This window comes from Anaerovibrio lipolyticus (genome assembly GCF_021531495.1).
In the GTDB taxonomy this organism is placed as follows: domain Bacteria; phylum Bacillota; class Negativicutes; order Selenomonadales; family Selenomonadaceae; genus Anaerovibrio.
This window is the reverse complement of sequence record NZ_JADYTY010000007.1, coordinates 1-57,671: the sequence shown is the minus strand read 5'-3', so window position 1 is coordinate 57,671 and position 57,671 is coordinate 1. Positions and strand designations below refer to the sequence as shown.

Sequence of the window (57,671 nt, the reverse complement as noted above, 5' to 3'; positions counted from 1 at the left end):
TGGCTTCCTTTAGGGCTGCCTGACGCTTTTCCCACAAAACCTCCGCCTCAGAACGACGGATGTAAATAGGCTCCAGATTCATCACAGAATCCACCTTAGCCTGAGCCAATCTGCTTAGCCCCGCCATAGCCACATTGGCAGCTCTAGGCATAACCATATGCTGAGGTGGTATCTGAAAATTAGCAGGTAAATCCTGTCTATTGGCCAGCTTTTTCTGCACCATATCCCCTACAGCCATTACAGTTGTGTCCTGCTGACCACACAGCTCCAGAGCTTCATCCAGGGTATATACCTGCACTGGAGACAGCTCAACTATTTTGCTCTCCTGCCAAGCATAAATTCCACTATATACATTTCCCTTCTGAGCATCTATGAAAGGAATTGTTACTATACCGGGCACAGGATAATGCCAAGCCAACGCTTCTGTAGTAGGCACTCCAATAATAGGAATATTTAGGCCATAGGCAATAGCCTTGGCAGCCCCCAAGCCAATACGCAAACCTGTAAAGGAGCCTGGCCCCAAACTTACGGCTACTGCTTTCAGCTGATTTTTTCCTACACCAGCCATTTTTAGAACCTGTTGAATATGAGGCAGCAATGTTTCCGAATGAGTTAATCTAGTCTGTACTGTCAGCTCCCCAAGGAGCTTTTTTTCATCTGCTACAGCTACACTGGAAACCATAGTGGCTGTATCTATTGCTAAAATTGGCAAAGCGCTTCCATCTCCTTATATACATTTTCTAATTCCTGGCCTACCAGCTCAAAGCGAAGAATTCGCTGCTGTTCCTGCTCCGTTCTCTGAATTTCCAAGGATATGTAATTTTCTGGCAAGCAGTCCATAAATTTCTCAGCCCATTCAATCAATACCAGTCCCTCTGGTTCCTCAACATAATCATAAAAGCCGATTTCCTCCAATTCATACTCCTGCTCTAGTCTGTACAAATCAAAGTGAAAAATGCTGATTCTTCCTTCATATATATTCATCAGGTTAAAGGTGGGACTGGTTACATCCCCCTGCACCCCCAATGCTTTAGCCAAGTTCTGCACAAACAGGGTTTTGCCAGCACCTAAATCACCATTGAGGCAGATTACGGTACCAGGCTGAATAATATCTGCTATTTTTTTTGCCAGCAAAGCTGTTTGCTCAGGACTGGCTGATTTATATTCAAACATAAATTATTCCTGCTGTCAAAATCAGGACAGCAGTTTTACCACCTTTCTCTTTATATCACACATATTAATGGGTGCTGGATCTCCCAGCAAAGCAAATCTATTTTTCACAATATTGTATTTTCTAAATATTTGAAAACCCTTTTTGCCAAAAGCAAACCGATAGTACCTGTTACAATCTGGGGCCAGCTCATCATCAGCAATATCATGCCACTAACAGGTGCTGGCAAATCTATAATATGAATAACCGACAAAGTACCTGCATATAATATTAAGGCTTTGACAAAAGGGCTTAGATACAACAACCTACTCTGTTGCCATCTTCCTGACAACAAAATGTAAACTGCATTGCCCAAAGCTACCACGGGAATCATCAACACCACAGGCAGCTGGCCCTGCATAAAGGCCCCCAATGGCAATATTATACCTATAATACCAGCCCACCGGCTATTGGTACACCAAATACTCAGCACCATGACTGTATTCAAAAGACTGCCTATCAAAAACATATTCACCGGCCCAGGAATCATGGGCATAATCAGGCGAATACTCTGAAAAACCAAGGCTACCGCCAAAAACATAGCCAGCTTTATCCATACCCTCTGCATAAAAATCATCTACCTATTCTATATCCAATATGTATTTTTGTCATCTTAAAATTTTATCACATTGCCTGTATTATAGCAAAATAGTTCCCAAAATTCCCTTGATTTTATCGATAATTATTATCCGTTGATATTTTTTATAATCTTTAAAATATAGAGAAATAAGTAGCATTAAGAAGATAATGAATAATAATCGTCAAATTTCGCTGGATTTCGTGGTTTTCTTTTGAGGGAATTTCCTATATAATAAAGCCATAAGGTTGAGAGACCGAAGGGCAGTACAACATGAGCAAAGGCTGTGACTGTCAGGGACAGTTTAGGAGCTGTTTCATATGGATGAGTAAATTTGTGTGTTATATATTTAGGAGGAAAAGATTATGAAGAAGTTTGTTTGCACCGTTTGTGGTTATGTACATGAGGGAGATACTCCTCCAGCTGAGTGCCCAATCTGCCATGTTGGCGCTGATAAGTTCAAAGAGGTAGAGGGTGAGATGCAGCTGGCTGATGAGCACAAGCTGGGTGTTGCTCAGGGCGTTGATGCAGAAATCGTTCAGGGCCTCCGTGATAACTTCAATGGCGAGTGCTCCGAGGTTGGTATGTACTTGGCTATGAGCCGTGTAGCTGACCGTGAGGGATATCCAGAGGTTGCTGAGGCTTTCAAGCGTTACGCTTTTGAGGAAGCTGAGCATGCAGCTAAGTTTGCTGAGCTGTTAGGCGAGGTACTTACCGATAGCACTGAGAAGAACTTGTCCATGCGTGTAGATGCTGAATTTGGTGCAACCGAAGGCAAGAAGAAGCTGGCTGTTCGTGCTAAGGAATTGAATCTGGATGCTATCCACGATACCGTTCATGAGATGTGCAAAGACGAGGCTCGTCATTGCAAGGGCTTCGCTGGTCTCCTGAAGCGTTATTTCAACAAGTAATTTTCTTTAAGAATATCCCATATTCCCACATATATCCCATTAACAACCTGCTCTGATTAATTTCGGAGCAGGTTGTTTTATTTTGCAGATAATACCTTAGTTTATTTTTAGGCAAAAAAAATTCCTTCGGAACAGCAGCTGCCATCCCGAAGGAATCAATATTTCCCTAGAGAAATAATATTATTTTTGCTTACGCATTTTCTGCATTAGCCAGGCTGTCCAGAATATCTTTATCAGAAGCATCCTCTTCACCCTGATATACTACCTTGATATTGCGGTAGCGGCTCATACCGGTACCAGCTGGAATCAGCTTACCGATAATAACATTTTCCTTCAAGCCGATAAGTGGATCAACCTTGCCCTTGATAGCTGCATCGGTGAGAACACGAGTGGTCTCCTGGAAGGACGCAGCAGACAGGAAGGAATCAGTAGCCAAGGAAGCCTTGGTAATACCCAGCAGAACTGGCTTAGCCACTGCTGGCTCCTTGCCCTCTTCGATAGCCTTGGTATTAGCTGCCTCGAAGATATTGATATCCACCTGATCACCAGGCAGGAACTCAGTACCGCCAGCTTCCTCAATCTTAACCTTGTGGAGCATCTGACGTACCATTACCTCAATATGCTTATCGTTAATGCCTACACCCTGAGACTGGTATACCTTCTGAACTTCATATACAATGTAGCTCTGAGTAGCCTTCATGCCGCAGATATGGAGAATATCATGTGGATTGATGGAACCTTCGGTAATCTTGCCACCAGTCTGAATGTGCTGGCCATCCTTAACTGCCAGATGAGAGCCGAATGGAATAATATATTCACGAGCCTCACCAGATTCAGGCATAACATATACAGTAAAGAGGTTGCCATTCTCCTTGACGGTAACAGTACCCTCAACCTCGGAGATAATAGCATTATGCTTAGGCTTTCTAGCCTCGAACAATTCCTCGACACGAGGCAGACCCTGGGTAATATCGTCGCCGCCTGCGATACCGCCGGAATGGAATGTACGCATGGTCAGCTGAGTACCAGGCTCACCGATGGACTGAGCAGCAATAATACCAACAGTCTCACCTACATTAACCTCGGTATTGTTGGCCAAATCACGACCATAGCACTTGATGCAGACACCGTACTGAGACTTACAGGTCAGTACGCTGCGGATAGATACGCTCTTGCGAACCTTGCAGATCTTCTCTGCCAGATCCTTTTCCACAGTATCGTTAACGGAAGCAATCTTCTCACCAGTAGCAGGATCAATAATATCCTCAGCCAGTACACGGCCCAGAATACGATCTGCCAAAGGCTCGATTACGCGGTTGCCATCAACAATCTCCTCAACGGAAATACCGCGAACATTGTTGTTGCGAACCCGAACTTCCTTGGCATCACTGTTGAGAACAGCCTCGATATATTCCTCAGTAAGCTTAACACCGGCAGGAATAATCTCATTGCCCATGCTGTCAACAACATCGGCAGTAACTTCCTTGCCCAGCATCTGATCCATCATAGCCTTGCGGATAGATGCACGAACATTTTCTTCTGGTGCACCCAGCTGTACAGTCTCGGTAACAGAGGAGCTACCAACGATGGTATCATTGTTGTCGGACTGGCCACGGAGAACCAGCTCAGATACACCAGCCTCTCCTACCAGCTCCATGTCCTCAGCGGTAAGCTCAGTACCAGTTTCCAGAATAATCTCACCAGTCTCAGGGCTGATAACATCCTGAGCCAGCAGACGACCTGCCAAGGAATCAGTCAAAACCTTAACTGCATCTGCAGCAGTCTCAGCCAGCTTAGCACGCTCACGAACCAGATTAATGCCTACAACATCACAGTCATCCTCACGAACGATTACATCCTGAGCAACATCTACCAAACGACGAGTCAAATAACCAGAGTCTGCGGTACGCAGTGCAGTATCCGCCAAACCCTTTCTAGCACCATGGGAAGAAATAAAGTAATCGGATACGGACAGACCTTCACGGAAGTTAGCAGTAATAGGAATCTCAATGGTTTTACCAGATGGATCCGCCATCAGACCACGCATACCTGCCAGCTGACGCATCTGAGACTTATTACCGCGGGCACCAGAGTCAGCCATCATGTAGATTGGATTGAATGGGTCATTAATCTCGTAGTTGTCATACATTTCATCAGCAACGTCCTCAGTAGCCTTGTTCCATACGGCGCAGACCTTCTTATAACGCTCATCATCAGTAATCAAACCACGGGAGAACTGACGCTCAGTCTTGGTAACCTGAGCCTGAGCTGCTTCCAGAATATCCTTCTTCTTAGGAGGAACAGTAATATCGGAAATAGCTACAGTCATACCTGCAATACATGCATAGTGATAGCCAAGATTCTTTACGCCATCAATAACCTCGGCAGTACGGCTGGCTCCCAGTTCATCAAAGCACTTAGCAACCAGCTTGCCCAGCTGCTTCTTGTTCATCAGAACACCCAGGGACCACTTGCCAGTTTCCTTATCCTGCTCGTAAGAACGAACCTGTGGAGGCAGAATCTCGTTGAAGATCATGCGGCCCAGAGAGGTAGTAACCAAGCCATAATCCTTGGTAGTACCATCTTCCTGCTTCTCCACAATCTTAACCTGAATCTCAGCCTGAATATCCAGCTCCTGATGCTGATACGCCAGCAGAGCTTCATCAATACCGGTGAAAATCTTGCCCTCACCAATAACTGGATGCTCTGGAGAGGATTTGCGCAGCTTGGTCAGGTAGTAAGCACCCAAAATCATATCCTGGGAAGGAACGATAATAGGGCTGCCATCCTTTGGTGCCAAAATGTGGTTAGCTGCCAGCATCAAGACACGAGCCTCAGCCTGAGCTTCAGCAGACAATGGCAGATGGATAGCCATCTGGTCACCATCGAAGTCCGCGTTGTATGCAGAGCAAGCCAATGGATGGAGCTTCAAGGCACGTCCCTCAGTGAGGACTGGCTCAAAGGCCTGAATACCCAGACGATGCAGGGTAGGTGCACGGTTCAGGAGCACTGGATGCTGCTTAATAACATCCTCAAGAACATCCCATACTTCTTCCTGGGCACGCTCAACCATACGCTTAGCGTTCTTGATATTGTGAGCAATCTTCTCACTAACCAGCTTCTTCATAACAAATGGCTTGAAGAGCTCCAAAGCCATTTCCTTTGGCAGACCGCACTGATGGAGCTTCAGCTCAGGGCCTACAACGATAACGGAACGTCCAGAGTAGTCAACACGCTTACCCAGCAGGTTCTGACGGAAACGTCCCTGCTTACCCTTAAGCATGTCAGACAAGGACTTCAGAGGACGATTGCCAGGACCGGTTACAGGACGGCCACGACGACCATTATCAATCAGAGCATCTACAGCCTCCTGCAGCATACGCTTCTCGTTGCGGACAATAATGTCTGGAGCACGAAGTTCAAGCAAACGCTTCAAGCGATTGTTTCTGTTAATGACACGACGATACAGATCGTTCAGATCAGAGGTAGCAAAACGGCCACCATCCAGCTGAACCATTGGGCGCAGCTCTGGAGGAATAACTGGAACTACATCCATAATCATCCAGGATGGCTTGTTGCCGGAGCGTCTGAAGGCCTCAACAACCTCCAGACGACGGATAGCACGAATACGGCGCTGCTGGCTGGCTACATGCTTCAACTCGTCAGTCAGCTCCTTGTGCAGGACATCCAGACCATTTTTCATGTCCTCAGTCTGCTGTTCCTCTGGCAAATCTGCCTCCAGCTCAACCAAAAGCTCCTTGATAGCCTCGGCACCCATGCCTACTACAAAATCACGACCGTAGTCCTCACGAGCCTTGCGATACTCCAGCTCAGACAAAAGCTGCTTCTTGGAAAGAGGAGTATCCTTTGGATCCAGAACAATGTAGGAAGCAAAGTAGAGAACCTTCTCCATAGCCCGTGGTGGAATATCCAGAATCAAGCCCATACGGCTTGGGATACCCTTGAAATACCAAATATGAGATACAGGAGCTGCCAACTCAATATGGCCCATACGCTCACGGCGTACCTTGGAGCGAGTGACCTCAACACCACAGCGATCGCAGATAGTACCCTTATGACGGATACGCTTGTACTTACCGCAATGACATTCCCAATCACGAGTTGGTCCAAAAATTTTCTCGCAGAAAAGACCGTCCTTCTCTGGCTTCAAAGTACGATAGTTAATAGTCTCTGGTTTCAGTACCTCGCCATGAGACCACTCACGAATCTTGTCAGGAGAGGCCAGGCCTATGCGCATTGAATCAAAGTTATTTACATCCAACAAGGAGGTGTCACTTCCCTTCCATTATTCTTCAGTATTATCATCATCGGACAGGAACATATCCATGTCCTCGTCATCATCTGCTGGTTCAACATCATCGCCGCCAATATCAGCAATAATATCACCATCAAAGCTGTCATCATCTTCATCGGACTGAGATGGCTCGTCATAATCGCTAGCATATTCATCGCTTTCATTAGCTCTGCCGCTATCATCTACAGAAGCCATATCTGCCTCACGAACTACGTCCTTGATGCTGATGTCATCATCATCATCATCCTGAACCATAATCTCGTTGGCATTCTCATCCTGTACCTTAATATCAAGGCCGATGGACTGCAATTCCTTGATCAGAACCTTGAAGGACTCTGGTACACCAGGCTCAGGGATATTCTCGCCCTTAACAATAGCCTCATAGGTCTTAACACGGCCTACAACATCATCGGACTTAACAGTCAGAATCTCCTGCAGAGTGTAAGCAGCACCATATGCCTCCAGTGCCCAAACCTCCATCTCACCGAAACGCTGGCCGCCGAACTGAGCTTTACCACCCAGTGGCTGCTGAGTAACCAGAGAGTATGGACCTACGGAACGGGCATGAATCTTATCATCAACCAAATGATGCAGCTTCAGCATGTATACGCAGCCTACAGTTACTTTATTCTTAAATGGCTCACCGGTACGTCCATCATAGAGGACAGTCTTGGCGGTTGGGTCCATGCCAGAAGCACGAATAGTATCAAATACATCGTTCTCACGAGCACCATCAAATACAGGAGTAGCAATATGAATACCTGCCACATCTGGCTTTGGCATACCATACTGATCAAAGTCATAGCCAATAGCCCGGAGACGTCTTTCAACGGTAGGATCTCCTTCCTTAATCTGAGTGCCCAGATTGCGGATAGCCATACCCAGATGAGTCTCCAGAATCTGACCAATGTTCATACGAGAAGGCACGCCCAATGGGTTCAATACAATATCCACTGGAGTACCGTCTGGCAGGAACGGCATATCCTCTTCACGCATAATGCGGGAAACTACACCCTTGTTACCATGACGACCGGACATCTTATCACCAACAGAAATCTTACGCTTCTGGGCAATGTAGACACGAATCATCTTATTTACACCAGGGTTCAGCTCATCATTATTCTCACGGCTGTAAATCTTAACATCTACAACCTTACCAGCCTCACCATGAGGAACCTTCAAAGAAGTATCACGAACCTCACGAGCCTTCTCACCAAAGATAGCCCGCAGGAGGCGCTCCTCAGCAGACAGCTCAGTCTCACCCTTTGGTGTAACCTTGCCTACCAGAATATCACCAGTACGCACATCGGCACCCTTGCGAATAATACCATATTCATCCAAATCCTTCAGGCTTTCGTCGGAAACATTTGGAATATCACGGGTAATTTCCTCTGGTCCAAGCTTGGTATCACGAGCCTCACAATCATATTCCTCAATATGAATGGAGGTATAAATATCACGCTTAATCAGGTTTTCACTAAGAAGAATAGCATCCTCGTAGTTGTAACCTTCCCAAGGCATGTAGGCTACGATAATGTTATAGCCCAAAGCCAGCTCGCCGTGGTCAGTAGAAGGACCGTCAGCGATTGGCTGATTTGCTTCTACCTCGTCACCCTTAAATACGATAGGCAGCTGGTTAATGCAGGTACCCTGGTTGGAACGAAGGAACTTCTGCAGCTTGTATTCATCACGCTTGCCATCAGCAGTACGAACTACAATATTATCAGCAGTTACAGTTTCAACCACACCGGCATGCTTAGCCAGAATCATAACACCGGAGTCACAGGCAGCCTTGTACTCCATACCAGTACCAACCAAAGGAGCCTGAGTACGGAGCAACGGTACAGCCTGACGCTGCATGTTTGCACCCATCAGCGCACGGTTAGCATCATCGTTTTCCAGGAATGGAATCATAGCTGTTGCAATGGATACAACCTGCTTTGGTGATACGTCCATGTAGTCAACCTTTTCACGGCGAACCTCAGTGGTCTCCTCGTGAATACGAGCAACTACACGCTCATTCTCGAACCAATCATGATCATCAAGAGGCTCGTTGGCCTGAGCAATAATCAGGCTGTCCTCTTCATCAGCAGTCAAATATCTTACATCATCAGTAACCCGCTTGTTTTCCTTATCCACCCGGCGATAAGGAGTCTCCATAAAGCCAAAGCGGTTGATTCTTGCATAGTTGGACAAGGAACCAATCAAACCGATGTTAGGACCTTCTGGTGTCTCGATAGGACACATACGGCCGTAATGAGAGTTGTGTACATCTCGAACCTCGAAGCCTGCACGCTCACGGGACAAACCGCCAGGGCCAAGGGCAGACAGACGCCGCTTATGAGTCAGCTCAGCCAGTGGGTTATGCTGATCCATGAACTGGGACAGCTGGGAGGAACCAAAGAATTCCTTGATAGCTGCCACAACAGGACGAATATTAATCAAGGTAGAAGGATTGGTTACATCCTCCTGCATGGACATGCGCTCCTTGACTACCCGCTCCATACGGGAAAGGCCAATGCGGAACTGGTTCTGCAGCAGCTCGCCTACAGAGCGAACACGACGGTTGCCCAAATGGTCAATATCATCAGTCTTGCCTACACCGTGCATCAAATTCAGCAGATAGCTGATGGAAGCAAGAATATCGTTAATAGCAATGGTACGCTGACGATATTCCAAGGTTGGGGAACAAATCATCTGGAGAGAACCACCCTCATCATTGCTCTTAACATGAAGAACGATGGCATTGCCCTCACCAAAGATTGCCTGCTCCTGCTCAGTGGTAATATTTTCCAGCATATCTGCATCAATCAGGGTATCAGCAGGAACCAGAATCTCACCAGTTTCCTTATCCAGCAGAGGCTCTGCCAGAATCTGGCCCTGAATACGACGCTTCCAGCCCAGCTTCTTGGTCAGCTTGTAACGACCTACAGTTGCCAAATCATAACGCTTAGCATCAAAGAACAGGCTGCGGAGCATCTGATGAGCATTATCTACGTTGAAAGGCTCACCAGGACGAATACGACGATAAATCTCCTCCAAAGCGTCAGCACCAGTAGCGGTATTATCGCGCTCCAAAGTGGATCTAATAGCATCATCGTTATCGAAGAGTGCCAAAATTTCCTCATTGCTGCCAAATACCAGATTGGTAGTGCCTACATTGAGGTGGTCATCATTACGGCCCTGCATAGTTGGTACAGTGCCGTCGGAAGCAGCCAGCTCAGCCAGACGCAGCTTCTCCTGCTGATTGATATAGTTCAAAGCACGGAGGAATACAGTTACAGGCAGCTTACGGGTACGGTCGATACGAACAGAAATTACATCATTAGCATCGGTTTCCAGCTCAATCCAGGCACCACGGTTTGGAATCACAGTGGAGTTGAAGAGGGACTTACCAGACTGGTCTACAGTAACGCCATAATAAGCGCCTGGAGAACGTACAAGCTGGCTGACAATAACACGCTCAGCACCATTAATAATAAAGGTACCAGAAGCAGTCATCAGAGGGAAATCCCCCATGAATACCTCAGAATCCTGGAAGATACCAGTGGTTCTGTCCAAAAGGCGAACCTTGACACGCAATGGAGCTGCATAAGTAGCATCTCTTTCCTTGCTTTCATCAAGGCTATACTTAGGCTCTCCCAGCTCATAGTCCAGCAGGGAAAGGCTTACCTTGCCCTGAAAATCTGAGATTGGAGAAATATCCTGGAAAATCTCCATAAGGCCCTCGCCCTTGGTGTTATTTTCCCAGTCACCGATAAACCACTCATAGGACTTTCTCTGAATGTCCAGCAAATGTGGCATCTCCATGACTTCTTTAATCTTTGCATAGCTATACCTGGTTCGTTTGCCCACGGGCACAGGATGAAACATTAAAAACTTCACTCCTTAGCAAAAAATACTGAAAACAACAAAAATCCGTACATGAAAATAGAATGGAATCACAACACCCCTTCATGGGCTAAAACCACACGGCGCGTTGCCAAAAGGACTACTCCCTTCTGATGACTCCATTTGAAAATGCACGAATTAATTTCTCTATTAGTAGCATTTAATTATACATCGTAAATATATTACTTGTCAAGAAAAAAGACCGTCCCTTGCGGAACGGTCTTGAAAATTTCAGTTGAAATTTTAGGCTTGAAGCAAAAATTACTTCAACTCTACAGTTGCACCAGCAGCCTCGAGCTTGCCCTTCAGATCCTCAGCGTCAGCCTTGGATACGCCTTCCTTTACAGGAGCAGGAGCGCCATCAACCAGAGCCTTAGCTTCCTTCAGGCCGAGACCAGTAGCCTCACGAACAGCCTTGATTACGTTGATCTTGCTTGCGCCAGCGTCCTTCAGAACTACATCGAACTCGGACTTCTCAGCAGCAGCGCCGCCAGCAGCAGGAGCAGCAGCAGCAACAGCTACAGGAGCAGCAGCGGATACGCCGAACTTCTCCTCAGCAGCCTTTACGAGCTCGGACAGCTCCAGAACAGTCAGGTTACCAATTGCCTCTAAAATCTCTTCGTTAGTCATTTTAAAATCCTCCGTATAATCATTAATTAATTTTCGAAAATATATTAAGCAGCCAAAGCAGCTATCTGCCAATTATGCAGATGCCTGCTCCTCCTTCTGCTTACGAACTGCATCAAGCACAGTAACGATACTGCGGAGCATAGAACCCATAACGCCAACGGTGTTGGACAGTGGAGCCTGAATGCTGCCCAGCAGCTTGCCCAGAAGAACCTCGCGGGATGGCAGAGAAGCGATAGCCTTAACCTCGTCAGCGGTTACAACCTGACCCTCTACAATACCAGCCTTGATGGTCAGGATACCCTGATCCTCCAGGTTGTTCTTCTTCATGAACTCGCTAATAACCTTTGCAGGTGCAACTGCATCCTCTGCAGATACAGCCAGAGCAGTGGTACCCTCCAAATGAGATACCAGATCCTCCATACCAGCCTCGGTAGCTGCAATACGAGTCATTGTGTTCTTAACTACATGGTAATTTACACCAGCCTTACGCAGCTCGGAACGCAGCTCAGTATCCTGAGCAACAGTCAAGCCCTTGTAGGAAACCAATACGGCACCCTTTGCGCTAGTGAGTTTGTCCTTTAATTCAGCAACAATTGCTTTTTTCTTTTCAGTAACAGCCATGAATACACCTCCTCTCAAATTTTAAGAGCAAAAACGGCCTCCGGCTGATTTACCGGAGGCCGCAGTGTTTCATGCTTAACCATCCGGCCTCGGCAGGCGTTTCCTTTATGGATTTCAGTAATCTAAAATCCTACCTGCTGTCTACAGCCATAGACTATTTTATTATACAGCCCGCAAAATGTCAAATATTATGCGTGAACTACTGGAACGCCAGGGCCCATAGTAGCGCTGACAGTTACAGAGCGGATATACTGACCTTTTGCAGCAGCCGGTTTTACTCTAATTAAAGTATCCATCAGTGCGTTAAAGTTAGCAACCAGCTTCTCTGCATCGAAAGAAGCCTTGCCGATAGGGCAATGTACATTACCAGCCTTATCGGTACGGTACTCAACCTTACCAGCCTTAATCTCACTGATAGCCTTAGTCAGGTCCATAGTAACAGTACCCAACTTAGGGTTCGGCATCAAGCCACGAGGACCGAGGATCTTACCAATACGACCTACGGTACCCATCATATCAGGGGTAGCAACAGCTACATCAAAATCGGTCCAACCGCCCTGAATCTTTGCTACGATTTCATCGGAGCCAACGAAGTCTGCGCCAGCGGCCTCAGCCTCGTCTACCTTTGCACCCTTGGCAAATACCAATACACGCTTGGACTTACCAGTGCCATGTGGCAGCACCATTGCGCCACGAACCTGCTGATCAGCGTACTTAGGATCTACACCCAGACGCACATGAAGCTCAATGGTCTCGTCGAACTTTGCAGTTGCAGTCTTCTTTACGAGCTCAATAGCCTCTTCAACAGTATAAACCTTGCCAGTCTCAAGAAGCTTTACAGCGTCCTGATACTTCTTACCTGCTTTTGCCATGAAAAAATTCTCCCTTCGTGGTAATAACGGATTTTCCTCCCACGGGTGCTTCGTTCATTGACTATTAGTCAGTGATAACGATACCCATGCTGCGGGCAGTACCCTCAATCATACGGGTAGCAGCCTCAACGCTTGCAGCGTTCAGATCCTGCATCTTGCTCTCAGCAATCTCCTGTGCCTTAGCACGAGGCAGGGTAGCAACCTTATTCTTGTTTGGTTCACCAGAAGCCTTCTCAATACCTGCAGCCTTCTTCAGAAGTACAGCAGCTGGAGGAGTCTTGGTAATAAAGGTAAAGGATCTATCCTCAAATACAGTAATCTCTACTGGAATAATCAGACCAGCCTGCTTAGCAGTTCTCTCATTGAACTCCTTAACGAAGGCCATGATGTTAACACCAGCCTGACCAAGTGCAGGACCTACTGGAGGAGCTGGAGTAGCTTTACCAGCCTGAACCTGTAACTTTACCATTTTAGCGACTTTCTTTGCCATCTTGAATCCACCTCCTTAAATGGAAATTAATTCTTTTCAACTTGATCGAAGTCAAGTTCAACATTAGTTTCTCTGCCGAACATATCAACAAGAGCTTTAATCTTACCCTTCTCGTCGTCAACAGATACAACTTTTGCTGCAAAATTTTCAAATGGGCCGGAGCAGATTTTTACTGTCTCCCCAACTTCTACATCAATATCATGTACAACCTTGGTCTTTTCTACGCCCATTTCCCTCAGAATGTTCTCATACTCATCTTCAGTCAAAGGAATCGGCTTGGTGCCAGAACCTACAAAACCAGTAACGCCATCCGTATTGCGGACATCATACCAGGTTTTTTCATTGACAATCATATTCACCAGGACATAACCTGGGAAAATCTTCCTCTTGATTACTTTTTCGACGCCATCCTTCTTCTCAACCTCTTCCTTTTCAGGAATGATTACATCGAAGATCTCGTTCTCCAGACCCATGGACTGAACCTTCTGTTTGAGACTTTCCAGCACCTTGTTTTCGTAACCGGAATAGGTATGGACTACATACCAGTGTCTAGCTGATTCTTTCTCGGATCCCATCCCAGACGCACCCTCCAGTCTTTAACGTACAATGAGATTAAACAATCTTGCGAAGAAGCTATCACAAATCCAGATAAGTGCGCAAACGATAAACACGGTAATGCTAACCACTACAGTGTATTTCGCCAGCTCACGTCTGGTAGACCAGGATACCTTCTTCATCTCAGCAGAGACTTCACGCAAAAACTGCACAGGGTTAAAGCCTGAAGACTTCGGCTGAGCACCTGACGTCTTTGTCTCCGCCATTGCTTCACATCCTGTCTTATACTGCAAAACCCAACAACTGCGGACTAATTACTTAGTCTCCTTATGCAGAGTGTGCTTCTTGCAGAACTTACAATACTTGTTGAATTCGATTCTATCAGGATCGTTCTTCTTGTTCTTGTTGGTCTGATAGTTGCGGCTCTTGCACTCAGTGCAGGCCAACGTAACTGCATTGCGCATTTTATGCACTCCTTCTGATTAGATTATTGAGACACCACAAAATGTCACTGATATAATTTATCACAAATACCTACGCATGTCAATAACTTCATAAGGAAATACTGACAATCCTGACATTTTATTTATCGGCATAATAAAACCCCTCACAAGCAAGGGGTTAAATCACATAGTTGGTGGCTGCGAAGAGATTTGAACTCCTGACACTCCGGGTATGAACCGAATGCTCTAGCCAACTGAGCTACGCAGCCATATAATGGAGCTGATAACCAGAGTTGAACTGGTGACCTCATCCTTACCAAGGATGCGCTCTACCTACTGAGCTATATCAGCATAATAACAATTTGGTTGCGGGAAGAGGACTCGAACCTCTGACCTTCGGGTTATGAGCCCGACGAGCTACCTACTGCTCCATCCCGCGATGATAAATGGTGGGCAGGGATGGATTCGAACCATCGTAGCCTACGGCGACGGATTTACAGTCCGTTCCCTTTAACCACTCGGGCACCTACCCACATCATCTGTCAGCTATACAGTGTGTAACCCGCTGACAGATATATACTATAGCAGTTTATCATCAAAGAGTCAAGCACTTTTTGAAAAAAACATTATTATTTTGTGTTAAGCAATCCTAATATGTCATTTCCTGAATTTGCTGCCATATATGATGCCACAGCTTCAGCAGTTTCTGTCTCTTCTGCTTTCCAGATGCCTTTTTCTACGACAGTGTCTAGCAGCTTAGGGCTCTCCTCCTGAACTGCTGCATGTGTCTTGGTCTGAGAAACAATCTTGCCATCCTTCATCGTAGTGATAAGCGTAGAACCATCTGACAAAATCCTCGTTACAGTAACTGTATCTTCATCACTAGCATCATCACTGCCTGCTCCTAGAGACGGGCTCTCGCCTTTCTTCATCTTCTCCAAAATCTGAGAAAACATTTCGCTGGTATCTGAGCTATTCTTTTTAACTGTACCTGATACGCCAAAGCCAATACCCGTAGAAGCACCATCAATTCTTGCACTCATATCCAAAAGCTCCTTTCACGCACGGCATACCATGCCGTCGAAACGCCTTTCATTCCTTTGATTACTGTTCGGCAAAATCCCTGCCACTATATCTATCGTCAAAATTTAAGATTTCTTAATATGGCAAAAATCCCTGCTGATTAGGGATATACCGTAAAGGGAGGAGGGTATATCCAAAATCAAAAGGGAGTTTTTAATATTATGTAATTAGCTTTCCAATGGCTGGCCGCCTACATCCTGACCGTCCTTTTTCAGAATAGCAAAGGCATAGATGCTGGCTACCATAACAATACCGGAAATTACCAGGAAGGTGCTCTGATAGCCGATATCGTCATGCAATGCCCCCAATGGGGTGGAGAAGATAATCTGGCCTACCTGAGCCGCAATCTGGAAGCCTACCATATAAATGGTGGCAGACATACGGGTATCAAAATGCAAAGTGAAATAGCGGAAGATACCCAGAATGAACAAAGCAGTTTCTGGTGCATGGAGCAGAATTAACTTGCGGACACCGATTTTCTTCATCACAACTGGTACTACACCCATCATCAGGAACTCCAGGAATACCTGTAGATACCCCAGCCAGCAAAGAACAGCAGAATTTCTGCGGAGCTTGCTCTATAAAAAGGATTGGCAAATGCCTTTAACTTATCCATAACCTTTAACCCCTCGTCTTAATACTTATTAGTTTCTTCTTCCAATTTGTAGACAACTGCCTGACAGCTGCTGCCCATTTCTATGGTCAGTGGTGCATCCCAATAGATTCTCTCAGTAAATGTTCTTTCCCCTTCATTTACAAAGATTTCAGCAGAGGTCTTGTCCACAAAAATCTGTAATTTCAGATTGGCAAAATCTGCTACCTGAGCTGCTCTCTCCCCATCCTTGGTATTGCGCTGAATAACCAAACGGCCGCCTTCTGTATCTGCTCCAATGGTAAGATTGTGCTCTCCATCGGTAATGGTAAACAGTTCTCCATCTGCTGCCTCAAAAGCCAGGTTCAACTCAGCTGTTCTTGGCAGCTCATATTCATGACCAGTCTCCATCACACCTGCTATAAGCTTGGCAGTTCTCAATGCTTCCATTTCATTAACAGGCTGCTGATAAATATGGTCATCCTTGATATGCAATTCTCTAGGAATAGTCAAAGCACCAGCCCAGCCATCCTGCTTTTCATGCATATCAGAATCCCAGGCATTCATCCAAGCCACCATAACTCTACGGCCATCTGGAGTCAGCATGGTCTGAGTAGCATAGAAATCGTGACCATTGTCGATTTCTACAAATTCACCTCTGGAGAGAACCTTGTCCTCTCCCAGCTGGCCCATAATATAGCCAGTCTGGTTCAGATTGCGGAATCTATCTCCATCTGCCTCCAACCCCTGTGGAGACATCAGCAGTACATCCTGTCCATCCAGATGGAAGAAATCAGGACACTCCCACATATAGCCTTCCTCCTTCAGATTCTTGGCCTTGGAAAGTATGGATACCCGCTCCCAATTAATCAAATCCTTGGAGACAAAGAGCAAAGCCCGTCCCAGCTCGTCCTCTCCCTGACTGCCCAAAACCATGTAGAAGGTATCTCCCTCTTTCCAAACCTTTGGATCACGGAAATGCTTGGTATTGTCTGCTGGCACTCTGAGAACTGGATTGCCTTCATATTTGGTAAAATGTACCCCATCCTCACTATAAGCCAAGTTCTGATTCTCATAGAAGGATTCATTGTCATTTGGCTCAAAATAATGATGACCAGTGTAAATCAGCCACAGCTTGCCATCATGCTCAATAGCACTGCCAGAAAAGCAGCCGCTTTCCATATCACCTGGAACCAAAGCTGTTGGCAAAGTCTCCCAATGAATCATATCCTTGCTGCGGGCGTGTCCCCAATGCATAGGCCCCCACTCTGCTGCATATGGATAATACTGATAAAACATATGATAATAGCCCTTGAAATAGGAAAAACCATTTGGATCATTAATCCAACCACTTTTTGGCATCAAATGATAGCCCAAACGATACCGCTGATTTGTTACCTGCATTTCTTCTTTCACCAAAATACCCCCATTTTTCTTCGCACTTATTATCTCGAACCGGTTTGATACTTCTATAATAGTTATAAAACAATAATTTGTCAATAGCTTTTTGAGATTTGTATAAACGATTTTTGATAATAAAAAGCGAAACCTGTCTAACAGGTCTCGCCCTTCAAAAGCCTTGGCTGTAACACCCAAGGTAGATTATCTTTTGTACCTTTTACCTTGCTGACCACCTTCTGAGCTGCAATAGCCGCCAATTTCTCAATAGGCTGCCTTACTGCTGTTATGGGTTGAATACCAGTCTGAGTCATCCCGGTGCCATCATAAGCCACCATTTTTATATCCCGGGGTATGCGATACCCCCTTTGAGCCGCCACCCGCATACAGCTGGCTATGGCCATATCGGAACCAAATATACCATCAATATCCCGATATTCCTTAAACAGTTTTTCGGCTGTTGCCAAAAAATCCTCATAGGTAAAAGCATTCCAAGGCATTTCCAAAATATCCGTTGTCACGCCATGCTGCCGCATGGTTTCGTGAAATACCCTGTGGTAATCATTAGCAGGAGTGTGCACCCCCTGATACCCCTCAATACCAATGACATGATGACAATCATGCTGTAAAAAAGCCTCTGCCGCCAGCCGGCCACCTATGCAATGGTCACAGTGAACAATGGGAATATTGTCATTGAGGTAACGGTCAAAGGCAATAACTGGCTCCTTTAGCCCCTCATAAATAGACACATCCAGAGAATGAGCCCCCATTATAATGCCATCCATAGTTTGTCTTTTTAGCATTTCAATAAATTTCCGCTCTGAATTTTCCTTGTATTTGGTACAGCAAAGCATCATCTTATAACCCAGACTGTACAGCTCTGTTTCCAAAGCCTCTGCCAGCTCAGAGAAAAATGGATGGGAAATAGATGGTACTATAACTCCGATAATATTCGTCCGCTGCAGGGACAAATTCCTGGCCATTTCGCTGGGAATATAATTCAGCTTTTCCACAGCTGCTTCTACCTTGAGACGGGTTTCCTCAGAAACATAGCCTTTTTTATTCAACACCAGAGATACCGTACTAGGTGCTACCCCGGCTTCCTTTGCAACATCCTTAATTCTTGCCATATCCTCTTCCTGCAAAATCTCCTTATATCAACAAAAACACTATGCCTTAGCAATGAATTTTTTTACTTCTGCCACACTGCGATTCAATACCAGCTCCTCTGGGAAGTCAATTTCCGTCAACAACTTCTGAGCTTCCTCAAAACAGCCTACCCAGGATGGATCATGGGCATCGGAATCCACAATAATAGGAGCGTCATACTGCCGGCACAAGGACAACATTGTTCGATAATTCTCTACACAGTTCCAACGATATTCCGGCTTCAAAAAGGAGCTATTGTTAACCTCCAAAGCCACATGATATTCCTTGGCTGCCTGCACCAATCTCTCATAATTCAGTGGCGTATGGTCATCATCTGGATGGGAAACGAATTTGATCCGAGGATGCTTCATACAGCTAATGAGATTGTCTGTATTCTGCTCCCGGCCTGCATCCTTGTAGCAACAGCTGTGAATGCCCACAATGCCATAATCAATCTGATTGTTCAGCACCTTACCAGGTATATCCAAGGTGCCGTCCTGCAACACATTTATTTCACTGCCAAATAACAGCTCTACCCCATACAGCCTTTTAGGCACCAAATGCAAATTGCAATAATATATATCTTCTACTGTGCCTGGCATAGAGGGAGAATGTTCTGTAATCCCTAGCAGCTTCAATCCCTTTTCCGCTGCTCCCTGGGCCATTTCTCTAATGGTGCCATAGGCATGTCCGCTGGCAATAGTATGAGTATGCATATCTAATTCAAAATTCATTTTGAGGCCTCCGTAATTTCATCTCCATTTCAATCTCGTTTCTATTGTAGGCCAAAAAACAAGGAAAAACAAGATTACATTTGTTTTTCAACCAATTTGGACAAAAAAATACTGCTGTATCCCCCCAAAGGCATACAGCAGACAGACTGTAGACAAATATGGCAGCGAGTGTGGATAACTCGCTGCCATATTTGTCTACGGTCTGACCGTCTACTGTTAATTAGTAGGCGGTTTATTTTTACTTTATCTTCTACCGTGGCTGGCGTTTTTGGCCTTGTCTCTCAATCGTCTGGAGCGATTGTTACGGCCCTTATGCTCTGAACCTTTGCGGTTGGCATAACGGCTCTTGGCCTGCTTGGACTGTTCCTTTTCGGCAGCAGCCTTTTTGGCAGCCATTTCCCGCTCCCGCTTTTCCCTTTTAAGACGGGAAGCCAGACTACGAGAGGACACATCCTTCTGGATATGGTTCTTAATGCCGGCCTCAATACGCCGCAACTGGGAATACTGGCGAGCATTAACAAAGGTAATAGCTGTACCCTGCTGACCTGCTCTACCTGTACGGCCAATGCGATGAATATATTCCTCTGTATTGCGAGGCAAATCATAGTTAAAGACATGAGTTACCCCTTCAATATCCAGCCCTCTGGCTGCAATATCTGTAGTAACCAAAATCTGCAGCTTGGCCTCCCTGAACTTCTTCAGGACATTAGTTCTCTGCAACTGGGACAAATCCCCATGAAGCTCATCAGCCAAATAGCCTCGACGGGCCAAGGCCATAGCCACCTGAGAAACCCGGCTCTTGGTACCGCAAAATACCATAGCCAGATATGGATTCTGCTCGTTAATCAGCTCGCACAGCTTGTCCAGCTTGGAATCCTCTACCGTATCCACAACCCGCTGCTGAATATTGTCCAAGGTAATGTTCTCAGTCTTGATAATTACATGCTGGAAGTTTGTCATATAGCGATGAGCCAGAGCCTTTACCTTGTCCGGCATGGTAGCAGAAAACAGCATAATCTGTCTATCTCTGGCCATAGTACCCAGAATCTGCTCCACATCCTCCAAAAAGCCTCGACGCAGCATTTCATCTGCTTCGTCCAGCACAATGCGATTAGTATTAGCAAAGGTAATGGTCTTGCGACGCATATGATCCAGAATACGCCCCGGAGTACCAATAATCACATGAGGCTCTCTCCCCAGTTTCTGCTTCTGCCGTTCAATATCCTGACCGCCATAAATAGCTAGAGAACGAACTCCATTGGCTTTCCCCAGCTGAGCTGCCACCTTGGCAATCTGCAAGGTCAGCTCTCTGGTAGGAGTAAGAATCAAGGTCTGAATATTGTCAGCCTGCACCTTGATTCTATCGTAGATAGGCAGGAGAAAAGCCAAGGTCTTGCCTGTACCGGTCTGAGCCTGCACAATGGTATCCTTGCCATTTCGCAGGGCAGGAATGGCCTCTGCCTGTACCGGGGTGGGCTCCTTGATGCCCAATTTCTCCAAGGACTGGCACAAAGACTCTGATACACTTAAATCATAAAATGTTTTATTTGCCATTTTTATGCCTCGTACATCTTAGCCAATCTTGCCTGTACATCCTCATCAGCCAGGAAATCATCATAGCTGGTAAGCTTATCAAATACTCCCTCTGGAGTCAGCTCAATAATTCTATCTGCAATAGTCTGAACAAACTGATGGTCATGGGATACAAACAACAGGGTACCCTTGAAGTTAATCAAACCATCATTGAGAGCAGTAATAGACTCCAAATCCAAATGATTGGTAGGCTCATCCATCAGTAATACATTAGCACCGCTCAGCATCATCTTGGACAGCATACAGCGAACCTTCTCACCACCGGAGATAACAGAGGCCTGCTTCAAGCTTTCCTCACCACTGAACAGCATACGGCCCAGGAAGCCACGAACAAATGACTCATCTGGATCCTTGGAATACTGCCGCAGCCAATCGGTCAGGCTCAGCTCACAGCCCTCAAAATATTCAGTATTATCATTTGGCAAATAAGCCTGGGTAGTGGTTACACCCCATTTGAAGGAACCCTCATCTGGCTCCATCTCACCCATGAGAATCTGGAACAGAGCGGTCTTGCCGGCGCTATTAGGGCCAGTAAAGGCAATCTTATCTCCCTTACGCACGGTAAAGGAAACATTGTTCAATACCTTCTCCCCGTCAATAGTCTTGGAAATCCCCTCTACCAGCAGCAGCTGATCTCCAGCCTCACGGTCAGGAGTAAAGGCAATATAAGGATAACGGCGGGAGGATGGCTTAATATCATCCAAGGTAATCTTATCCAGCAGCTTCTTACGGGAAGTAGCCTGCTTGGACTTGGACGCATTGGCTGCAAAGCGGGCAATAAAGGTCTGCAGCTCTTTGATTTTTTCTTCCTTCTTCTTGTTAGCATCCTTGGCTAGCTGGAGAGCCAGCTGACTGGAATGATACCAGAAATCATAGTTACCAACATAAAGCTGAATCTTGCCAAAGTCAACATCAGCAATATGGGTACATACCTGATTCAGGAAATGACGGTCATGGGATACAACAATAACAGTGTTCTCGAAGCCTGCCAAGAAGTCCTCCAGCCAGTTAATGGAAGCCAAATCCAAATGGTTGGTAGGCTCGTCCAACAGCAGAATATCTGGATTGCCAAAGAGAGCCTGAGCCAAAAGCACACGTACCTTCAAGGCAGGATCCAGCTCAGACATCTTCTGATAGTGATACTCCTCACCGATACCCAAGCCATTCAACAGCTTGGCTGCATCAGACTCAGCATCCCAACCGTTCAACTCAGCAAATTCAGCCTCCAGCTCGCCAGCACGGATACCATCTTCATCACTGAAATCAGGCTTGGCATAAATAGCATCCTTTTCGTCCATAATGTCTACCAGATGCTGATTACCCATAATAACAGTACGAAGAACCTCATACTCATCAAAGGCAAAGTGATCCTGCTTCAATACAGACATACGCTCGCCAGGAGTAATATCAATAGAGCCCTTGGTTGGCTCAATATCGCCACTCAAAAGCTTCAAAAAAGTAGATTTACCAGCACCATTGGCACCAATAACGCCATAGCAGTTGCCCGGAGTAAATTTGATGGATACATCCTTAAACAGGACACGTTTACCAAATTGCAGGGTTACGCCGCTAGTTGAAATCATTTTTATCTATACCTCACATCTCTATTATTTGTTAACACACTTAGGAATTTAAAATTCCCTGATAATAATCCTCCAGAATACTCTGGCCATAGCCTACACCAGGCACTGCCCAGCGGCCATTCAAATCCTTCCACTGAGTCAGGGTGTTGCTGCCATAAGACCGACGCACCAATTCATAGCGGGGATCTACAATATTGTCCTGAGGAGGCTCCACAGAAGCATAGGCCAGCAAATGCTGGATATGAGCCTTTACCCCCAGTCTAGGAGTAGCAAAATAAGCCCCCTGAACCGTAGCACTGGTGGTACCCAAACCACAATAATTATTCTGAGCAGGAATTACAGTACCGCCATAGCGGAAATAACCAGTTTCCTTCAAGGCCTGAGCAAAAGCAATATCTGGACGGATACCGGTTCTGCTTCCTTCCTCATAATAGTAGGAAACCAACTCCTGTGGACTAACATTCAGCTTAGGGTTGGGATTGTGCTTGAGAAGATAACGAACACACTGCTCCTGGGTAGCCACCGCACCACCCATAATCATATTATCATCTCTGCTGGCGATAGCAGCCTTCTTATCAGGTTCGGCCTCACGTGGATGCAAAATCTGATAAATACGCTCCTGAAAGCTCAGCTCCCTTTCACTGTCCATAGCCTCCACCTGCTGACCAGCTTCAGCCTTTTGGGCCTTTTTCACCTTCTTGGCTATGGTATTATGCTGGGCAGTCTGACTTTGCTGTCTATTAACCTTGACCACTGTTCTAGTTTTACTGCCATCCTTAATAGCAATAGATGCCTCTACATTCACTGCACCGGAAAACAACAGCAGGCTTAAACCGCAGGCTGCAATGGATAAAATCTTTTTAGTTTTCACAATCTATGCCCCCAACGCAAACACAATTAAAATAATGGTATATATAATATCATGAAAGCAGTATACTATGCAACTGCTCTCATGTCTCTGTCTCCTCAATGGACTTGTGGAGAATATCTTTGCCTAGAACCGTAATGGAATAATACAGTCCCACGAAAAATGGCAGATATTCCGCAATAAACCGCCAGGCAACAGCCAAAATTCCCACCGTGCCTGCTGGTACACTATTGCTGAACAGCAGAACAAAACCGCCCTCGGCAATACCGGAACCTCCCGGAGTAGGAGAAAAATACAGCAGAATATTCAAAAACATCATTCTGCCCATTACTGTCAGCCAATCCACCTCTGCCCCCAAGCCCAACATCAGGCAAGGAACCACCATGTAGATAAAAATCAAACTCAGACCTGATTCAAAAAATACCCGAATCAGAGAAGTAGGGGATTTGACCAACATCTGGATGCCAGTTTTGCTATCTCGATAAACATTAAGAAATTTTCGCCGCACATTATGTGAGGAAATCCGGCGAGAAATCCGCACAGCCATATAATCACAGGCATTGTAGCGAATACCATAAACCAGCAATACCATTAACAGCAATATACCTGAACCTACTGCCACCATAACATCATTGGATACTCCCGGCAAAATCCCTGCATCATGTAGAAAGACAAAGGGCAGACAGCAGGCCAGAAACAAAATGGAAACAATAGTGCGGACCATAGCCAGCACCGCAGCCTTGCCGGCAGGTATCCCGGCCTTTTGCAAGAACATAATCTGGGCAATGGCTCCTGCCGCCGCTCCCGGCCCCAGCATAGCCAGAAAATAATTACCAAAAACCACCTGTACAGACTGCTTCAAGGTAATACGTTCCCCTGATATTTTCACCAGATGCATCAGCCTTGTACCATCCAATATAAGGCCAATGGTAATAGCCAAAATAGCCAATGCCACTGACCAAGGCTGAAATACATGGAGATTGCGAATGGTATTAATATCCACAGTGGAATAAATAACCACGCCGGATATTACCAATATAAACAATGTTAAAAGTAAAATTCGTCCGTAGACCTTATTCATGAGTTAACTCCTTGAAGGATATAAGCTCTATCTTCTGCTGCCGTAAATAACTCATAGCTTCCTCAGAGGTTACAGAAGCCAGCTCATCCTCCCAGTGATACTGCCAATCATAGACACTGCCCAAAGCCTTGGCATCACAACCAGGATGAACCATAATCTCCGAAATCCCATCAGGCAGGGCCTTCAGAATATTCAGGAAATATTTTTTCTCCATATGGCCTCCTGCCAACATACCAAAGAAGTGCTCAGGCATCATCATATTATAACATTTTGCCCGGCGTCTTGCCAACATGGCACAGGCAGTAAGTCCACATTTTGCTAGTCGGCGAAACATACCGCTATGATAGCCTCCCGTAAAACCAAAGGCTTCTCCGGGATAACGCATCCTATGAATATTATATTTTTTCATTAGCTCCAAGCAGATTTCCGTTACCCCAGGCAGAGTATGAAGATGCTGGTGGCTGTCCAAATGGGTAATATTCAAGCCCAAAGACATAGCTTTGGCAATCTGAGCCTCACACTCTGCGTAAAGCTGTCCCTTATCAATCTGTCCCTGCAAATATTTTTTGATAAAAACCATATGGTCAGCATGAAAATGTCCCTGTTCATCCACCAAGGTGGATACCTTGTCCAAAGGCAGTACAGGCTTTTCTGCCACCAGAGTAATATGAATCCCGATTCCCAGTTCAGGGTTCTGCCGGGCCAGCTGGCTAGCCTCCTCCACAGCTGCCCCCGTGGGCATCAGGGAGGTACTTCTCAAGCACCCCTGCTGATACCCTTTAATAACAGCCTTATTTACCTCAGTATGAAGGCCAAAATCATCTGCATTTACAATTAGCTTTTTCAAAACCTACTCACCTATTGTTTCCTCATGTGCAGCATAGGCACTATGATTATGAATGGATTCAAAATTTTCACAAGCCAGGGAGAACCAACCCAATCCCTCTAGACCACGCATAGCCAGCACACCATCCCGAAGAATATCCTCTACAAATTTAGGATTTTCATAGGCGGTTTCTGTAACGTATTTTTCATCCTCCCGCTTCAGCAAAGGATAAATCTGACAGGAAGCCTGCTTTTCCAAAAGTTCCACCAAATCTTCAATAAGAATACATTCATAGCCTGGGCGGAACCTTAACTCCGCAGCCAAAATCCCCCGCTGATTATGAGCCCCATAACGGGAAATCTCCTTACTGCAAGGACACAAAGATGTATATGGGACTTTTACTCCCAGAGTAAATTCCAGAGCTTTGCCTCTAGACATCTTCCCTGCAAAGAAGCAATCCACATCCAACACGGAACAGCGGCCGCTAACAGGAGCCTGACGCTCCACAAAGTATTTGAAATCAATTCTAATAGCTGCCTCTTCGGCCTGCAGCTTGTCTAGGGCTTCACTTAATATTTCCGCCATCTCTGGCTCCGCCAGTGGCTTGGTGGACCAAGGATTCAGAATCTCCAAAAAACGGCTCATATGAGTGCCCTTGTATTCCATAGGCAGAGCTACGGTAAAGCATACCTTGGCTGTTACCTGCTGATAACCTTCTGCCTTGGTTTTTATCAGAAACGGCAAATAGGCATCCTTGATGCCTACACGCTGAATGGCAATCCCTCGCTGGTCAATACTATTCTGAACGTCCTTCACTGAATCACCTGCTTATCTATTAACATCATTTTCATATTCTACAGGATCTACCACACCAGCCTCACGGAAGCCCTTCAGGCGCAGCTTGCAGCTATCGCAAACGCCGCAGGCCTTGGCCCCTCCATTATAACAGCTATGGGTAAACTGCAAAGGTGCCCCTAAACGATTGGCCAGCTGCACAATCTCCTTCTTGGTCAAATCCTGCAAAGGAGTTTCAATGCGAATATGTCTGCCATCAGCCGCCCCTGCCTTGGTGGCATAATCAGCCAGATCTTGGAATTTGGCAATAAACTCTGGACGACAATCTGGATAACCAGAATAATCTACCGCATTAACACCGATAAAGATATGATCTGCCCCAATAACCTCAGCATAGCCCAAGGCATAGCTCAAAAAGGTTAAATTTCTGGCAGGCACATAGGTTACAGGAATGTCATTATCCTCGTGAACAATCTCCCCCTCTGGCACCTGAATATCCTTATCGGTAAGGGCAGAGCCTCCCACCTGATCCATATTGGTTTCAATAATCAAATGTTTTTTTACCTGATAAAAGTCTGCTATCTTTTTGGCTCCCTCCAGCTCAATGCTGTGACGCTGATGATAGTCAAAGCTAATAGGGTACAAATCATAGCCCTGCTCCTTGGCTACTGCCATACAGGTAGTAGAATCCAAACCGCCAGATAGCAAAATAACTGCTTTCTTCATTGTTTTTCTCCTTTTTTAGCAAAGTTCATTAACCACGGCCGTGAAGCTTTTTGATAGTAGCAGGAATATCCTTGCTCTTGTACACAGCAGATCCAGCTACCAGCACAGTTGCCCCAGCATCAATAATAGACTGAGCATTTTCCTCGTTAACGCCCCCGTCTACCTGCAGTTCAGCCTGAGAACCTATCTCATCCAAAGCCTTGCGAATGCGCTGCAGCTTGCTTATGGAACCAGGAATAAACTTCTGTCCGCCATAACCAGGATTCACAGACATAACCAGCACCATATCCACATCTGGCAGCAGTTCCTCAATCATAGCAACAGGAGTGCCAGGATTCAGGGATACGCCAGCCTTGCAGCCTAAAGCATGAATAGCCTGAATCATGCGATGAGGATGCTTGGCAGCCTCCACATGGAAGGTTATATAATCTGCCCCAGCCTTGGCAAAGGCTTCAATATGGGTATCAGGATGCTCTACCATGAGATGTACATCAAATACAGCATCAGTTATAGGACGAATAGCCTTCACAATGCCTGCTCCCAAAGTAATCTCTGGCACAAAGGTACCATCCATAACATCAATATGGACAAATTCTGCCCCTGCATCTACAACTTTTTTTACTTCTGCTCCCAAATTAGCAAAATCTGCGGAAAGGATGGAAGGAGCGATTTTTATCATATCAATAAGCCTTCTTTCTCTCATTAATTGTCTGTAAAATATTCAAATAAGCCTCATAACGGGCCTGACAAATAGCCCCTGCTGCCACAGCCTCCTTAACAGCACAATCCGGCTCATGGCTGTGAGTACAGGTATTATAATAACATTTTTCAATGTAAGGACGGAACTCTGGGAAATAATGAGCCAACTGAGCCTTGTCTATATTTTCCAGCTCTGCAGCACTAAAGCCAGGGGTATCCACCACCGTGCCTCCCTCTGGCAATGGCAGCAGACAAGCTGCTCTAGTGGTATGCTTGCCCCTTTTAATCTTGTCACTGATTTTGCCAGTGACCAGCTCCAAATTGCTATCTACTGCGTTAAGAAGAGATGACTTTCCTACCCCGGAGGGGCCGGCAAATACCGTTACCCGCCCAGTAAGCAGATTTTTCAATTTCTGAATTCCCTGACCTTCCTGAGCCGAAACCATTAACAATTTATAACCTGCCTGCACATAGTCCTGCAAAAAATCCGCCTTTTCCTCCAGCAAATCACATTTGTTAATGCAAATAACAATCTCTGGAATCCCAGACCACTCTGCCAAAACAAGGAAGCGATTCAATAACAGCTGATTCAAATCCGGCTGGCGTGCTGCAAAGGTTATCAAAACCTGATCAATATTGGCCACAGCAGGTCTTTTCAGCAAAGTTCGCCTAGGAAGACACCTTTCAATTACACCGGTGCCGTCCTCCAGCATTTGATACTCCACATAATCGCCAGTAACCACTGCCCCCTTATTTCGCTTAATTCTGCCCCTCAGCCGGCAGGACAAAAGCTCCTCCTGTCCTGCCACCTGCAGATAGTAGAATCCATTATACATTTTTATAACCTGAGCTGTTGGCATAGCAATTCTCCTATATGCACATCCTATTTCCCACGAATTTACTGAGCTGCACCGGTGCTGGATTTGCCAGCATCAGTTTTGCCCTTGGCAGTAGCTGCTGAAGGGGTAGGAGCCTGATTGTTATCACTCTTGGCTCCACCACTGCTGCCAGAGGATATAATCAGGCTGACACTACCGCCTTCAGTGGTGGTACTGCCTGCTGACGGACTCTGACCGATAACAGTTCCCTTTGGCCTTGTGCTAGCTTCCTCACTAATTCCCCCCAGGGACAGGCCATTGGCCTCCAAATTAGATTTAGCACTATCTACACTAAGTCCAGTATAGTTCTGAACTGTAATTTCCTTCTTTTTCTCACCTAGACTTACAGTAATATCCACTGTCTGTCCTTTGGTAATCTTGGAACCGCTTCTTGGGTCCTGATTAATAACTGTACCTGCAGGTTCCTTGGCATTTTCCTCAAAAACAGCACCAAGCTTCAAGCCCATCTTCTTCAGCTTTTCCTCAGCATTACTGCGGCTCATGCTTTTCAAATCCGGCATGGTCAGCTCCTGACCACCCTTGCTGACAGTAATGGTAACCAGACGCTGTTCCTTAACCTTGGCTCCCGCTTCTGGATATTGAGAAACCACCTGACCGGCTGGCACCGAATCATCATTGGCCTCCACTATCTTTACCCGCAAATTCTTATCCTCCAAAATCTGCTGCGCCACCACAGAGGACTTGCCTACCACATCTGGCACGTTGATTTCCGCAGAGCTCCAGAACTTGCCAAAGGATAGGAAGGAACCTACAAAAAAGCCCATGAGCAAAATACCCACCAAAACAGCAATAAAGCTCTTGGATTTAAAAATGGATTTTTCTTCCTGTGGCTGGTACTGAGGCTGATAATCTTCTCTACTGCCTATTGGCTTATTAGCAGGACGTTCTGACCTCTGCTCAGCCATCATCTCCGGCGTGATGCGAGGTATCATTCTGGTAGCAAAAGGATCATTGGAAACTGCTTCCTGGCTAGTCCCTCTGTCTGCCAGCATGGCTTTGGCCTGATTCAAATCAGCGTATAACTCCGTACTGTTAGGCCTATCGGCAGGATCCTTGGACATAGCCTTTTGCACAATAGCCTCCAGCACTGGAGGTATAGATGGATTCAGCTGTCTAATAGGCACTGGCTCCTCCTGCAAATGCTTCAGGGCAATGCTAACAGAGGTCTCACCATTAAAAGGCAGCTGCCCGGTCAACATTTCGTAAAGAACCACCCCCAGAGAATAAACATCTGATTTAGTGGTAATCACCGTCCCCTTAGCCTGCTCTGGAGAAAAATAATGCACAGAGCCCATGACGCTGCCGCTGTAGGTCATGGTAGAAGCAGAAACTGCTCTGGCAATACCAAAATCAGTTACCTTGATATGACCATCAGGCATAACCAGAATGTTATGAGGCTTAATATCACAATGAACCAAATTATTTCTATGGGCAGATTCCAAAGCGCTGGCTATTTCCTTGGCAATCCGAACAGCCTCTATAGGCTCCAAACAGCCCTTCTGCTGGATAACCTCCTTCAGGGTAGGGCCTGATACATATTCCATAACAATGTATTGGCTTCCCCCATCCTCCCCAACATCGTAGATATTGACAATATTGGGATGAGCCAGCTTGGCTGCTGCTGTAGCCTCTCGACGGAATTTTTCCACGAATTCTGCATCGTTGGCATATTGCTGATGCAGAATTTTTACGGCAACTGCCCTATCCAGCAGCTTATCCTGCGCCTTGTACACATCAGCCATGCCGCCACCGCCAATAAGCTCCTGCAGCTCATAACGTCTGGCTAAAATACGCTGTATCATGAAACTTTACCCCCTATTTTGCAAAATTTATCTATTCATTAAATCCTGTATAATTCTCCGGGCAATAGGTGCTGCTGTGGAGCCACCACCGCCACTATTTTCCACAATAATCCCAAAGGCTATGGTTCTGCCTGGCAGCTCTGCCGAGCCAATAAACCAACCGTGATCAGCACCAGCACTATTTTCTGCTGTGCCAGTTTTGCCTCTCACCTTGATACCAGATACGGCTGCAGCGCCGCCAGTACCATTTTCTACTACATTCTCCATATAACTATTAATCAAAGCTGCCCGCTGACTGGTAGTAACCTCCCGCCATTGAGCAGGCTCTCCCTTGCGAATACATAAGCCCTGAGGCGAAATTACTGCATCCACCATGTAAGGCACCATCATTTTGCCACCATTGGCAAAGGCCTGAGCCAGCATAGCCATCCGCAAAGGCGTTACCAGCAGGGAGGACTGGCCTAGACCTAGCTGGGCAATATCTCCCTGCTCCAGCTTGCCAAAATCCGGCAAATGAGAGGCAGTTTCCTGTATTTCTCCCTGAAAGGTATCCGCAAAACCAAAACGCTGGAAAGCATCCTGCAAGCCACTGCTTCCCATCCGCATAGCCAATGTACCAAAGGTAAAATTACAGGAATGAGTCAAAGCCTCCTTTAGATTTACCTTGCCGTGGACAGCTCCGTGACTTTCCTCGATATACTCATTACCAATTTGCAGCTTGCCTGTACAATTAAAGGTTTCATTCAAATCTGTAACCTTTTCATCCAAAGCTGCATCTGCCATCATTGCCTTAATAGTTGAGCCAGGTGGGTATAAGCCCTGAGCAGCTCTATTCAGCAAAGGACTATCCTGCCGGTTAGACAGCTCTGACCACTGAGCCTCCACCACAGAAGGGTCCACTGCTGGCTTGCTAACCAGGGCCAGTACAGCCCCAGTATTGGCGTCCAGCACCACTACAGCGCCTCGATACTCCCCAAGAGCATCATAGGCTAGCTGCTGCAATCTGGCATCCACTGTCAGCTTAATATCATTACCTCTATCAGCCTGCAACAGCTGTCCTATAGGCCCCATGCCCCGCAGTTGTCTTGACTGACCAGATAGCTCATCTCCCAAGGTACTTTCCAGACCGGCACTGCCCAAGGTCTCCCCTACATAACCAGTAACAGGAGCCATAGCTGCCCCATAGGGATAGCTGCGCTGTCCCGGTGCATCGCTGTAGGCCAGCTTTTCACCATGAACATCCAATATACTGCCCCTGACCATATCCAAAGCTGCTCCCCTGCGATTCAAGGGATTGGCATTCAGCTCTGGACCTTGAATAAAGTCTATATAAAGCAGATAACAAAACAATAGACCAAAACAGCCTAGCAAAAAGAGACTGCAATGAAGAATCTGCTTTTTGATTGTCTTATCACCCATAGCTACTCCTTTTTGGCCATAGCCATTAACAAGCCTAGCATAATAAAGCCGGATACCATAGAGCTGCCGCCATAACTGATAAAGGGCAGGGTAATACCTGTCAAAGGCAGAAATTTTGTTACCCCGGCAATAATGATAAAGGCCTGTAGATAAAAGCTAATGGACAGTCCTGCGGCAATCAGCATATATAGCTCCTGACGACAAGCCAGAGCAATGGATATGCCACGATAAAAGAACAGTGTATAGGCCAGCATAACAGCTGTACAGCCTATAAGCCCCAGCTCCTCCCCAATAGCCGAAAAAATAAAATCTGTGTGCACCTCCGGTATCAGCCCCGGATGTCCGTGAGTCAAGCCAGTGCCCCAGGTTCCCCCGGCGGCAAAGGCAAAAAGGGATTGCACCACCTGATAGGCCTGACCAGCAGGATCCACCCAGGGATTCAGCCAAATATCAAATCTTACCCGTACATGACCAAATAGCTGGTAGCTTAGGCAGGCTCCTGCCATAAAAAATCCCAAAGCTATAAAAACATAGGATTTGCTGCCGGTAGCCATATAGGTCATAAACACCGCCATGCAGAAAAACAGCAAAGCAGAGCCCAAATCCCTTTGCACCACAAACATCAATATAGCCATGCCCCATATGCAAAGCAAAGGAGCAATAAACCTCAAAGGTGGCAGCTTGAGAGGCCCAAAGCTACGCTGGGCATCTTGCAGTACCTGCTTATGGTCTGACAGATAGGCTGCCAGAAACAGCACCAGCAGAATTTTACCAAATTCCGAAGGCTGCACCTGAAAAGGTCCCAAAACCAACCAGTTTTTACTACCGCCAATCTCTGTACCAAAAATCAAGGATAAGCATAAAACTATCAAGGTCAAAATCCCTAGAATATATTGATACTGCATTAGCTCCCGCAGCTTGCTGGAAAGGCGCAGTACCACCAACAGCACTGCCAAGCCTATAATCAACCACCTAAGCTGTGGTATACACAGCACCGGCTTCAACCTACCCAGCATCACGACGCCAATGCTGGCAAAGAACATCACCATAGGCAGCAGCCACTGATCCTGAGTAAAATTACTTTTTAGCAGGAACAGCTGAACCGCAAAGGAAGCAGCAATGGCCCCTCCAGCCCAGCACAACACGGTATAATCCTGATTGGGGTACTGCTTCAACAGCAAAATACTCAGCCCCACCAGCATAATTCCTGCATCTATCCCCAATAATATGAGGCTTTTATTCTTCATGATATTTCACCACGATAACACTTATATTATCTAAGCCTCCGCCAGCCTTGGCACAATCCACCAAAGAAGCCGCCGGATTGGTACAGTTTTTGGCCTCCAGCACCGTTCTAATAGCCTCCTCTGTTACCATATTGGTAAGGCCATCAGAACACAGAAGCATAATATCTCCAGTTTCCAGAGTAAATTCCCCTGTATCTACCTGAACAAATTCTTCAACTCCTACAGCTCGCAGCAGCATATTCCGCTTGGGATGATTTTCTGCCTCCAAAGGAGTAATACTGCCACTGGCAATCAAATCATTTACATAGGTATGATCCTGGGTAAGCTGCCGCATATTACCTTGGCGCAGAAGATACAAACGGCTATCTCCTACATGAGCCCAAATCCCCTTGCCTTGGCCCAAATGGAGGCAAGTGGCCGTTGTACCCATTCCCTTCCGTTCTGGATGAGAGCGGATACTGGACAAAATAGCCCGATTGCCGGCAATAACTATTTCCCGCAGGCCATCCTGATCCATATTCTGTCCCCGCTGAGCTAACAGCTCCTCCATAGTGGCTGTAAAGATATGGCTGGCTACTTCGCCGGCCACATGGCCACCCATGCCATCAGCCACAGCAAAATCTGAAGGCGGTCTGCACAGCAGGCTGTCCTCATTAAGATTGCGGTGCAATCCTATATCTGACATCTGAAATACTTCTATCAACTTTTTCACCGCCCAAACTGGAAGCTTACAGTACCTATGTTAATAATATCTCCAGATTGCAGATATTGACGGCCATTAATCTCCTGGCCATTTACATAGGTTCTATTTACACTTCCCAAATCCTGTATTACATACAAATTATTCATCAGCTCTACCACTGCATGATGATGGGACACATAGCCATCCTGAATGACAATATCATTATCTGCCCCTCTGCCAATAGAAATGCTTTGGCCAAAGGCAAAGCGCCTGCCTACCATAGCTTCATCCGCAGCCTCCAAAACCGTCAGCACTGCCTCATCTGGAGTTATCTGGGATTCTGCATAGATATCCTCCACCACCGGCTTGGCATCTTTTGCCATAAACCTTACTGCCTTATACACAAAATACAACAAAAAGAAAAGCATGCCATATTGCAGTCCCACACTAAGGACCTTTATAATCATGGCTGTAGCTTGCATTTATATCACCTCATACAGCAATACTGTCTCACCAATAGTAATCTCATCTCCTGCATGAAGCAGTTGAGGAGATAACACTCTTTGTCCATTGACAAAGGTACCATTCAGACTATCTGCATCATAGAGAATATGTCTATGTCTTTCATAGGCAATATAGGCATGTACTCTGGAAGCATTCCCATCTGTCAAAATAAAATCATTATTTACCCGTCTGCCAATATAAATCTGTTTTTCACCAAATTCCAAATATGAATCTATATCCGGTCCCTCCAAAGCCAGCAGACTAACAGTTTTGTATTCCACTGGCAAATTCATAGGAGGATTGAATTCTGATTTATCCAAAATAATGGTGTTACATTCCACCTGCTGTGGTATGGAGTCAATATCTTCATCATCTGTAAAATTGGCTGTTACCACACAGGTTCCCTTGTCAATATTTTCATCGCTATTAATGGTAATAGATAAATCCCCATCCATAAAACAATCATTGCTAATAACCAGTTTTTCCGCCTGGATATACAGATCATCCAAAAATTTCCGGACACAAAGCCGCTGATAATCCCCCGGCGTCAATTCTATATAAAAGCAGTTAGGCACTATAGTTTCCTTGTGGCCTTTTTTGCGGCGGTGCAAAAGCTCCCGCTCCATCTGCTTCATAATCTCTGATTGCTCAACAGCACCGCCTAGCTTGCGGTTAAAAAATCCCTCTATATGAGTCTCTAAAAATGATTCGAGCTTGCCTATTGACATAAAAATCGAACCTCCTATGGAAAGCTTTACTTATCTATTATAACCCTTATATTGTACAAAGAAAATGCCTCTCCATTTTCTTATAATATGATAATAGCTATCATTGATCCAAATGCTTGTTGCGAAGCTGTCCACAGGCAGCCTGTATATCATTGCCCATTTCCCGTCTAACTGTAGCCGTAATATGATGCTCCGTCAGATAATTGGCAAAAAACTCTATACGAGCCAGAGACGGACGCCGCCAATCCCTTTCCGCCACAGGATTGATAGGAATAAGGTTCACACTGGCCAGCTGTCCCCTTAGCAGGGAAGCCAGCTCTCTGGCCTGCTTAAGATTGTCATTAACCCCATCTATCAATATATATTCATAGGTTACCCGTCTGCCAGTGGACTGGCCATAATCCCGTCCTGCCTTCAATACATCTGCCAAAGGATATTTGCGATTAATAGGCATCAACTCAGAACGCAGTTCATCCTCTGGAGCATGAAGGGAAATAGAAAGGGTAATAGGCAGCTCCTCAGCAGCCAATTTATAAATATTAGGCACAATGCCAGAAGTAGACAGGGTAATACTGCGATAGCTCATGCCAAGGCAATAATCCTCATGGAGCAGGCGAATATAAGCCAACACATTATCATAATTATTTAAAGGTTCCCCTGAACCCATAATAACAATAGTGTCAACCTTCTGTCCCTCTTTGGCCAGTAAATCGTTTATATAGTAGGTCTGGGCCAGCATTTCCCCAGGGGTAAGATTCCGCACCATACCATGTAAGGTGGAGGCACAAAAACGACAGCCCATATTACAGCCTACCTGAGAAGATACACAAATGCTATTGCCATAGGGCTGACGCATCAAAACAGTTTCCACCCCGGAACCATCAGAAAAATTCAGCAGGAATTTGGAGGTTTTGCCATCCCCGGAATCCATCTGATCCACTCTGGCGGCCCTATCAATTACATAGCCCTCTGCCAATTTATTACGCATATCCTTGGGAAGATTCTGCATCTGCTGAAAATCAGTAACACTTCGCTTGTAAAGCCATTCTGCCAGCTGCTTGCCTCTGAATTTAGGCAGGCCAAGACCTAGAACCAGCTCTGTTAATTCAGCCAGATTTTTGCCAAAAATATTTTCCATAGCCTATTTTCTCCTCATGCAGGCAATAAAAAACCCATCTGTGCCATCCCGCTGGGGATAAAGCTGTACCATTGCATCCTCTCTTGGAACAGGCAAACGGCTGCCTGTATGCTCCAACTGAAATTCTGCATTATCCTTAAGGAATTTTTCCACCACAGACTGATTTTCCTCCCTAGCTATAGTACAGGTACTATAAACCAAAATTCCTCCCGGCTTAACACAGACTGCACCGCTTTTTAGTATCTCCAACTGCAGCTCTGGCAGCTCCTTCAATAACTGCTGAGTTTTGCGCCAGCGGGAATCTGGCTTCCGACGCAGAACCCCTAGACCTGAGCAAGGGGCATCCACCAGAACCCTATCCGCCTGCTGAGAAAAATCCTGATGAATCTCTCTAGCATCCTTCAGCATAGGATCTATAATATTAATGCCCAACCTGGCCGCATTTTCCATAACTCTCTGCAGCTTGTGGTCATAAATATCACAGGCCACAATCCGTCCCCGATTTTCCATAAGAGCTGCCATATGGGTAGTTTTGCCACCAGGAGCACTGCATACGTCCAGTACCAGCTCTCCCGGCTGAGGGTCCACCACATGAGCTACCAGCATGGAGCTTTCATCCTGCACCTGACAATAGCCCTCCTGCAAAGGAGCCAGATTATCCAGTGAACCGTAATTTTCCAATACATAGCCTTCGTCCACCAGTTGACTACGGGTTGCCTCTACCCCCAGAGAAGTAAGCTGCAAAAACAGCTCTGATGGACTGGTTTTCAGGGTATTGGTGCGAATGGTCAAAGGAGCCTGCTGATTGTCAAACTGACACAGCTTTTCGGCTTCCTCATAGCCAAACTCCTTTATCCAACGGCGTACCAGCCACTCAGGATGCTGCTGAGACAAAGCTAGCTGCAGGGTAGCATTCCCCTTGCCCTGAGGAAAATTACCCTTTTCCGGCTCCCGCACCATAGTTCTTAATACACCATTAACAAATTTTGTCGCGCCCAGATTGGTAAATTTCTTGGCCAGTTCCACAGATTCATTACAAGCAGCAGAAGCAGGCACCTTGTCCATGTAGCGCAGCTGGTAAGTACCTAGCCGCAGAATTTCCTGCACCAAAGGATTAACCTTGTTCCAAGGCCGTGTCAAATATTTTTTGATAATCCAATCCAGAGTTCCCCCTGCCTTGACAGCACCATATACCAGCTCTGTCACAAATCGCCTATCCATATCAGACAGCTGGCCATGTCTTAGCTCCTTGGCCAGTGCCACATTGGCATAGGCTCCCTGCTGGTGGACAGCAGTCATAATTTTCAGAGCCGCTTCCCTTGCCTTATCCATTAAATAAACTTCTCCTTTATAGTCAATCAAATATGCCGAAGAATATCCCGATTTTTCTAATGCTTTTCATCCTTTGATGGCAAAATCAGAATCTCCTCTATGGCCCGACGAAATTCCTCCAAATCCACATGGGTATTGTAGCAGGGGCCATTAGGCCGTAGATTCAGCACCCCCACAGAGGGAATAGGGTAAACATCCTGAATACCGCTGGCCAAATCCCGCTCACAGGCAATGGCCACCACTGCCTTGGGCCGAATCTTCATAACAGTTTGCCGAGCTAGGGTTCCCCCTGTAACTACGAAGAAATGAAAGCCCATTTCCTCTGCCATAGTTACCAAGGCACCAATATCACAGCCCCCACAGCGCCTGCAATTATTAGGATCTCTAGTTATTTTGTGGGGACAGGTAGCCAGCTGCAAACAATGAGGTGTTACCACCAAAAGCTTATCCGGTGTTACCTTTAGATGACGATTTTTGATAATTTGGTTGCTAACTGCCACAAAGGAGCCTTCAATCCTTCGTCTGGGGATATGTAATAACCGCCCAGCTCCCAGAGCCACATAGAACAATATATTCATTAGCCCGTAGGTCTGTCGATGCAGGAAGCGGGGCACCGGCCAGCCCATAATGCCAGCCACCATACTGAATATTCCCAAGGCCATTAAGCCTGCCAGAACTAGCAGACACAGGCCAAAAACCTCTGGCAGCCAGCTATTCAGCTCCAACAATCCTGGGCGGGCAATCCACCACATAGTAGCAAATACTGCCACCAAAGCCACAAAACTGCCTGTCATCAAGCTGACAAACAATCTCTTAGGATTCCTACCCTGATTATCCGTATAACATTTCATAGCTTTTCCTCAGAATATCAGTTAAAGATATCTCCAACTGCTACACCATGACCACGAAGCAAATCCCCTGCGCTCATGCGTTTTTTACTAGGTGGCTGTATCTCCAGCACCTCCAGCAGACCTTCTCCTGTAGCAATACAAAAGCTGTTTTTTCGCAGCTCTACCACTGTACCAGGTGCCTTATCACTGTTGCTGTTCTCTACCTTTGTACGCCAGAACTTATAGTTTTTGCCATCCTTCATGCTCCAAGCCACAGGCCAGGAATTTAAACCTCTAATGAGATTATGTATCTCTACTGCAGATTTGCTCCAATCAATATGACCGGTTTCCTTATTCAGCATACCGGCATAATTAGAAATGCTATCATCCTGCTTTTCTGGGGTTATAGTGCCATTGGCCAAACCATCTATAGTTTCTGCCAGCAGCTTTCCCCCCATAGCCATTAGCTGGTCATGAAGCTCCTCTGTGGTCATTTCCTCAGTAATAGTAACCTTGTCCATTAACAGCATATCACCTGTATCCAAACCAGCATCCATCAGCATGGTAGTAACACCGGTTTCCTTTTCTCCGTTAATAATGGACCAGTGAATAGGTGCTGCCCCTCTGTATCTTGGCAGTAAAGAAGCATGCACATTAACACAGCCCAAAGGAGGAATATCCAAAATCCGCTGGGACAGAATCTGACCAAAGGCCACTACTACAATCAAATCCGGCTGTAATCTCTCCAGCTCTGCAGTAAATTCCTCGGTTTTGATTTTTTCCGGCTGCAGCACTGGCAGATTATATTCCAAGGCTTTCTGTTTTACAGGAGATGCCTGCAAATTATGGCCTCTGCCCTTTGGTCTATCAGGCTGGGTAATTACTGCCAAAACCTCAGTCTTGGCCTGCAAAACCTCCAAGCAGGGTACAGCAAAATCCGGTGTACCCATAAATATTGTCTTTAGCTTGCTCATTGCTTTTTATCTCCATTCCGCAGGCTCTTAGCCACATCAATAAACAAAGTTCCCTCCAGATGATCCAGCTCATGCTGAATACATCTAGCCAAAAGACCGCCAGCAGCCAAGCGCTTTCTCTTGTTCCAGCGATTGGTATATTCCACCACTACCTTGGCAGAGCGCTCCACATCCCCAAAAACATTAGGCACGCTAAGACACCCTTCGGAATCTATCTCGCTTCCCTCACGCTCCGTAATTACAGGATCTATCAGCTCCAAAAGTCCATTGTCATCACCAACATCAATAACTACACAGCGAATGGATTTGGCCACCTGAGGGGCTGCCAAACCTACCCCATCTGCACTGTACATGGTTTCAGCCATATCATTCAACAGCTTCCTCAATCTGCTGTCCACCTTGCCTATAGGCTCAGCCTTCTGCTTCAACACAGGATTACCTGCCTTGACAATCTCCAAAACTGCCATTTATATCAACCTCCAAAATTACATCATAACTAATTAATTTTATCACACCTACATAGAAATTGACAACATAGAGACAAACTATACTCCATAAACTTCCCTTTTAACCACTCCAACCTATCCCAAAACAAAATTCCAACAAAAAAACACCAGCTATCTTTCCTTGAAAACAGCTGATGTTTATAATTATGCATTTTTCCAATCGTCTGAACAGCGCAAATAGAAAAGCAAGAAGGAGTCTAGTATATACAAAGTCTTAGCTTTCCAATCTATAGTATCTAGATTCTTGGCTCTCTCCTTCATGATATTTTTTATGTTTTTTACAGCATTGCTAATATCTATGGACCGAGGTTGTTTGACATTATTTTCTGCCAGCAGATTAGAAAATCTTCTTTGAATTTCCTGTACAGGTAGAGACAGCTCTGGTGGATCTGAGCTAATGCTTATCAACAAAAGCATATAAATATCTACCTGTCTGCCATCCTGCAAAATATAATGAGTTCTTTTATTTTTTCCCTGAGCTGGTCCTTCCAAAGCTGCTTTTAGCACATGACTATATACCTGCTTATGTTTTTTTACAGTTTCCCTGAGAGCAACAGCAACCATTTCCCTGCTAACTGTAGTAGCATTATTTTTTTCCATGCGATAAGCCAAATTGAAGCAAATATCCTGCATTAATTGAGGAGAGCTAATACTTTCCACAGCCATATGCTCCAAAACGACATCATCTACAGCTATGTTTAGCAAAGGAAATCCCTTCAAGCCAATCTCCTTAAGCTCATCTATACTCCAAGGAGCAATCTCGATAAAGCTAGTGCGTCCTATTAAATCAGGATTCAATCTAATTGCGTCATCTGCCCTATGAGGCAAGGATAATATAATCACCTTCAATCCATTAATAAGATATGTTTTAATGGTTCTAGCAATATATAATTGGATATCTTCTGAGGCATAATGAAAGTCATCTATAACCAAGACAAAATCATTATCTATGATGTATTTCATCATAGAGCTTTGGCTACGCAATATTCTATGGGATATTTCATTTCCCTTAGATCCAGTATTATCCTTGCCAGCAGAAATATTTATTTTGGCAACCTTGATACTTAATTCTCCAGTAATTTGAGTTTTTTCAACATCGTTTTCACTTTGGGAAGTTTTTATCTGCACCTCATCAGGCAATTCCAACTGCTCGCCTATTTGATTCCAAAAATCCTCCCTAGATTCTATTTGTGAAGCACTTAAATCTATGATTGTATTGCGAATAGCCTTATGGCACAAAACCGTCTTACCTGATTTAGAGGCTCCTGTTATAGCAATCAAGGTTCCAGGATTCAAGAGAGCCTTCTGCAGCTGCTCCGTATAGGTATCGCCATATTCATCAATCCTTCGATCAACATAAGTATGATCTGGCAGTGCATTTGGCTTAAATACATCACCAATCCCATTTAATTTGACATTTTTCAGCATATCACTACCACCTCGTCACAATCAATAATAACAATATTATATCATCTACCCAAAATAATGTCACAAAAAACACCAGCTATCTTCCCTTGAAAACAGCTGGTGTCTCTGATAGGCTTTATCATTTTACAAAAGGGATTATTATCGTTGCCAAAACAATTGCAGGAAGCATATTAGCAACCCTAAACATCTTGCCCCAAACAAGATTAACACCTACGCAAAAAATTAGAAGCGAACCTACTAGGGATATTGCATCTAGCATGGAACTGGTCATAAATGCTGAAATGGAGTTAGCCAATAATGTTATAGAGCCTTCCAGCAATAACACTGGTATTGCAGAAAAAATACACCCCTTTCCCATACTTGATGTCATTACCGCAATAATAACAAAATCAAGAATAGTTTTTACCCAAAGCATCATAGGATTCCCCGTCAAACCATCTTGAATTGCCCCTACTATAGCCATAGCTCCTATACACACAGTAAATGAAGCATTGGCAAATGCTTCTGCAAAATTACCGTCCTCTGAGCTTCCACTGTATGTTTTCAGCCATTCTCCAAATCTTTCAATCAGTGCCTCTATATCTATTATTTCTCCAAGCAATGTTCCAAATGCCATGCTTAATGTTATAAACATTGCTTTACCGCTTACTATATCGTTATTTGCAATAGAAAGCATCCCCTCCATCGCACCTGCTATAGAAATAAATATGACACATAGGCCACATACCTTATTCATGGATTCCTGTTGCTTTTCATTTAATAATTTTCCACAAAAACAGCCTATTATACCACCTATAACAATTCCCACGACATTAACTAAAGTACCAAGTCCAACCATGTATTCTCCCCCTTTTCCATTAATTATTATAGAAAAAGGAGGAAATTATGTCAAAAAACCCATACCTTTCAGTTAGAATATTCACTCTGCTTTTACTATCCTCTACAGCCACAGCTGAGATAGTAAATATCCAATTTAGCTCTACAAATTCTGATTTGCCAAATACATCAATTATCTATACACTTCTCGTAGGCATGGCATATATCCTTACAGGCACGCTCGCGCTATATTGATGTGCCTCACGCTGCTAAACTCATTTAATCGCATGAAAAGCTTCACGATGTTCATCTTTTCATGGCTTAAATTCGTTAAGAAGCGAGGCACATCGATATACCTGTTAAGGGTATATGTCATGCCTTCTATTTTGTGTATTCATTGCGTCTTTCTGCTTTGGCACTATTCGTAATTTTGACGTATTTACTGAAATGGAACAGCAGATGATAGTACCCTAAGAAAACCCTTGCTAAGCCTCGGTGCTTAATGAGTTCAAGCCGTAAGGCGCAGAAGGAATTTAGCATCCGCTAGGCTTAGCTAGGAGCGGGCAATATGCCAGCGACATATTGCCCGGAATAAAGAGACCGCTGTGTCACTTTATTCCGCGACGAGCGATATTTAGTTCAGACTATCTCGGCTGTGGTTATGTAGATATAATCGAAAAATCACGATGATTCGACAACAGCCGGAGGGGCATGACACTTTTGCGTCGGGAGACTCTTGCTTTTGCGTAGCAAAAGTGGCCCGGTGGCACTCTCTATCATTACGGCCTCTGTGAATTGGCTCAGCGACAAGCGGTATTTGTGCGTAAGGATAAACCCTCAGGTAGGGCCATTAAGTCGGACAGAGCAAAAGTCGTTATGACCGCAGGCTGTATTTCGAGAATCCACTGACATAAGGACTTTCAGTTACAATATTTGAGTAGATAGGCAATTCGGCAAATCAGAAATTACCAATGTAGCAAATTCATAATCTGCTGGATAGTTTGAGTGAGATTTTGCTTAGTGATATGGGCTTCCATAGCTTCCTCAACAGACATGGGGGCATGAAGGATAGGGAAATAGGCATCAATGCCATGTTTATTAACAGGCTCTGCATCATGGGTGGCACAGCCACAGAGGCCAATAGTACGACATTGAGGATTTGCTTTCTTGGCTAACTGCGCAATGCCTACAGGTGCTTTTCCCATGGCTGTCTGTCCATCCATGCGTCCTTCACCGGTAATCAAAATATCAGCTGTTTCCAATGCCTGTTTAATTTTGATGGATTTTAGTACCAGTTCAATGCCAGGAGTTAATGTACCTTGGAGGAAGGTGTAAAAGGCAAAACCAAGGCCACCAGCAGCTCCTGCACCGGGAAGTTTGTCTCCTTTTATGCCTGTAGCCTTTTCGGCTAAATCAGCAAAAGCGGCAATATCCTTGTCCATTCTCTGGATAATTTCTGGAGTAGCACCTTTTTGAGGGCCGTAGATAGCCGAGCAACCCTGGGGGCCACAGAGAGGATTGGTAACATCACAGGCGATTTCAAATTGGCATTCCTTTAGTAGTGGATGGCAGGAGGTGGTGTCAATACGGACAACATCCTGAAGATTTTTGCCATATACATCGCAGGGGCTACCATCTTCCTGATAAAATTTATAGCCTAAAGCAGTAAGCATACCTAACCCTGCATCATTGGTGGCACTGCCTCCAATGCCAATAATAAAGTGTCGACAGCCATTGTCAATGGCCGTCAGTATAAGTTCTCCTAGACCATAAGTGGTGGTATAAAGAGGATTGCGTTTCTCTACAGGTACTAAGGTTAGTCCAGAGGCATCAGCCATTTCAATTACAGCTGCTTCCAAGACAGGAATATAGCCATAACGGCTTTTCACAGGCTTTCCCAAAGGTCCTGTGACTTTAACCGGCACAATGGAGCCACCTAGTCCCTGAGTAAGAGCATCTACTGTGCCCTCACCACCATCTGCTAGCGGGAATACCTGTACCTGCTCCTGGGGATAACGGGCTAAAATAGCTTCTCTGACGGTATTGCCAGCCTCAATGGAGGAAATACTGCCCTTGAAGGAATCTATGGCGATAACGATGTTCATAATGTACCTCCTTTTTAGAGTATTTTGTTCGATATCCATCCCCTCAAGTATTAATTGAAGGGAGTATGTTAATTACAGCATATAAAATTCCCTCATTAGGTGCAACAAAAATTTTCACTGTACATTGTATACTCTATAAATATATACCCAATATGGGAATTTTGTGTTATTATTATCTATGTAAATATCGTTATATATTTACACCTAACTATACCATTATATGTATATCATCTAGGGGTGGTATATGCTGTGAAAGGAAGAATAGATTATGAGAATTGGTATTTATGGTTATGGTAATTTGGGCCGTGGCGTAGAGGCTGCTGTACGTCAGAACGATGATATGGAGCTGGTAGCTGTTTTTACCCGCCGCAATCCTGAGACTGTAAAGCTGCAGACTGAAGGGGTTAAGGTATATCCTGCTGCTGAGGCTGCTAATCATGCTGATGAGATTGATGTATTGGTACTTTGCGGCGGCAGCGCTACAGATTTGCCAAAACAGACTCCAGAGCTGGCTAAATACTTTAATGTAATTGATAGTTTTGACACTCATGCCCGTATTCCAGAGCATTTTGCCAATGTAGATAAGGCTGCCCAGGCAAGCGGTCATACTGCTTTGATTTCCTGTGGCTGGGACCCAGGTATGTTTTCTCTGAATCGTCTCTATGCCAATGCCGTTTTGCCACAGGGTAATGATTATACCTTCTGGGGCAAGGGGGTTAGCCAGGGACATTCTGATGCTATTCGCCGGGTTAAAGGTGTTAAGGATGGCAAGCAGTACACCATTCCTGTAGAAGCTGCCCTGAAGTCTGTACGAAACGGTGAGAACCCAGAGCTGACTACTCGTCAGAAGCATGTGCGGGAGTGCTTTGTGGTAGCTGAGGAAGGGGCAGATCTGGCTCAGATTGAAGCAGATATTAAGAATATGCCAAATTATTTCTCTGACTATGATACTACCGTACATTTTATCAGTGAGGAGGAGCTTAAGGCTAACCATAGCGGTATTCCTCATGGCGGTTTTGTATTCCGTACTGGTGCAACAGGCTTTAATGGTGAGCACAAGCATGTTATTGAATATAGCTTGAAGCTGGATTCTAATCCAGAATTTACTTCCTCTGTAATTCTGGCCTATGCACGGGCTGTAAATCGTCTCCATCAGGAAGGTACTAATGGCTGTAAGACTGTATTTGATATTGCCCCAGCCTATCTGTCTCCATTAAGCGGTGAAGAGCTGAGAGCTCATATGCTGTAATAACGCAATAAAAACTTAGAACTGTCCCATAGGGAAAATAAAGATAAAAGCGGATTATGTTGAATTTTGCTGATTATCTTTGCCTATGGGGCAGTTTTTTTGTGTGATTAATTAGATATAAATGGAGGACAAAGGTGGTTTTAAATATAATTGAAAACTTCAACCACTTTTTGAGGCATATATTTGGCCCTAAATCTGGCTAATTTTCCAATATTTATATTTGGGCATAAAAAAACGCCTTAGTTATGGGAAAATTTCATAAGTAAATTTATACCTATGAATTAGTACCATAACTAAGACGGTTTTGCTCTTTGCTAATTAATCTTCCAGCAGAGCCTTGCCTGTAAACTGGTCTGTGATTAATACATTGGCATAACGTCCCCTTAGGGCGGCCTTAATGGCATTGATTTTGCCTTCACCACCGGAAATCATAATGCTGTATTCCTTGTCCCGCAGCTCACTCAGAGTAATGCCTACTGTGCGTTCATCCAAATCTCTATTGCAGACTCTGCCCTCTACATCAAAGAATCGGGAGCAAATATCACCTGCGGAAGTTCGCTGGATCTTTTCCTGCTCCTGAATGTCGGTATAGCCAAGGCGGAAGAACAGGGCATTAGGACGCACTGTACCTACGCTGAACAGGGCAATATTGGCATGACGGCCCAGCTCCAGTATCCGTTTGATATATCTATCCTTGTCCACCTGCTCCTTAGTAGCTTTGTTATCAAAAATAACTGGCAAAGGAAGATACTGGGCTACAGTATTAAAATTATTCGCAAAATTCTCTAAAATCTCCCGTGAGTAATTGTTCCATTCGGAATTGCTTAAGCCACCCTCCAGTTGTACTACCTGAGATCCCTTTATAGAACGAGAAATTAAAGCTTGAGACATATTGTACAGGGTCGTACCCCAGCCCACACCAATAATATCCCCATCTTTAATAATGCCATCCAGATACTGGGCAGCAGCAATGGAGATATATTTTTTGATTTCTTCCTCATCATTGATGGTAGATGAGGCGATTTTTACATCCTTGAGATGAAGCTTGTCCTTGAGGCGCTGCTCCATAATACTCATATCCTCTACAGGATCTACAATCTGGATGTTGACATAGCCCTTATCCTTGGCATACTGAAGCAGGCGAGAAATAGAAGGCCTGGATACGCCCAATTCCTGGGCTATTTTCTGTTGGCTAAAATCTGAACGGTAATATAATTTGGCCACATTGATGGCCAATTTGTCTTTATCTCGGTACATATGATGTCCCCCTAGAATCCGTTATTGTTTACGTTGACAATATTCGCATATTTATTATGAGAGAAAAATAGGAAAAAAGTCAAGGTATTTGTGAAAATAAATTAATAAGGCTAACGAAACTGCAAGAATAATAGAAAATTTTAACGAAAGTTCATTTTTATTTTAACATAGGTTTTTAAATATGTAAATAAGAAGAAACCAATTAAAAAAATAGCAATTCTCAGGTGAGGATTGCTATTTTGTATTTAATGGATAGATTTTTTCTTGAAACGGCCACCCACAATATCGTGAACTGGATTGATGGTTACAAAGGCTGTTTCGTCCTTTTCTAGGGCAATTTCCTTTAGCTTTACTACTTCCAATCTGGTAACTACGCAGTAGAGAACCTGCTTGTCGTCTCCTGTATATGCCCCCTGTCCGTGAAGATAGGTTACGCCACGGCCTAGACGATGCATAAGAGCATCGGCAATCTCCTCATATTCGTCAGAGACAATCATCACAGCATAGGATTCGTCCAAGCCCTTCAATACCACATCAATCATTTTGGAAATGATAAAATAGGCTACCAAGGAATACATGGCCTTGTCCCAGCCAAAAACGAAGCCGGCAGCACCTAAGATAAATAGGTTGAAGAACATAACAACCTCGCCTACGGAGAAGGAAGTTTTGCGGTCTAGGATAATGGCTGTAATCTCAGTACCATCCAGAGAGCCACCCTGCCTGATAACCAGTCCTACACCAGCACCGGCAATAATGCCGCCGAAGATGGCTGCTAGGAAGTAGTCTTGAGTGATTTGGGGCACAGGCTCCAAAAATTCAGAAAAGATAGAAAGGGCTATGATAGATATTATAGTAGAAATGGCAAAGGTTTTGCCAATCTGCTTGTACCCAAGATAAAGAAATGGCAGATTCAGGACCAGCATGTAGACACCAAAGGGAATGCCTGTCAAATAGCTGGCCATAATGGAAATACCTACTATGCCACCATCAATAATGTTGTTGGGAACCAAAAATATCTCCAGACCAGCACTGTAAATCAGAGAACCGATAATCAGAACCAGATATTTTTTTATCCAGTCCATAGCGGTTTTGCGCCGGCGCAGAAGAGATACTTTGTTGTTATTTTTCATACTATACCACCTTTGGCCAAAAAGTTTCTTCCTAATTATTATAGAAGAAAAACCTTGCTATTGTCCAGTGATATAGAATGTATACAGTATTGCTATGTTTTGAGAATTTTTTTGCCTATAGCTTTTCCTGCTTAAAAAGTGTAATATATATAAAGATAATTTAGGCGAAATGTATGTAATGCAGAGAAGATGGAGTGAATATAATGCGGGTAATAATTATCGGTGCCGGCAAGCTGGGCTATAGCATAGCAGAGCTGCTCTCTCAGGAGGAATACGATATTGTCGTAATCGACAAAGAGGAAGGGCAGCTGGAGAACATTAAGGAGAATCTGGATGTTTTGACTATGGCGGCCAACGGTTCCAGCCCTATTACCATGGACAATCCTGATGTACAGGGGGCAGATATTCTCATTGCTGTTACAGGCAGTGATGAGGTAAATATGGTGTGCTGTATTCTGGCCAAGAAGCATGGCATAACTCATACTGTGGCTAGAATCAGAGATATGCAGTTTATGTCTGAGGCCAAGGATTATCTCAAGGCTAATTTTGATATTGATCTGATGCTGAACCCTGAGTATATTACCTCTATGGAGATTAATCGGATTCTCATGGTGCCAGCAGCCCTTAACGTGGAGGATTTTGCTGAGGGGAGGGTGCGGCTTTTTGAGACAAAGGTGCGGCGCAATTCACCTTTAGCTGGTACCCCTTTGAAGAATCTGGATATACCAAAATCCATTTTGGCTGCTATGATTTTCCGAGATCATCGCATGATTATTCCTCATGGTGATGATTGCTTGCTGCCTCATGATAATGCTTATTTTGTGGGGGAAGCTGGCGCAATTGCTAACTTTAGCAAGAATCTGGTCAGAAGTGATGCGCGAAAAATTAGTCGGGCGGTGATTATTGGTGCTGGCCGAGCTGGCAGATTTACCGCTAGGATTCTAGACAAGCAAGGGGTTCAGGTGAAAATATTTGATATGAACCGGGAACGCTGCCGCTTGATTGCTGGCACCCTGTCCAGCCACAGCATGGCTATTCATGGCGATGGTACTAATATTGATTTGCTGCAGTCAGAGGGAATCAGCGATGCTGACATTATGATCTGTATGACGGATGACGATAAGCTGAATTTGCTGCTGGCCTTGATGGGGCGGCATCTGGGGGCGGCCAAAACCATAGTTATGGTAAATAGATATGATTATATTGACCTAATGGAAAAGGTGGGCGTGGATATCGTGTTGTCTTCACGCTTTTTGGCAGCCAGCGAAGTGTTGGCCTTTGTACGGCGAGGGGGCATTGTTTCCGTATCCCTGTTGGAGGGGGCCAAGGCAGAGGCTATCGAGGTTCTGGTTCAGCCGGGAGCCAAGGTAGCTGGCAAAAAGCTGATGGATGCTGCTTTGCCTAGGGAATGCTTGGTATGTGGCTATGTGCGGAATGAGGAAGCCTTTGTGCCAAATGGTAATACGGTGCTGAATCCTGGGGATAGAGCTATTATTATTGTTCAGATGAAGCATTCGAAAAATGTATTGAAATATTTTCAAAAGGATTGAGTGACAGAATGAATAAACTGGTTCTGTTGTTAATGGGCCGAGTAATTCTCCTTTGTGGAGGCCTACAGCTGATACCTTTTTGCTATAGTCTATATCATGGGATGTGGCAAACTGTAGGGGCTTTTGCGGCGTCTATTTTGGCAGCCCTGCTGGCAGGCGTAATTTTGATAGGACGAGGCCAGGAGCCGGAGGAAAGCCTTAGCGTTTTGGCTGGAGCAGGATTTCTCTTTGTGTGTTGGTGGATAATGTCCATCTTTGGGGGGCTGCCCTATTATTTAGATGGGGATTTAACCCTGATAAATGGTATATTTGATAGTATTTCCTGTTTTACCACTACAGGTGTTATGGATTTGCCTTACAGGGCCGATGATGCGATAATCCTATGGCGCAGTCTGTCCCAATGGCTGGGAGGCTATATGGTCCTGCTGCTGTTGAGTACGGTACTGCCTGGCACCAGTGGCTGCTTTGGCACGACATTTATTATGCCGGGCAGCTTGCGCACTGGACCTATTACTTTGCGACGGATAAACCGTACCTCGGTAAAAATTCTGCGTATTTATACTTTAGTAACTGTTTTAGGCTTTCTTTTGTATATGCTTAGTGGCTTGGAATTTTTTGATGGGGTTAATATGGCTCTGGTGACCATATCCACAGGAGGCTGTTATACACCAGCTGCCGATATTAGCTTTAGTGGCTGGGTGGTGGTTACGGCGCTGTTGGGAATCGTGGCTGCTGGCTGTAATGTTTTTATGTATTGGCAGGCCTTGGATTTCAAGGAATGGCGGTTTGTAATCCACACTTGGAAAAATAGCGAGATGCGGCTTTTTGGCCTGATGGTGGCAGCCTTTACAGGGATTATAGCCTTGCATCTATATTTGGGTGGATTTTACAGCTTGCCAGATGCGGTGAGCAATTCCCTGTTTCATGTGGTTTCCTTTGGCTGTACCAATGGTATTATGGCAGAGAATATGTATCATTGGGATGATGTAGACAAATTCTTTTTGATGTGTATTGCATTGATTGGTGGCTGCATGGGCTCGATTTCCGGAGGTTTCAAAATATTTCGCCTGCAGGTGCTGTTGAAAAGCTCTTTGGCTGAAATGAAGCGTACTTTGCATCCTAATATGGTAGTCCATATTGTTATTGATGGGCGGACAGTGCCTCAGAAGATTATTGAGCGTATTCTGGGGTATTTCTTTATGTTTTTCCTGTGTATGCTGTTTTCTTTGCTGGTTTTGTCCTTGACGGGATTGAATATGCAGCAGACTATGGATATGACCATTGCTTGTCTTACCAGTTCTGGGCCAATGATGATGTTTCATCTTGATGCTCAGGAGGTTCGGATACTGCCGGATTGGGCCAAGCTATATTGTAGTTTGCTTATGATTATTGGCAAGATAAATATTTTTACCTTCCTGCTTCTGGCTCATGGAGCTTGGACAGGATTGAGAGAAAGGTATTGGTAGGTGGGGTAAATGAATCTAAAGGTTATTGCATATGTGCTAAGCCAGCTGCAATTTGCGGTTACCCTGTCCCTAGGTGTCCCCTTTGTCATGGCCTTGTATTGGGGAGAAGCCTGCGCTATGGATTTTGCCGGTACAATGCTGATAAGTCTGGGGGTAGGTGTGGCCCTTAGTAATTATGGCGAGCTGGAGCATGATAGCCTGACCATTCGAGAGGGCATTGCGGTTACAGGCATTGCTTGGTTTATTATTCCTTTGCTGGCTTCCCTGCCTTTTTTGGCAGGTCATTATTTGAATCCTATTGACAGTATTTTTGAAGGGGTATCTGGTTTGACCTGTACGGGAGCTTCTGTTATTAAGGATTTAGATGCTGTGCCGAGAAGTATTATTCTGTGGCGCAGTATTACCCATTGGGTGGGAGGCTTGGGGATTATAGTTATTTATATTGCCATGTTTCCCCAGGCAGGCAGCGGCGCCGCCAAAATGTTTAATGCAGAAGGGGCAGGGCCTACAGAGATGCGGGTGGTGCCTAGAATGAAATCCACAGCCAATGCCCTTTTGCTTATGTATGTGTTTTTTTCTGTTATCCTAACTACCTTGCTGTTACTGTGCGGCACAAGTCTTTTTGATGCAGTGAATCTGGCTATGTCAGCTATAGCTACAGGTGGTTTTGCTACCACTAATGGCAGTGCAGCAGATTTTCACAGCCTGCCTGTGGAGCTGGTGCTGATTATCTTTATGCTCATCGGCGGTGGCAATTTTGGCTTGTATTTTTTGGCTTATAAAAAGGGTTATAAGTATATTATTAGAGATACGGAGTTTAGGGTTTATCTGGCTATTTATGGTGTAATCACTTTGCTGGTGGCTCTGAATCTTTATGATGCTATGGGGTGGCAGCCGGGAGAGGCATTGCGGGGAGCGGCCTTTCAAATTTCTTCTATTATGACTACTACTGGTTTGAGTACCTATAATTTTGATGAGTGGCCAGCTTTTTCTCAGTTCTGTATTATTCTGTTAATGCTGATGGGAGGTTGCGGCGGTTCTACCAGTGGTGGTATGAAGGTTTCTCGTGTGATTATTCTTTGGAAAATGGTGGGGACGATTATTCAGGAGAAACTTCATCCTAATAGTATTGCCAGGGTTACGATGGAGAGTCAGAGCCAATCTTCCACAGTGGTGTATAGAGTGGCCAGATTCTTCTTTCTGTATGTGATGATAGCTTTGCTGGCGGCCTGTGCCTTTAATTTTGATGGACTGCCGGTGGTGGATTCTATTTTGCTGGGACTGTCCTGTATGGGCAATGCGGGGGTGGCCTTTGGCGTGGCTTATACCTTTTATGATTTGCCGGATGTAACCAAGCTGGTTTGCTGTCTTTGCATGATCATAGGCAGGTTGGAAATATTTACTTTTTTGGCTATGCTGCAGCCGGGGTTCTGGAAGCGTAATAGTAATTGGTGAAAGGTATAGCAGGGCTGTTTTGATTGACATTAACGGTTTAGATATGCTATGCTATATGAGTCAAACAATGAAGAAATTTGCCAAGCTGGTGGATTTCATTTAGATAACATGAGGGGAGACTGCTGTATGTCAGCTGTTGTAGTTTTAGGCACCCAGTGGGGTGACGAAGGCAAAGGTAAGATTGTAGATTATTTGGCACAGAAGGCTGAGACTGTTGTCCGTTATCAGGGCGGCAGCAATGCTGGCCATACTGTTGCTGTTGATGGTGTAGAATACAAGCTGCGCTTGATGCCATCTGGTATTCTGTACAAGGGAACCCTGTGCGTAGTAGGCAATGGTGTTGCCTTTAACCCAAAGGTTATGCTGCAGGAAATGGACGGCATGATTGCTCAGGGTATTGATGTCAGCGGTATCCGTATCAGCAACCGCGCTCATGTGGTTCTGCCATATCATTGCGAGATGGATGGCTACATTGAGGAGCTGAAGGGCGATAACAAGGTTGGTACTACCAAGAATGGTATTGGCCCATGCTATGCAGATCGTGATAACCGTATTGGTATCCGTGTCTGTGATTTTATTGACAAGGAAGAGTTCGCCAAGCGCCTGAAGGAAAATCTGGAGCTGAAGAACATGGAGATTGTCAAGCTCTATGGCAAGGAGCCTATGGACTATGAGTCCATGCTGAAGGAGTATGAGGGCTATGCAGATCGTCTCCGTCCATATGTATGTGATACCATTGCTTTGTTGCATGATGAGCTGAAGGCTGATCGCAAGATTCTCTTTGAGGGTGCTCAGGCTACCATGCTGGATATTGACTATGGTACCTATCCATATGTTACTGCTTCCCATCCTATTTCCGGTGGTATCGGTGTTGGTGCTGGTGTAGCGCCTCGTGATATTGACAAGGTTGTAGGCGTAGTAAAGGCATATTGCACCCGTGTAGGTGAAGGCCCATTCCCAACTGAGCAGCTGAATGAGATTGGTGACACCATTCGTGATGCTGGTCATGAATATGGTACTGTAACTGGCCGTCCTCGCCGTACTGGCTGGTTGGATGCCTGCGTTGTACGCTATGCTGGCCTCTTGTCTGGTATTGATTATATGGCTATTACTCGTCTGGATATTTTGGATTGCATGGATGAAATCAAGATGTGTGTTGCCTATAAGTATAAGGGTGAGATTCTCAACGAGATTCCTGCTTCCTTGAAGGTATTGGCTGAGGTAGAGCCTGTTTATGAGACTTTCGAGGGTTGGAAAACTGATATTAGCGGTATCCGTACCTATGAGGAGCTGCCTGAGAAGGCTCGCATCTATTTGGAGCGCATGGCCGAGGTTACTGGTATTGACCTGGGTATTGTATCTGTAGGTCCAAATCGTGATCAGACCATCGTTTTGGCCAAGGATTTGTTCTAATCTAACTAAATAGATTAATATTGCAGGGATTGTTGAAGGCCTGCTAAAGAGGGTTTGCTGGTCTGCTTGCAGATTGGCAAACCTTTTTTGTGACTTTTAAAGGATTTGTGTAGGGGAGAGTTTTATGTTAGAGCTGCAAAATGTTACTTATACAGTAACAGAAAATAACATAGAGAAAAATATTATTGACCATATGGATTTGGTGATTCCAGATGGCAAATTCGTAGTAATAACCGGCCCCAATGGTGGCGGTAAATCTACTTTGGCCAAGACAATTATGGGCATTAACCATATTAGCTCTGGTCGTCTGCTTTTTGATGGAGAAGATATTACAGCAAAGAATATTACGGAACGTGCCAAGCTGGGAATCAGTTTTGCTTTTCAGCAGCCAGTGCATTTTAAGGGCATTAAGGTTATTGACCTTTTGCGTTTGGCTACTGGTAAGAATATTTCCAAGGACAGTGCATGTGAATATCTGTCCAAGGTTGGTCTGTGCGCCAAGGAGTATATTAACCGTGAGGTAAATAATTCTTTGTCTGGCGGTGAGTTGAAGCGCATTGAGATTGCTACTGTGCTGGCTAGAGGCACCAAGTTCTCTATTTTTGATGAGCCAGAGGCTGGTATTGATATTTGGAGCTTTCAGAATCTAATTCAGGTATTTGAAAATATTCGCAAGACTGTACAGGGGACAGTTTTGATTATTTCCCATCAGGAAAGAATCCTGAATATTGCTGATGAAATCGTGGTTATTGAAAATGGCAAGGTGGCCAAGCAAGGGGCCAAGGCAGATATTTTGCCAGAGCTATTAGGTACGGCTTCTGCTGTTAATGCGGCTTGCTCCAAGCTGGACCCAAAGGGAGGTTTCTAAGATGTTAGACAATATTCAGATGCATATGCTGACAGAGGTGGCTGACCTGCACGGTGTACCAGAGGGAGCCTATAATTTCCGGGTTAATGGTGAAAAGGCTGGGCGGAATACCACAGCCAATATTGATATTGCCACCAAAACCGACGGCAAAAGCGGTATAGATATCCGCATCAAGGATGGCACCAAGAATGAAAGCGTGCATATTCCTGTTGTTCTTAGTGAAAGCGGTATTAAGGAAACCGTCTATAATGATTTCTATGTAGGTGATAATTGTGACGTGGTTATTGTAGCAGGTTGCGGTATTCACAATTGTGGCAATCAGGATTCCCAGCATGATGGTGTTCATCGCTTCTATGTGGGCAAAAATTCCAAGGTGCGCTATGTGGAAAAGCATTATGGCGAAGGGGATGGCAAGGGTAAGCGGATATTGAACCCTGTAACCGAGGTTTATCAGCAGGCTGATAGCTATGTGGATATGGAAATGGTACAGATAAAGGGGGTAGATTCTACCCATCGCATTACCAAGGCTGAATTGGCTGAGGGGGCAACCATGATTGTCCATGAGCGGTTGATGACTCATGGAGACCAGGTGGCTACCAGTGTTTACGAGGTAAAGCTGCAAGGGAAGGGTTCCAGCACCGATGTTATTTCCCGTTCTGTAGCTAGAGATAATTCCGAGCAGGTTTTTGAGGCAGCTATTGTAGGTGAGACAGCCTGCAGCGGTCATGCTGAATGTGATGCCATTATTATGGACAAGGCTCATGTAGTGGCCATACCAAAGCTGGATGCCAAGGATGTGGATGCAGCTTTGATTCATGAGGCGGCTATTGGCAAAATCGCTGGGGATCAGTTGATAAAGCTTATGTCTTTGGGATTGACTGAGGCTGAGGCGGAAGCCCAGATAATCGGCGGCTTCCTGCGGTAAAATAAAGAAGGTTTTTGTAAAAGGGTTGAAGTTGTTTTTGTAGCGGCTTTAACTGCAATAAAAAAGGCAACAGATTTTTTGAGAATCTGTTGCCTTTTTTCGTTATTTATGGCTGGACAGTGGCGATAATATCCTTCATAACACCGTGCACCTCTGGCCCGGTAACATCCTGCCTTGGGCTGACAAGGGAATATCATACCCCAAAACGCAAATCTCCTAAAGCAGGTCAGGAAAAGACAGCTTTAGGGGATTTTTTACTACTAATCCAGTCATAGTACTGAACAAATTCCGTCGTCTTTTTTACTTCTTCAAAAATATCATCTGGCATAGCTCCATATACCAATACTACCTTCGGTTCTAATTCCTCCAGCATTGCTTTTAGTCCTTCATAGAAATATCTGCGATATTCCTTCCCCTGAATGCAGCCATATGTGCCTATTGAAACGATACTATGTTTTTCTATTCCTAAAAAAGCAAATTTCTTTGGTAGTTCACAGGTTGTATAACTTCTTTCATCTCCCCAACGAACATTTGGAATAACATATATCCCCTTTGACTGTAGATATGCTCCAATAGCTCGGTTCATATAAGTATTAGCAATTTGTAGACATAGAGGCATGTCTACATAAAGAGAACAGTCTGGAGATATGACCGCTGGAAATCTTTTTATTTCATCCAAATACTTCTCCACATCCATGATTATAGGAGCAAATACTCTATCATGCTCATAAAAATGTATTGCTTCTTTATGCTCATTGCTACGTTTACGTTTGGAAAATGGTATTAGAGCCTCTGGTATGACAATTTTTTCAGGCTTTTTTATAATGGGAATTTCCATTGCTCCCTCGAAGAATGCGTCCTTCACCAAATCTGCTCTAAAACCATCATCAATAATTAGCTTCATGTTTATCATCCTTTACTAAATTTATTTCCAGACAGGATGATAATATGTTATACTATAGGTGTTGATGCTAGGATGTATAATATATTATCATCCTATGGGCTGCGAGAAATCGCAGCTCTTTTTTATATCTCTTCCTTCAGATTGCCCTCAGCGTATTCCAAGTCTACCTTAACACTTGCTAGCAATTCTGCATCCGTTATTTGATTTGCTCTTTTGCTCACCTCCCTCCAGAATTTTATATCAGTAATCACTTTTGCCAGTTCATCAAATACTTCCGCTATCCAGCTTAATTCATCATCTGTACATTCATATTTTATAAAATGCAATGTATCTGCTGGATTTTTGCTGAGAAGCTCTAACTCCTTTTTCCAACACTGATCTATTCCATATGCCCAATTATCTTGTGTTTCCTCCGAGACACGTATTCGTTCCTGTAAGACAGGCTTCATTTCGTCTAATAACATTATTTTTTCCTCCGTGCCACGCTGTCCGTGTCCACCATTAGTCAAACGCAGCCTTGTAACCTTCTTGCCATTTATCTTAACTAACTGCTTTGTAAAATCACCTTCGATGGAATGTATTACAGCAAAATCACTGGCTCTTTTACCACTTCCTTTTGTATTGATATACGCACCAGATCTCGTAGTACCCATTTATAATCACCATCCTTGATTCTTTATTTAAGGATGATGAGATGATAATACATACATATTTTAGGTGTTGATGCTAGAACATATAATACATTATCATCCCCAAATAGACTTTTTTACTCTATAAAATCATCCTTTCTCTTAGTATCCTTATGCAATCTGAGATTTATATACCACAGACATCATATTTTTTGCTACACCATCAAGCACATAGCCTAAGTCTTTCTTGTTTAACTTCACCGATAATACATGAGCAACAACCTCTGCAAGAATTTTCCAAAGCTCGAACAGAGCACTTTTTACATCACGCAAAGCCTGTAAATATAGGGAATTAGTCACCCTAACAATGCCATTTTTCAGTCTACACATTTGATGATTTCGTTTATTATCATCAACGACCTCAAATACATAACCTTCACAAATATCAGGAAGTATATTTTCCAGAATATATAACGGATTTTCTGGAGCAATACCTTGCTCGTTCTCTTCATCGCGAATTATGTCCATGATGTATCTTGCAATCCGATGAATTAACTCACTAAAATCTGCTATAACCATTTTTGCGCAAATGATAATTACTCGTCTCCTTTCAAAATATCATATATCCGCTGCATCTTCTCATCGTTTATCGAACTAAACTCTTCCTCTAACTTCATGGCAACCCTCCTTTGTAAATCTGGGGAGTGTAAAATAGTTTGTGTAAAAAGTAATTGCGCAGATTTATTTTATGCCCCATACTGGGGTAAACAATT

53 protein-coding genes, 4 tRNA genes and 1 other annotated feature (1 of these 58 running past the window's edge) are annotated in these 57,671 nt (G+C 44.8%); of the genes, 8 read left to right on the top strand and 49 right to left on the bottom strand.

Annotated features, from left to right (window positions below):
* The 3 genes from tsaB to I6E26_RS04360 all read right to left on the bottom strand — a co-directional run.
* Positions 1-712 carry the 5' portion of a tRNA (adenosine(37)-N6)-threonylcarbamoyltransferase complex dimerization subunit type 1 TsaB gene (gene tsaB, locus I6E26_RS04370; protein WP_235320639.1) on the bottom strand. It extends 29 nt beyond the left edge of the window, so only the first 712 of its 741 coding nucleotides appear in the window; the start codon lies at positions 710-712; its stop codon lies off the left edge, out of view.
* Entirely contained in the window at positions 700-1,173 is a 474-nt protein-coding gene (tsaE, locus tag I6E26_RS04365) for a tRNA (adenosine(37)-N6)-threonylcarbamoyltransferase complex ATPase subunit type 1 TsaE (protein ID WP_235320637.1), read from the bottom strand. Before tsaE ends, tsaB begins: the two co-directional genes overlap by 13 nt.
* Before the next feature lie 104 nt (positions 1,174-1,277).
* The gene (locus I6E26_RS04360) at positions 1,278-1,778 is read right to left on the bottom strand and encodes a hypothetical protein (protein ID WP_235320636.1); all 501 of its coding nucleotides are present in this window, start codon (positions 1,776-1,778) and stop codon (positions 1,278-1,280) included.
* Positions 1,779-2,152: 374 nt separating this feature from the next.
* On the opposite strand from I6E26_RS04360, the gene I6E26_RS04355 reads away from it, so the two are divergent.
* Positions 2,153-2,698 carry an NADH peroxidase gene (locus I6E26_RS04355; RefSeq protein WP_235320635.1) on the top strand — a complete coding sequence of 182 codons (546 nt, stop codon included), beginning with the start codon at positions 2,153-2,155 and terminating at the stop codon, positions 2,696-2,698.
* 190 nt (positions 2,699-2,888) lie between these two features.
* Here I6E26_RS04355 and rpoC read toward each other — a convergent pair whose 3' ends face one another.
* The 41 genes from rpoC to I6E26_RS04150 all read right to left on the bottom strand — a co-directional run bounded on the left by rpoC (position 2,889) and on the right by I6E26_RS04150 (position 44,052).
* Positions 2,889-6,983, bottom strand: coding sequence for a DNA-directed RNA polymerase subunit beta' (rpoC, locus tag I6E26_RS04350; RefSeq protein WP_235320633.1), 4,095 nt, complete (start codon positions 6,981-6,983; stop codon positions 2,889-2,891).
* A 21-nt stretch (positions 6,984-7,004) separates the two neighbouring features.
* Entirely contained in the window at positions 7,005-10,886 is a 3,882-nt protein-coding gene (gene rpoB, locus I6E26_RS04345) for a DNA-directed RNA polymerase subunit beta (RefSeq protein WP_235320632.1), read from the bottom strand.
* 279 nt (positions 10,887-11,165) lie between these two features.
* Positions 11,166-11,534, bottom strand: coding sequence for a 50S ribosomal protein L7/L12 (gene rplL, locus I6E26_RS04340; RefSeq protein ID WP_235320631.1), 369 nt, complete (start codon positions 11,532-11,534; stop codon positions 11,166-11,168).
* Positions 11,535-11,606: 72 nt separating this feature from the next.
* A complete protein-coding gene (rplJ, locus tag I6E26_RS04335; RefSeq protein ID WP_235320629.1) occupies positions 11,607-12,155 on the bottom strand; it encodes a 50S ribosomal protein L10 in 549 nt (182 codons plus the stop codon).
* A 19-nt stretch (positions 12,156-12,174) separates the two neighbouring features.
* Positions 12,175-12,320: a sequence feature (ribosomal protein L10 leader region), on the bottom strand.
* 23 nt (positions 12,321-12,343) lie between these two features.
* Positions 12,344-13,027, bottom strand: a complete 684-nt coding sequence (gene rplA / locus I6E26_RS04330; RefSeq protein ID WP_235320627.1) for a 50S ribosomal protein L1 — start codon at positions 13,025-13,027, stop codon at positions 12,344-12,346.
* 64 nt (positions 13,028-13,091) lie between these two features.
* Complete coding sequence (gene rplK, locus I6E26_RS04325) at positions 13,092-13,517, bottom strand: 50S ribosomal protein L11 (RefSeq protein WP_235320626.1); 426 nt, start codon at positions 13,515-13,517, stop codon at positions 13,092-13,094.
* A gap of 26 nt (positions 13,518-13,543) precedes the next feature.
* Positions 13,544-14,092: a transcription termination/antitermination protein NusG gene (gene nusG, locus I6E26_RS04320; protein WP_235320624.1), complete on the bottom strand. Its 549-nt coding sequence runs from the start codon at positions 14,090-14,092 to the stop codon at positions 13,544-13,546.
* 21 nt (positions 14,093-14,113) lie between these two features.
* A complete protein-coding gene (secE, locus tag I6E26_RS04315) occupies positions 14,114-14,338 on the bottom strand; it encodes a preprotein translocase subunit SecE (protein WP_419179905.1) in 225 nt (74 codons plus the stop codon).
* Between the two features lie 48 nt (positions 14,339-14,386).
* Complete coding sequence (gene rpmG, locus I6E26_RS04310; protein WP_027398039.1) at positions 14,387-14,536, bottom strand: 50S ribosomal protein L33; 150 nt, start codon at positions 14,534-14,536, stop codon at positions 14,387-14,389.
* A gap of 171 nt (positions 14,537-14,707) precedes the next feature.
* Positions 14,708-14,784 (bottom strand) — tRNA-Met (locus I6E26_RS04305).
* Positions 14,785-14,790: 6 nt separating this feature from the next.
* Positions 14,791-14,866, bottom strand: a tRNA-Thr gene (locus tag I6E26_RS04300).
* A gap of 12 nt (positions 14,867-14,878) precedes the next feature.
* A tRNA-Met gene (locus I6E26_RS04295) sits at positions 14,879-14,954 on the bottom strand.
* Between the two features lie 8 nt (positions 14,955-14,962).
* Positions 14,963-15,047 (bottom strand) — tRNA-Tyr (locus I6E26_RS04290).
* A gap of 97 nt (positions 15,048-15,144) precedes the next feature.
* On the bottom strand, positions 15,145-15,558 hold the full coding sequence (locus I6E26_RS04285) for a hypothetical protein (protein ID WP_235320621.1): 414 nt from the start codon (positions 15,556-15,558) through the stop codon (positions 15,145-15,147).
* Positions 15,559-15,765: 207 nt separating this feature from the next.
* On the bottom strand, positions 15,766-16,107 hold the full coding sequence (locus I6E26_RS04280; protein WP_235320620.1) for an MFS transporter: 342 nt from the start codon (positions 16,105-16,107) through the stop codon (positions 15,766-15,768).
* A 125-nt stretch (positions 16,108-16,232) separates the two neighbouring features.
* On the bottom strand, positions 16,233-17,606 hold the full coding sequence (locus I6E26_RS04275; RefSeq protein WP_235320618.1) for a glycoside hydrolase family 32 protein: 1,374 nt from the start codon (positions 17,604-17,606) through the stop codon (positions 16,233-16,235).
* Between the two features lie 137 nt (positions 17,607-17,743).
* A complete protein-coding gene (locus I6E26_RS04270; protein WP_235320617.1) occupies positions 17,744-18,718 on the bottom strand; it encodes a LacI family DNA-binding transcriptional regulator in 975 nt (324 codons plus the stop codon).
* Between the two features lie 39 nt (positions 18,719-18,757).
* On the bottom strand, positions 18,758-19,471 hold the full coding sequence (locus I6E26_RS04265) for a phosphatase (protein WP_235320616.1): 714 nt from the start codon (positions 19,469-19,471) through the stop codon (positions 18,758-18,760).
* Between the two features lie 243 nt (positions 19,472-19,714).
* A complete protein-coding gene (locus tag I6E26_RS04260; protein WP_235320614.1) occupies positions 19,715-21,025 on the bottom strand; it encodes a DEAD/DEAH box helicase in 1,311 nt (436 codons plus the stop codon).
* Between the two features lie 2 nt (positions 21,026-21,027).
* The gene (locus I6E26_RS04255; protein WP_235320613.1) at positions 21,028-22,647 is read right to left on the bottom strand and encodes an ABC-F family ATP-binding cassette domain-containing protein; all 1,620 of its coding nucleotides are present in this window, start codon (positions 22,645-22,647) and stop codon (positions 21,028-21,030) included.
* Positions 22,648-22,687: 40 nt separating this feature from the next.
* Complete coding sequence (locus tag I6E26_RS04250; RefSeq protein WP_419179904.1) at positions 22,688-23,518, bottom strand: glucosaminidase domain-containing protein; 831 nt, start codon at positions 23,516-23,518, stop codon at positions 22,688-22,690.
* Between the two features lie 79 nt (positions 23,519-23,597).
* Positions 23,598-24,596, bottom strand: a complete 999-nt coding sequence (locus I6E26_RS04245; protein ID WP_235320611.1) for a lysylphosphatidylglycerol synthase transmembrane domain-containing protein — start codon at positions 24,594-24,596, stop codon at positions 23,598-23,600.
* Entirely contained in the window at positions 24,589-25,443 is an 855-nt protein-coding gene (locus I6E26_RS04240) for a ChbG/HpnK family deacetylase (protein WP_235320610.1), read from the bottom strand. Before I6E26_RS04240 ends, I6E26_RS04245 begins: the two co-directional genes overlap by 8 nt.
* Before the next feature lie 3 nt (positions 25,444-25,446).
* Positions 25,447-26,238, bottom strand: coding sequence for a GTP cyclohydrolase FolE2 (folE2, locus tag I6E26_RS04235; protein WP_235320608.1), 792 nt, complete (start codon positions 26,236-26,238; stop codon positions 25,447-25,449).
* 12 nt (positions 26,239-26,250) lie between these two features.
* Positions 26,251-26,943 (bottom strand): 7-cyano-7-deazaguanine synthase QueC, encoded by a 693-nt coding sequence (gene queC, locus I6E26_RS04230; RefSeq protein ID WP_235320607.1) that lies wholly within the window; start codon positions 26,941-26,943, stop codon positions 26,251-26,253.
* A 28-nt stretch (positions 26,944-26,971) separates the two neighbouring features.
* Complete coding sequence (gene rpe, locus I6E26_RS04225) at positions 26,972-27,622, bottom strand: ribulose-phosphate 3-epimerase (RefSeq protein WP_235320606.1); 651 nt, start codon at positions 27,620-27,622, stop codon at positions 26,972-26,974.
* A gap of 1 nt (position 27,623) precedes the next feature.
* Positions 27,624-28,502, bottom strand: a complete 879-nt coding sequence (gene rsgA / locus I6E26_RS04220; RefSeq protein WP_235320605.1) for a ribosome small subunit-dependent GTPase A — start codon at positions 28,500-28,502, stop codon at positions 27,624-27,626.
* 38 nt (positions 28,503-28,540) lie between these two features.
* Positions 28,541-30,343 carry a Stk1 family PASTA domain-containing Ser/Thr kinase gene (gene pknB / locus I6E26_RS04215; protein WP_235320604.1) on the bottom strand — a complete coding sequence of 601 codons (1,803 nt, stop codon included), beginning with the start codon at positions 30,341-30,343 and terminating at the stop codon, positions 28,541-28,543.
* A 27-nt stretch (positions 30,344-30,370) separates the two neighbouring features.
* A complete protein-coding gene (locus I6E26_RS04210; RefSeq protein WP_235320603.1) occupies positions 30,371-31,762 on the bottom strand; it encodes a peptidoglycan D,D-transpeptidase FtsI family protein in 1,392 nt (463 codons plus the stop codon).
* A 2-nt stretch (positions 31,763-31,764) separates the two neighbouring features.
* Positions 31,765-33,009, bottom strand: coding sequence for an FtsW/RodA/SpoVE family cell cycle protein (locus I6E26_RS04205; RefSeq protein WP_235320602.1), 1,245 nt, complete (start codon positions 33,007-33,009; stop codon positions 31,765-31,767).
* Positions 32,999-33,694, bottom strand: a complete 696-nt coding sequence (locus tag I6E26_RS04200; RefSeq protein ID WP_235320601.1) for a Stp1/IreP family PP2C-type Ser/Thr phosphatase — start codon at positions 33,692-33,694, stop codon at positions 32,999-33,001. Before I6E26_RS04200 ends, I6E26_RS04205 begins: the two co-directional genes overlap by 11 nt.
* Positions 33,695-33,717: 23 nt before the next feature.
* Positions 33,718-34,074 carry an FHA domain-containing protein gene (locus I6E26_RS04195; RefSeq protein ID WP_235320600.1) on the bottom strand — a complete coding sequence of 119 codons (357 nt, stop codon included), beginning with the start codon at positions 34,072-34,074 and terminating at the stop codon, positions 33,718-33,720.
* Positions 34,075-34,173: 99 nt separating this feature from the next.
* Positions 34,174-34,923 (bottom strand): FhaA domain-containing protein, encoded by a 750-nt coding sequence (locus I6E26_RS04190; protein ID WP_235320598.1) that lies wholly within the window; start codon positions 34,921-34,923, stop codon positions 34,174-34,176.
* 100 nt (positions 34,924-35,023) lie between these two features.
* A complete protein-coding gene (gene rlmN, locus I6E26_RS04185; protein ID WP_235320597.1) occupies positions 35,024-36,061 on the bottom strand; it encodes a 23S rRNA (adenine(2503)-C(2))-methyltransferase RlmN in 1,038 nt (345 codons plus the stop codon).
* 3 nt (positions 36,062-36,064) lie between these two features.
* Positions 36,065-37,393, bottom strand: coding sequence for a 16S rRNA (cytosine(967)-C(5))-methyltransferase RsmB (gene rsmB, locus I6E26_RS04180; protein ID WP_235320595.1), 1,329 nt, complete (start codon positions 37,391-37,393; stop codon positions 36,065-36,067).
* A gap of 56 nt (positions 37,394-37,449) precedes the next feature.
* Positions 37,450-38,244 (bottom strand): DUF116 domain-containing protein, encoded by a 795-nt coding sequence (locus I6E26_RS04175; protein ID WP_235320593.1) that lies wholly within the window; start codon positions 38,242-38,244, stop codon positions 37,450-37,452.
* Between the two features lie 17 nt (positions 38,245-38,261).
* Positions 38,262-39,197, bottom strand: coding sequence for a methionyl-tRNA formyltransferase (fmt, locus tag I6E26_RS04170; protein WP_235320591.1), 936 nt, complete (start codon positions 39,195-39,197; stop codon positions 38,262-38,264).
* Positions 39,194-39,664, bottom strand: coding sequence for a peptide deformylase (gene def / locus I6E26_RS04165; protein ID WP_235320590.1), 471 nt, complete (start codon positions 39,662-39,664; stop codon positions 39,194-39,196). Before def ends, fmt begins: the two co-directional genes overlap by 4 nt.
* A 183-nt stretch (positions 39,665-39,847) precedes the next feature.
* A complete protein-coding gene (locus I6E26_RS04160; RefSeq protein WP_235320588.1) occupies positions 39,848-41,131 on the bottom strand; it encodes a hypothetical protein in 1,284 nt (427 codons plus the stop codon).
* Positions 41,132-41,249: 118 nt separating this feature from the next.
* A complete protein-coding gene (locus I6E26_RS04155) occupies positions 41,250-41,969 on the bottom strand; it encodes a DUF554 domain-containing protein (protein ID WP_235320587.1) in 720 nt (239 codons plus the stop codon).
* 943 nt (positions 41,970-42,912) lie between these two features.
* The gene (locus I6E26_RS04150) at positions 42,913-44,052 is read right to left on the bottom strand and encodes a glycerate kinase family protein (protein ID WP_235320585.1); all 1,140 of its coding nucleotides are present in this window, start codon (positions 44,050-44,052) and stop codon (positions 42,913-42,915) included.
* 268 nt (positions 44,053-44,320) lie between these two features.
* Between I6E26_RS04150 and I6E26_RS04145 the strand changes: the two genes are divergently transcribed.
* Entirely contained in the window at positions 44,321-45,301 is a 981-nt protein-coding gene (locus I6E26_RS04145) for a diaminopimelate dehydrogenase (protein WP_235320584.1), read from the top strand.
* Positions 45,302-45,619: 318 nt separating this feature from the next.
* On the opposite strand, the gene I6E26_RS04140 is transcribed toward I6E26_RS04145, so the two are convergent.
* On the bottom strand, positions 45,620-46,558 hold the full coding sequence (locus tag I6E26_RS04140; RefSeq protein ID WP_235320583.1) for a sugar-binding transcriptional regulator: 939 nt from the start codon (positions 46,556-46,558) through the stop codon (positions 45,620-45,622).
* 245 nt (positions 46,559-46,803) lie between these two features.
* Positions 46,804-47,688 carry a YitT family protein gene (locus tag I6E26_RS04135; RefSeq protein ID WP_235320582.1) on the bottom strand — a complete coding sequence of 295 codons (885 nt, stop codon included), beginning with the start codon at positions 47,686-47,688 and terminating at the stop codon, positions 46,804-46,806.
* A gap of 203 nt (positions 47,689-47,891) precedes the next feature.
* Here I6E26_RS04135 and trkA point away from each other — a divergent pair, with 203 nt between their 5' ends.
* From trkA to I6E26_RS04105, 6 genes are all read left to right on the top strand, one after another.
* Complete coding sequence (trkA, locus tag I6E26_RS04130; protein WP_235320580.1) at positions 47,892-49,238, top strand: Trk system potassium transporter TrkA; 1,347 nt, start codon at positions 47,892-47,894, stop codon at positions 49,236-49,238.
* Between the two features lie 8 nt (positions 49,239-49,246).
* On the top strand, positions 49,247-50,704 hold the full coding sequence (locus tag I6E26_RS04125; RefSeq protein ID WP_235320579.1) for a TrkH family potassium uptake protein: 1,458 nt from the start codon (positions 49,247-49,249) through the stop codon (positions 50,702-50,704).
* A 9-nt stretch (positions 50,705-50,713) separates the two neighbouring features.
* Positions 50,714-52,159, top strand: coding sequence for a TrkH family potassium uptake protein (locus I6E26_RS04120; protein ID WP_235320578.1), 1,446 nt, complete (start codon positions 50,714-50,716; stop codon positions 52,157-52,159).
* A gap of 126 nt (positions 52,160-52,285) precedes the next feature.
* Positions 52,286-53,572 (top strand): adenylosuccinate synthase, encoded by a 1,287-nt coding sequence (locus tag I6E26_RS04115; RefSeq protein WP_235320577.1) that lies wholly within the window; start codon positions 52,286-52,288, stop codon positions 53,570-53,572.
* Between the two features lie 124 nt (positions 53,573-53,696).
* Positions 53,697-54,440: an ABC transporter ATP-binding protein gene (locus I6E26_RS04110; RefSeq protein WP_235320575.1), complete on the top strand. Its 744-nt coding sequence runs from the start codon at positions 53,697-53,699 to the stop codon at positions 54,438-54,440.
* 1 nt (position 54,441) lies between these two features.
* Positions 54,442-55,365: a SufB/SufD family protein gene (locus I6E26_RS04105; RefSeq protein WP_235320573.1), complete on the top strand. Its 924-nt coding sequence runs from the start codon at positions 54,442-54,444 to the stop codon at positions 55,363-55,365.
* 226 nt (positions 55,366-55,591) lie between these two features.
* Here I6E26_RS04105 and I6E26_RS04100 read toward each other — a convergent pair whose 3' ends face one another.
* The 3 genes from I6E26_RS04100 to I6E26_RS04090 form a co-directional block, all read right to left on the bottom strand.
* Entirely contained in the window at positions 55,592-56,269 is a 678-nt protein-coding gene (locus tag I6E26_RS04100; protein WP_235320572.1) for a DUF4417 domain-containing protein, read from the bottom strand.
* 122 nt (positions 56,270-56,391) lie between these two features.
* A complete protein-coding gene (locus tag I6E26_RS04095) occupies positions 56,392-56,922 on the bottom strand; it encodes a hypothetical protein (protein ID WP_235320571.1) in 531 nt (176 codons plus the stop codon).
* Positions 56,923-57,069: 147 nt separating this feature from the next.
* Positions 57,070-57,426 carry a hypothetical protein gene (locus I6E26_RS04090; protein WP_235320569.1) on the bottom strand — a complete coding sequence of 119 codons (357 nt, stop codon included), beginning with the start codon at positions 57,424-57,426 and terminating at the stop codon, positions 57,070-57,072.
* Positions 57,427-57,671: the final 245 nt, after the last annotated feature.

Bases quoted from the DNA above. Each gene is read 5' to 3' on its own strand.
- I6E26_RS04115 (WP_235320577.1), top strand. From the start codon at position 52,286: ATGTCAGCTGTTGTAGTTTTAGGCACCCAGTGGGGTGACGAAGGCAAA.
- rpe (WP_235320606.1), bottom strand. From the start codon at position 27,622: ATGATAAAAATCGCTCCTTCCATCCTTTCCGCAGATTTTGCTAATTTG.
- rpmG (WP_027398039.1), bottom strand. From the start codon at position 14,536: ATGCGCAATGCAGTTACGTTGGCCTGCACTGAGTGCAAGAGCCGCAAC.
- I6E26_RS04140 (WP_235320583.1), bottom strand. From the start codon at position 46,558: ATGTACCGAGATAAAGACAAATTGGCCATCAATGTGGCCAAATTATAT.
- I6E26_RS04100 (WP_235320572.1), bottom strand. From the start codon at position 56,269: ATGAAGCTAATTATTGATGATGGTTTTAGAGCAGATTTGGTGAAGGAC.
- I6E26_RS04090 (WP_235320569.1), bottom strand. From the start codon at position 57,426: ATGGACATAATTCGCGATGAAGAGAACGAGCAAGGTATTGCTCCAGAA.
- I6E26_RS04285 (WP_235320621.1), bottom strand. From the start codon at position 15,558: ATGAGTGCAAGAATTGATGGTGCTTCTACGGGTATTGGCTTTGGCGTA.
- I6E26_RS04355 (WP_235320635.1), top strand. From the start codon at position 2,153: ATGAAGAAGTTTGTTTGCACCGTTTGTGGTTATGTACATGAGGGAGAT.
- I6E26_RS04135 (WP_235320582.1), bottom strand. From the start codon at position 47,688: ATGAAAAATAACAACAAAGTATCTCTTCTGCGCCGGCGCAAAACCGCT.
- I6E26_RS04145 (WP_235320584.1), top strand. From the start codon at position 44,321: ATGAGAATTGGTATTTATGGTTATGGTAATTTGGGCCGTGGCGTAGAG.
- I6E26_RS04190 (WP_235320598.1), bottom strand. From the start codon at position 34,923: ATGTCAATAGGCAAGCTCGAATCATTTTTAGAGACTCATATAGAGGGA.
- I6E26_RS04105 (WP_235320573.1), top strand. From the start codon at position 54,442: ATGTTAGACAATATTCAGATGCATATGCTGACAGAGGTGGCTGACCTG.
- tsaE (WP_235320637.1), bottom strand. From the start codon at position 1,173: ATGTTTGAATATAAATCAGCCAGTCCTGAGCAAACAGCTTTGCTGGCA.
- I6E26_RS04270 (WP_235320617.1), bottom strand. From the start codon at position 18,718: ATGGCAAGAATTAAGGATGTTGCAAAGGAAGCCGGGGTAGCACCTAGT.
- I6E26_RS04280 (WP_235320620.1), bottom strand. From the start codon at position 16,107: ATGATGGGTGTAGTACCAGTTGTGATGAAGAAAATCGGTGTCCGCAAG.
- nusG (WP_235320624.1), bottom strand. From the start codon at position 14,092: ATGGGATCCGAGAAAGAATCAGCTAGACACTGGTATGTAGTCCATACC.
- I6E26_RS04125 (WP_235320579.1), top strand. From the start codon at position 49,247: ATGAATAAACTGGTTCTGTTGTTAATGGGCCGAGTAATTCTCCTTTGT.
- secE (WP_419179905.1), bottom strand. From the start codon at position 14,338: ATGGCGGAGACAAAGACGTCAGGTGCTCAGCCGAAGTCTTCAGGCTTT.
- trkA (WP_235320580.1), top strand. From the start codon at position 47,892: ATGCGGGTAATAATTATCGGTGCCGGCAAGCTGGGCTATAGCATAGCA.
- rsgA (WP_235320605.1), bottom strand. From the start codon at position 28,502: ATGCCAACAGCTCAGGTTATAAAAATGTATAATGGATTCTACTATCTG.
- rlmN (WP_235320597.1), bottom strand. From the start codon at position 36,061: ATGGAAAATATTTTTGGCAAAAATCTGGCTGAATTAACAGAGCTGGTT.
- rplJ (WP_235320629.1), bottom strand. From the start codon at position 12,155: ATGGCTGTTACTGAAAAGAAAAAAGCAATTGTTGCTGAATTAAAGGAC.
- queC (WP_235320607.1), bottom strand. From the start codon at position 26,943: ATGAAGAAAGCAGTTATTTTGCTATCTGGCGGTTTGGATTCTACTACC.
- I6E26_RS04210 (WP_235320603.1), bottom strand. From the start codon at position 31,762: ATGGGTGATAAGACAATCAAAAAGCAGATTCTTCATTGCAGTCTCTTT.
- rplK (WP_235320626.1), bottom strand. From the start codon at position 13,517: ATGGCAAAGAAAGTCGCTAAAATGGTAAAGTTACAGGTTCAGGCTGGT.
- pknB (WP_235320604.1), bottom strand. From the start codon at position 30,343: ATGATACAGCGTATTTTAGCCAGACGTTATGAGCTGCAGGAGCTTATT.
- rsmB (WP_235320595.1), bottom strand. From the start codon at position 37,393: ATGGATAAGGCAAGGGAAGCGGCTCTGAAAATTATGACTGCTGTCCAC.
- I6E26_RS04360 (WP_235320636.1), bottom strand. From the start codon at position 1,778: ATGCAGAGGGTATGGATAAAGCTGGCTATGTTTTTGGCGGTAGCCTTG.
- I6E26_RS04255 (WP_235320613.1), bottom strand. From the start codon at position 22,647: ATGATTTCAACTAGCGGCGTAACCCTGCAATTTGGTAAACGTGTCCTG.
- rpoB (WP_235320632.1), bottom strand. From the start codon at position 10,886: ATGTTTCATCCTGTGCCCGTGGGCAAACGAACCAGGTATAGCTATGCA.
- fmt (WP_235320591.1), bottom strand. From the start codon at position 39,197: ATGAGCAAGCTAAAGACAATATTTATGGGTACACCGGATTTTGCTGTA.
- I6E26_RS04260 (WP_235320614.1), bottom strand. From the start codon at position 21,025: ATGGCAAATAAAACATTTTATGATTTAAGTGTATCAGAGTCTTTGTGC.
- I6E26_RS04160 (WP_235320588.1), bottom strand. From the start codon at position 41,131: ATGCTGAAAAATGTCAAATTAAATGGGATTGGTGATGTATTTAAGCCA.
- I6E26_RS04150 (WP_235320585.1), bottom strand. From the start codon at position 44,052: ATGAACATCGTTATCGCCATAGATTCCTTCAAGGGCAGTATTTCCTCC.
- I6E26_RS04155 (WP_235320587.1), bottom strand. From the start codon at position 41,969: ATGGTTGGACTTGGTACTTTAGTTAATGTCGTGGGAATTGTTATAGGT.
- rplL (WP_235320631.1), bottom strand. From the start codon at position 11,534: ATGACTAACGAAGAGATTTTAGAGGCAATTGGTAACCTGACTGTTCTG.
- I6E26_RS04195 (WP_235320600.1), bottom strand. From the start codon at position 34,074: ATGGCAAAAGATGCCAAGCCGGTGGTGGAGGATATCTATGCAGAATCC.
- I6E26_RS04245 (WP_235320611.1), bottom strand. From the start codon at position 24,596: ATGAATAAGGTCTACGGACGAATTTTACTTTTAACATTGTTTATATTG.
- I6E26_RS04120 (WP_235320578.1), top strand. From the start codon at position 50,714: ATGAATCTAAAGGTTATTGCATATGTGCTAAGCCAGCTGCAATTTGCG.
- def (WP_235320590.1), bottom strand. From the start codon at position 39,664: ATGGCAGTTTTGGAGATTGTCAAGGCAGGTAATCCTGTGTTGAAGCAG.
- I6E26_RS04175 (WP_235320593.1), bottom strand. From the start codon at position 38,244: ATGAAATGTTATACGGATAATCAGGGTAGGAATCCTAAGAGATTGTTT.
- I6E26_RS04205 (WP_235320602.1), bottom strand. From the start codon at position 33,009: ATGAAGAATAAAAGCCTCATATTATTGGGGATAGATGCAGGAATTATG.
- I6E26_RS04200 (WP_235320601.1), bottom strand. From the start codon at position 33,694: ATGTCAGATATAGGATTGCACCGCAATCTTAATGAGGACAGCCTGCTG.
- I6E26_RS04265 (WP_235320616.1), bottom strand. From the start codon at position 19,471: ATGAATTTTGAATTAGATATGCATACTCATACTATTGCCAGCGGACAT.
- rplA (WP_235320627.1), bottom strand. From the start codon at position 13,027: ATGGCAAAAGCAGGTAAGAAGTATCAGGACGCTGTAAAGCTTCTTGAG.
- I6E26_RS04095 (WP_235320571.1), bottom strand. From the start codon at position 56,922: ATGGGTACTACGAGATCTGGTGCGTATATCAATACAAAAGGAAGTGGT.
- I6E26_RS04110 (WP_235320575.1), top strand. From the start codon at position 53,697: ATGTTAGAGCTGCAAAATGTTACTTATACAGTAACAGAAAATAACATA.